The 57,671-nt window shown below is 39.2% G+C and carries 58 protein-coding genes and 1 tRNA gene (1 of these 59 running past the window's edge); 34 read left to right on the top strand and 25 right to left on the bottom strand.

Annotation, left to right across the window (positions count from 1 at the left end):
- The 4 genes from aceE to ampD form a co-directional block, all read right to left on the bottom strand.
- Positions 1 to 570, bottom strand: partial view of a pyruvate dehydrogenase (acetyl-transferring), homodimeric type gene (gene aceE / locus I6F50_RS07585; protein ID WP_010553346.1) — the beginning only. It extends 2,097 nt beyond the left edge of the window; the window shows 570 of its 2,667 coding nt (coding positions 1-570); the start codon lies at positions 568 to 570; its stop codon lies off the left edge, out of view.
- A gap of 90 nt (positions 571 to 660) precedes the next feature.
- Positions 661 to 1,410, bottom strand: a complete 750-nt coding sequence (gene pdhR / locus I6F50_RS07580) for a pyruvate dehydrogenase complex transcriptional repressor PdhR (RefSeq protein ID WP_007586129.1) — start codon at positions 1,408 to 1,410, stop codon at positions 661 to 663.
- 352 nt (positions 1,411 to 1,762) lie between these two features.
- Positions 1,763 to 2,614, bottom strand: a complete 852-nt coding sequence (gene ampE / locus I6F50_RS07575) for a beta-lactamase regulator AmpE (protein WP_197119682.1) — start codon at positions 2,612 to 2,614, stop codon at positions 1,763 to 1,765.
- Between the two features lie 13 nt (positions 2,615 to 2,627).
- Entirely contained in the window at positions 2,628 to 3,182 is a 555-nt protein-coding gene (gene ampD, locus I6F50_RS07570; protein WP_007586132.1) for a 1,6-anhydro-N-acetylmuramyl-L-alanine amidase AmpD, read from the bottom strand.
- A 421-nt stretch (positions 3,183 to 3,603) separates the two neighbouring features.
- Here ampD and nadC point away from each other — a divergent pair, with 421 nt between their 5' ends.
- The 8 genes from nadC (at position 3,604) to yacG (ending at position 12,250) form a co-directional block, all read left to right on the top strand.
- The gene (gene nadC, locus I6F50_RS07565) at positions 3,604 to 4,455 is read left to right on the top strand and encodes a carboxylating nicotinate-nucleotide diphosphorylase (RefSeq protein WP_197118238.1); all 852 of its coding nucleotides are present in this window, start codon (positions 3,604 to 3,606) and stop codon (positions 4,453 to 4,455) included.
- Between the two features lie 483 nt (positions 4,456 to 4,938).
- Positions 4,939 to 5,361 (top strand): pilin, encoded by a 423-nt coding sequence (locus I6F50_RS07560; protein ID WP_197140887.1) that lies wholly within the window; start codon positions 4,939 to 4,941, stop codon positions 5,359 to 5,361.
- Positions 5,362 to 5,571: 210 nt separating this feature from the next.
- Positions 5,572 to 6,768, top strand: a complete 1,197-nt coding sequence (locus I6F50_RS07555; RefSeq protein WP_331458718.1) for an O-antigen ligase family protein — start codon at positions 5,572 to 5,574, stop codon at positions 6,766 to 6,768.
- Positions 6,769 to 6,854: 86 nt separating this feature from the next.
- Positions 6,855 to 8,084 (top strand): type II secretion system F family protein, encoded by a 1,230-nt coding sequence (locus I6F50_RS07550; protein ID WP_197140895.1) that lies wholly within the window; start codon positions 6,855 to 6,857, stop codon positions 8,082 to 8,084.
- Between the two features lie 536 nt (positions 8,085 to 8,620).
- Positions 8,621 to 9,514 (top strand): A24 family peptidase, encoded by an 894-nt coding sequence (locus I6F50_RS07545; protein ID WP_197175853.1) that lies wholly within the window; start codon positions 8,621 to 8,623, stop codon positions 9,512 to 9,514.
- A gap of 1 nt (position 9,515) precedes the next feature.
- On the top strand, positions 9,516 to 10,157 hold the full coding sequence (coaE, locus tag I6F50_RS07540) for a dephospho-CoA kinase (protein WP_197175852.1): 642 nt from the start codon (positions 9,516 to 9,518) through the stop codon (positions 10,155 to 10,157).
- A gap of 126 nt (positions 10,158 to 10,283) precedes the next feature.
- On the top strand, positions 10,284 to 11,960 hold the full coding sequence (gene pilB / locus I6F50_RS07535) for a type IV-A pilus assembly ATPase PilB (protein WP_197175851.1): 1,677 nt from the start codon (positions 10,284 to 10,286) through the stop codon (positions 11,958 to 11,960).
- 59 nt (positions 11,961 to 12,019) lie between these two features.
- Positions 12,020 to 12,250, top strand: coding sequence for a DNA gyrase inhibitor YacG (yacG, locus tag I6F50_RS07530; RefSeq protein ID WP_076925028.1), 231 nt, complete (start codon positions 12,020 to 12,022; stop codon positions 12,248 to 12,250).
- 75 nt (positions 12,251 to 12,325) lie between these two features.
- Here yacG and I6F50_RS07525 read toward each other — a convergent pair whose 3' ends face one another.
- The gene (locus tag I6F50_RS07525; protein ID WP_197175850.1) at positions 12,326 to 12,817 is read right to left on the bottom strand and encodes a Spy/CpxP family protein refolding chaperone; all 492 of its coding nucleotides are present in this window, start codon (positions 12,815 to 12,817) and stop codon (positions 12,326 to 12,328) included.
- 165 nt (positions 12,818 to 12,982) lie between these two features.
- On the opposite strand from I6F50_RS07525, the gene I6F50_RS07520 reads away from it, so the two are divergent.
- The 3 genes from I6F50_RS07520 to I6F50_RS07510 are packed head-to-tail and all read left to right on the top strand — an operon-like array spanning position 12,983 to position 16,016.
- A complete protein-coding gene (locus I6F50_RS07520) occupies positions 12,983 to 13,672 on the top strand; it encodes a response regulator (RefSeq protein ID WP_101163286.1) in 690 nt (229 codons plus the stop codon).
- Positions 13,650 to 15,065 carry an ATP-binding protein gene (locus I6F50_RS07515; protein WP_197175849.1) on the top strand — a complete coding sequence of 472 codons (1,416 nt, stop codon included), beginning with the start codon at positions 13,650 to 13,652 and terminating at the stop codon, positions 15,063 to 15,065. Before I6F50_RS07520 ends, I6F50_RS07515 begins: the two co-directional genes overlap by 23 nt.
- A gap of 3 nt (positions 15,066 to 15,068) precedes the next feature.
- Positions 15,069 to 16,016 carry an alpha/beta fold hydrolase gene (locus tag I6F50_RS07510; RefSeq protein ID WP_197175848.1) on the top strand — a complete coding sequence of 316 codons (948 nt, stop codon included), beginning with the start codon at positions 15,069 to 15,071 and terminating at the stop codon, positions 16,014 to 16,016.
- Here I6F50_RS07510 and I6F50_RS07505 read toward each other — a convergent pair.
- A complete protein-coding gene (locus I6F50_RS07505; protein WP_197175918.1) occupies positions 15,976 to 16,842 on the bottom strand; it encodes a cation diffusion facilitator family transporter in 867 nt (288 codons plus the stop codon). The two genes, I6F50_RS07510 and I6F50_RS07505, sit on opposite strands and share 41 nt — an antisense overlap.
- 161 nt (positions 16,843 to 17,003) lie before the next feature.
- On the opposite strand from I6F50_RS07505, the gene trmL reads away from it, so the two are divergent.
- Entirely contained in the window at positions 17,004 to 17,468 is a 465-nt protein-coding gene (trmL, locus tag I6F50_RS07500; protein WP_007582820.1) for a tRNA (uridine(34)/cytosine(34)/5-carboxymethylaminomethyluridine(34)-2'-O)-methyltransferase TrmL, read from the top strand.
- Between the two features lie 76 nt (positions 17,469 to 17,544).
- Here trmL and gpsA read toward each other — a convergent pair whose 3' ends face one another.
- The 4 genes from gpsA to I6F50_RS07480 are packed head-to-tail and all read right to left on the bottom strand — an operon-like array spanning position 17,545 to position 19,796.
- Positions 17,545 to 18,552, bottom strand: coding sequence for an NAD(P)H-dependent glycerol-3-phosphate dehydrogenase (gpsA, locus tag I6F50_RS07495; RefSeq protein WP_197140909.1), 1,008 nt, complete (start codon positions 18,550 to 18,552; stop codon positions 17,545 to 17,547).
- Between the two features lie 3 nt (positions 18,553 to 18,555).
- Complete coding sequence (gene secB, locus I6F50_RS07490; RefSeq protein ID WP_166420933.1) at positions 18,556 to 19,041, bottom strand: protein-export chaperone SecB; 486 nt, start codon at positions 19,039 to 19,041, stop codon at positions 18,556 to 18,558.
- Between the two features lie 34 nt (positions 19,042 to 19,075).
- Positions 19,076 to 19,333, bottom strand: a complete 258-nt coding sequence (grxC, locus tag I6F50_RS07485; RefSeq protein ID WP_165740928.1) for a glutaredoxin 3 — start codon at positions 19,331 to 19,333, stop codon at positions 19,076 to 19,078.
- Positions 19,334 to 19,364: 31 nt separating this feature from the next.
- On the bottom strand, positions 19,365 to 19,796 hold the full coding sequence (locus tag I6F50_RS07480; RefSeq protein ID WP_007376037.1) for a rhodanese-like domain-containing protein: 432 nt from the start codon (positions 19,794 to 19,796) through the stop codon (positions 19,365 to 19,367).
- Between the two features lie 338 nt (positions 19,797 to 20,134).
- Here I6F50_RS07480 and gpmM point away from each other — a divergent pair, with 338 nt between their 5' ends.
- The 5 genes from gpmM to I6F50_RS07455 all read left to right on the top strand — a co-directional run bounded on the left by gpmM (position 20,135) and on the right by I6F50_RS07455 (position 25,643).
- Positions 20,135 to 21,679 (top strand): 2,3-bisphosphoglycerate-independent phosphoglycerate mutase, encoded by a 1,545-nt coding sequence (gpmM, locus tag I6F50_RS07475; RefSeq protein ID WP_197175846.1) that lies wholly within the window; start codon positions 20,135 to 20,137, stop codon positions 21,677 to 21,679.
- A 3-nt stretch (positions 21,680 to 21,682) separates the two neighbouring features.
- On the top strand, positions 21,683 to 22,822 hold the full coding sequence (locus I6F50_RS07470) for a murein hydrolase activator EnvC (protein WP_197140915.1): 1,140 nt from the start codon (positions 21,683 to 21,685) through the stop codon (positions 22,820 to 22,822).
- Positions 22,823 to 22,856: 34 nt separating this feature from the next.
- Entirely contained in the window at positions 22,857 to 24,122 is a 1,266-nt protein-coding gene (locus tag I6F50_RS07465) for a S41 family peptidase (protein ID WP_165741838.1), read from the top strand.
- A gap of 50 nt (positions 24,123 to 24,172) precedes the next feature.
- Positions 24,173 to 24,934 (top strand): divergent polysaccharide deacetylase family protein, encoded by a 762-nt coding sequence (locus I6F50_RS07460; protein ID WP_197140918.1) that lies wholly within the window; start codon positions 24,173 to 24,175, stop codon positions 24,932 to 24,934.
- A gap of 145 nt (positions 24,935 to 25,079) precedes the next feature.
- Complete coding sequence (locus I6F50_RS07455) at positions 25,080 to 25,643, top strand: hypothetical protein (protein ID WP_165741842.1); 564 nt, start codon at positions 25,080 to 25,082, stop codon at positions 25,641 to 25,643.
- 97 nt (positions 25,644 to 25,740) lie between these two features.
- Here the strand turns inward: I6F50_RS07455 and rpoH are convergent, their stop codons facing one another.
- The 4 genes from rpoH to ftsY all read right to left on the bottom strand — a co-directional run bounded on the left by rpoH (position 25,741) and on the right by ftsY (position 30,889).
- Positions 25,741 to 26,604 carry an RNA polymerase sigma factor RpoH gene (gene rpoH, locus I6F50_RS07450; RefSeq protein WP_007582838.1) on the bottom strand — a complete coding sequence of 288 codons (864 nt, stop codon included), beginning with the start codon at positions 26,602 to 26,604 and terminating at the stop codon, positions 25,741 to 25,743.
- Between the two features lie 314 nt (positions 26,605 to 26,918).
- The gene (ftsX, locus tag I6F50_RS07445) at positions 26,919 to 27,905 is read right to left on the bottom strand and encodes a permease-like cell division protein FtsX (RefSeq protein ID WP_165727133.1); all 987 of its coding nucleotides are present in this window, start codon (positions 27,903 to 27,905) and stop codon (positions 26,919 to 26,921) included.
- Entirely contained in the window at positions 27,902 to 28,579 is a 678-nt protein-coding gene (ftsE, locus tag I6F50_RS07440) for a cell division ATP-binding protein FtsE (RefSeq protein ID WP_007582842.1), read from the bottom strand. The genes ftsX and ftsE overlap by 4 nt, the downstream gene beginning before the upstream one ends.
- Positions 28,580 to 28,666: 87 nt before the next feature.
- Complete coding sequence (gene ftsY / locus I6F50_RS07435; RefSeq protein WP_197175844.1) at positions 28,667 to 30,889, bottom strand: signal recognition particle-docking protein FtsY; 2,223 nt, start codon at positions 30,887 to 30,889, stop codon at positions 28,667 to 28,669.
- A gap of 207 nt (positions 30,890 to 31,096) precedes the next feature.
- On the opposite strand from ftsY, the gene rsmD reads away from it, so the two are divergent.
- From rsmD to I6F50_RS07365, 14 genes are all read left to right on the top strand, one after another.
- Complete coding sequence (rsmD, locus tag I6F50_RS07430) at positions 31,097 to 31,702, top strand: 16S rRNA (guanine(966)-N(2))-methyltransferase RsmD (RefSeq protein ID WP_007586536.1); 606 nt, start codon at positions 31,097 to 31,099, stop codon at positions 31,700 to 31,702.
- 145 nt (positions 31,703 to 31,847) lie between these two features.
- Positions 31,848 to 32,063 carry a 30S ribosomal protein S21 gene (gene rpsU, locus I6F50_RS07425; RefSeq protein WP_002957797.1) on the top strand — a complete coding sequence of 72 codons (216 nt, stop codon included), beginning with the start codon at positions 31,848 to 31,850 and terminating at the stop codon, positions 32,061 to 32,063.
- Between the two features lie 19 nt (positions 32,064 to 32,082).
- Entirely contained in the window at positions 32,083 to 32,529 is a 447-nt protein-coding gene (locus I6F50_RS07420; RefSeq protein WP_007586535.1) for a GatB/YqeY domain-containing protein, read from the top strand.
- 244 nt (positions 32,530 to 32,773) lie between these two features.
- Positions 32,774 to 34,525, top strand: a complete 1,752-nt coding sequence (dnaG, locus tag I6F50_RS07415) for a DNA primase (RefSeq protein WP_197119693.1) — start codon at positions 32,774 to 32,776, stop codon at positions 34,523 to 34,525.
- 390 nt (positions 34,526 to 34,915) lie between these two features.
- Positions 34,916 to 36,763: an RNA polymerase sigma factor RpoD gene (gene rpoD / locus I6F50_RS07410; RefSeq protein WP_007586533.1), complete on the top strand. Its 1,848-nt coding sequence runs from the start codon at positions 34,916 to 34,918 to the stop codon at positions 36,761 to 36,763.
- A 67-nt stretch (positions 36,764 to 36,830) separates the two neighbouring features.
- Positions 36,831 to 37,712: a 50S ribosomal protein L11 methyltransferase gene (gene prmA, locus I6F50_RS07405; RefSeq protein ID WP_024590609.1), complete on the top strand. Its 882-nt coding sequence runs from the start codon at positions 36,831 to 36,833 to the stop codon at positions 37,710 to 37,712.
- Between the two features lie 281 nt (positions 37,713 to 37,993).
- Complete coding sequence (dusB, locus tag I6F50_RS07400) at positions 37,994 to 38,965, top strand: tRNA dihydrouridine synthase DusB (protein WP_010553368.1); 972 nt, start codon at positions 37,994 to 37,996, stop codon at positions 38,963 to 38,965.
- Positions 38,966 to 38,984: 19 nt separating this feature from the next.
- Positions 38,985 to 39,275 (top strand): DNA-binding transcriptional regulator Fis, encoded by a 291-nt coding sequence (gene fis / locus I6F50_RS07395; protein ID WP_002957804.1) that lies wholly within the window; start codon positions 38,985 to 38,987, stop codon positions 39,273 to 39,275.
- 191 nt (positions 39,276 to 39,466) lie between these two features.
- On the top strand, positions 39,467 to 41,053 hold the full coding sequence (gene purH, locus I6F50_RS07390) for a bifunctional phosphoribosylaminoimidazolecarboxamide formyltransferase/IMP cyclohydrolase (RefSeq protein ID WP_007586526.1): 1,587 nt from the start codon (positions 39,467 to 39,469) through the stop codon (positions 41,051 to 41,053).
- A 106-nt stretch (positions 41,054 to 41,159) separates the two neighbouring features.
- On the top strand, positions 41,160 to 41,981 hold the full coding sequence (locus I6F50_RS07385) for a class I SAM-dependent methyltransferase (RefSeq protein WP_165727128.1): 822 nt from the start codon (positions 41,160 to 41,162) through the stop codon (positions 41,979 to 41,981).
- 15 nt (positions 41,982 to 41,996) lie between these two features.
- Complete coding sequence (gene purD / locus I6F50_RS07380; RefSeq protein ID WP_197175843.1) at positions 41,997 to 43,280, top strand: phosphoribosylamine--glycine ligase; 1,284 nt, start codon at positions 41,997 to 41,999, stop codon at positions 43,278 to 43,280.
- Between the two features lie 112 nt (positions 43,281 to 43,392).
- Positions 43,393 to 45,933, top strand: a complete 2,541-nt coding sequence (locus I6F50_RS07375; protein ID WP_197175841.1) for an EAL domain-containing protein — start codon at positions 43,393 to 43,395, stop codon at positions 45,931 to 45,933.
- A gap of 22 nt (positions 45,934 to 45,955) precedes the next feature.
- A complete protein-coding gene (locus I6F50_RS07370) occupies positions 45,956 to 46,765 on the top strand; it encodes a DUF2797 domain-containing protein (RefSeq protein ID WP_010553372.1) in 810 nt (269 codons plus the stop codon).
- A gap of 6 nt (positions 46,766 to 46,771) precedes the next feature.
- Complete coding sequence (locus I6F50_RS07365) at positions 46,772 to 47,065, top strand: hypothetical protein (RefSeq protein ID WP_197175838.1); 294 nt, start codon at positions 46,772 to 46,774, stop codon at positions 47,063 to 47,065.
- 13 nt (positions 47,066 to 47,078) lie between these two features.
- On the opposite strand, the gene I6F50_RS07360 is transcribed toward I6F50_RS07365, so the two are convergent.
- The 6 genes from I6F50_RS07360 to I6F50_RS07335 all read right to left on the bottom strand — a co-directional run bounded on the left by I6F50_RS07360 (position 47,079) and on the right by I6F50_RS07335 (position 52,135).
- Positions 47,079 to 47,996 carry a histone deacetylase family protein gene (locus I6F50_RS07360; protein WP_166376403.1) on the bottom strand — a complete coding sequence of 306 codons (918 nt, stop codon included), beginning with the start codon at positions 47,994 to 47,996 and terminating at the stop codon, positions 47,079 to 47,081.
- Positions 47,997 to 48,118: 122 nt separating this feature from the next.
- Positions 48,119 to 49,660: a serine hydrolase gene (locus tag I6F50_RS07355; RefSeq protein WP_197175837.1), complete on the bottom strand. Its 1,542-nt coding sequence runs from the start codon at positions 49,658 to 49,660 to the stop codon at positions 48,119 to 48,121.
- A gap of 15 nt (positions 49,661 to 49,675) precedes the next feature.
- Positions 49,676 to 50,170, bottom strand: a complete 495-nt coding sequence (locus I6F50_RS07350) for a gamma-glutamylcyclotransferase family protein (protein ID WP_007586500.1) — start codon at positions 50,168 to 50,170, stop codon at positions 49,676 to 49,678.
- A gap of 26 nt (positions 50,171 to 50,196) precedes the next feature.
- Entirely contained in the window at positions 50,197 to 50,835 is a 639-nt protein-coding gene (locus I6F50_RS07345) for a LysE family translocator (protein WP_165727125.1), read from the bottom strand.
- 11 nt (positions 50,836 to 50,846) lie between these two features.
- The gene (locus I6F50_RS07340; protein WP_165725125.1) at positions 50,847 to 51,620 is read right to left on the bottom strand and encodes a hypothetical protein; all 774 of its coding nucleotides are present in this window, start codon (positions 51,618 to 51,620) and stop codon (positions 50,847 to 50,849) included.
- Positions 51,621 to 51,649: 29 nt separating this feature from the next.
- The gene (locus I6F50_RS07335) at positions 51,650 to 52,135 is read right to left on the bottom strand and encodes a CreA family protein (protein ID WP_010553378.1); all 486 of its coding nucleotides are present in this window, start codon (positions 52,133 to 52,135) and stop codon (positions 51,650 to 51,652) included.
- Positions 52,136 to 52,342: 207 nt separating this feature from the next.
- Between I6F50_RS07335 and I6F50_RS07330 the strand changes: the two genes are divergently transcribed.
- Entirely contained in the window at positions 52,343 to 52,672 is a 330-nt protein-coding gene (locus I6F50_RS07330) for a 5-carboxymethyl-2-hydroxymuconate Delta-isomerase (RefSeq protein ID WP_002957818.1), read from the top strand.
- Positions 52,673 to 52,991: 319 nt separating this feature from the next.
- On the opposite strand, the gene I6F50_RS07325 is transcribed toward I6F50_RS07330, so the two are convergent.
- The 4 genes from I6F50_RS07325 to I6F50_RS07310 all read right to left on the bottom strand — a co-directional run bounded on the left by I6F50_RS07325 (position 52,992) and on the right by I6F50_RS07310 (position 54,997).
- Positions 52,992 to 53,068: transfer RNA gene (locus tag I6F50_RS07325), tRNA-Ile, on the bottom strand.
- Positions 53,069 to 53,323: 255 nt separating this feature from the next.
- Positions 53,324 to 53,821 carry a hypothetical protein gene (locus tag I6F50_RS07320; RefSeq protein WP_197175835.1) on the bottom strand — a complete coding sequence of 166 codons (498 nt, stop codon included), beginning with the start codon at positions 53,819 to 53,821 and terminating at the stop codon, positions 53,324 to 53,326.
- A 378-nt stretch (positions 53,822 to 54,199) separates the two neighbouring features.
- A complete protein-coding gene (locus I6F50_RS07315) occupies positions 54,200 to 54,358 on the bottom strand; it encodes a YqaE/Pmp3 family membrane protein (protein ID WP_002957822.1) in 159 nt (52 codons plus the stop codon).
- A 72-nt stretch (positions 54,359 to 54,430) separates the two neighbouring features.
- The gene (locus I6F50_RS07310; protein WP_007586486.1) at positions 54,431 to 54,997 is read right to left on the bottom strand and encodes a BON domain-containing protein; all 567 of its coding nucleotides are present in this window, start codon (positions 54,995 to 54,997) and stop codon (positions 54,431 to 54,433) included.
- 328 nt (positions 54,998 to 55,325) lie between these two features.
- Here I6F50_RS07310 and I6F50_RS07305 point away from each other — a divergent pair, with 328 nt between their 5' ends.
- Positions 55,326 to 55,994 (top strand): LiaF domain-containing protein, encoded by a 669-nt coding sequence (locus I6F50_RS07305; RefSeq protein WP_197175833.1) that lies wholly within the window; start codon positions 55,326 to 55,328, stop codon positions 55,992 to 55,994.
- Between the two features lie 38 nt (positions 55,995 to 56,032).
- Here I6F50_RS07305 and I6F50_RS07300 read toward each other — a convergent pair whose 3' ends face one another.
- On the bottom strand, positions 56,033 to 56,449 hold the full coding sequence (locus I6F50_RS07300) for a VOC family protein (RefSeq protein WP_197175831.1): 417 nt from the start codon (positions 56,447 to 56,449) through the stop codon (positions 56,033 to 56,035).
- Between the two features lie 276 nt (positions 56,450 to 56,725).
- Between I6F50_RS07300 and suhB the strand changes: the two genes are divergently transcribed.
- Positions 56,726 to 57,529, top strand: a complete 804-nt coding sequence (suhB, locus tag I6F50_RS07295) for an inositol-1-monophosphatase (protein WP_002957826.1) — start codon at positions 56,726 to 56,728, stop codon at positions 57,527 to 57,529.
- Positions 57,530 to 57,671 lie beyond the last annotated feature (142 nt).

The following is a 57,671-nucleotide window of genomic DNA, read 5'->3' as shown; positions in this document are numbered from 1 at the left end:
AGGGAACTGCCAAAATTCAGGCATTAACTTAGGGTGTGGGTACGATGGTAAGCCTTCGCCATCAACTTCTTGGCGGAAGTTATCTAGTTGTGCAGCCGATAAACGACCTTCAACAAATGCACGTGCATAAATACCAGGAGAAATATGACCTTGGTAATAAACTAAGTCACCACCGTCTACATCATTTGGTGCTTTAAAAAAGTGGTTAAAACACACTTCATAAAATGCAGCAGATGATTGGTAAGACGCCATATGGCCGCCTAAGTCGAGATCTTTTTTAGATGCACGTAGAACGATCATAATCGCGTTCCAACGTATAATTGAACGAATACGACGCTCAAGATTTACATCACCCGGGTAAGCAGGTTCTTGATCTACAGGAATAGTATTAACGTAGTTCGTGGTAATACCCGTTGGCATATCAACGCCGTCTAAACGGGCTTGCTCTAATACTTGCTCAAGTAAAAACTGAGCTCGTTCAACACCTTCTTCGCGCACAACTGATTCAAGAGCTTGTAACCACTCTTGTGTTTCTAGCGCGTCTACGTCAATTTTATTGACTTCAGACATATGGAGGTTTCCTTATGTTTAAAATACGAATATTGTTAATTTAATATCACAGCTACTTAATTTGTGTGTTCAAAGTAGTTATGTACTAACTTAATTTTGTTTAGTGCGTCTTAAACTACGTTCAATTCGCGAATGTTCTTTGCCTGCTTCAAGTAGTGCTTCTTCTATAAATGCTAAGTGCGCATTACTTGCTAAACGGGCTTGTTCTGGATTACCGTCAATAACGGCATCCATTAATAAACGCCTATGCTGGGCTAACTGACTGCTAATATCTGACTTTTTTAATAAAACAGTTAAATTTTGCAATACATTTTGCTCAAGCAGCGCTTTCATGCCTCTTACTAAATGCAGTAACACCACATTATGCGAAGCTTCTGCCACGCTAAAGTGAAATGCATTAATTGCTTTTGCTTTTTGCTGTAAATCATCATTAACTAGGGCAATTTTATCAAAGCTTTCTTTCACTTTGCTAAAATCGTTGCTGGTCCCGCGCAGTGCCGCGTAGTAAGCAGCAATCCCTTCTAATGCATGACGAAATTCAAGTAAATCAAACTGCGACTCAGGGTGTTTACTAATCAAATCAAAAAGTGGATCAGTAAGCCCTTCTTCGAGCTGATTTTTTACAAACGTGCCGCCACCCTGGCGACGCGTAACTAAACCTTTCGCTTCTAATTTTTGAATTGCCTCACGCAGTGACGGGCGAGACACTTCAAATTGCTTTGCTAGTTCACGCTCTGGTGGCAACTTTTCACCTGGTGCTAACGAGCCTTCAAGAATCATGTTCTCGAGTTGCTGTAAAATAACATCAGATAACTTTGCTGCTTTGATCTTTAAAGACATGAATCAACGTCCGCGTTGTATAAATACCAAGAGCCCATAAAGCGGGGCTTTGAGTAGTATGATTTACCCAAAAGGTAAATTGGTCATACCAAAAATTTTCAATACGGTATCAAAAACCTTATTAGCTGTCAATTTACAGGTAACTTGAGCAATTAAAGTAGCGTAACGCATTTTGAACGAAGATTAAACAATGCGCAATTTACAAAAATTGTTATAACGTTAATAGGATGAAAACAATTGGTCTGACCAGAAGGAATTAGAATATTAGCTCTATTTTATTGTGTTTAAAAATTGCAGGAAGAGATTAAAGCACCTTACATTGCATAAGGTACTTTATTAAAAAGGTATTAACTTAAGACAGTCCACCAAATAATGTAAGTAGTGCTATAAGTACTAAGTAAAATAATACATTGCGCTTAACAAGCTTAATCATACAAGTGGCTTCGTAGGTACAGCCATAATAACGCTTTTCAACTTGCTCTGCAGCCAGCGCTGTACATGTTACTACTTCTCGGTTTGGAGATTTAAAGTTAAGTACGTAACGTAGCCAACAGCTTGTGCCTTTATTAAAGTTACCTATTACTAAATAACCAAAGCTGGTAATACGTGCAGGTAACCAGTCGAGCCAAAACAATAATTTATGTATAAGTTTAAAACGCTTAGCAAATATTACTTTATGATCTTCTCGTACTAAATCAGCTAAAGTACGTACCAGTGCATATAAAACCGCACCTGGCGCGCCTAAAACAACGAACCAAAAAATAACCGCACAGTAAAATCTAAAGTTTACCCACGCCAATGTTTGCCCAAAGGTTTCGCCACCATTTTGATCATCAGTACGCTTTTGACCTATTTGCAACGCATATAAAGATGCAGCAGTACCGTCATCTCGCGTTAACGCATTTAAATACGACTTATATAAAGCACGCTGCTTAGCACAACCAAAGCAAACCAAAAGCACCGCGATATTAATGCCCAACTGCCACAAAACAAAATCAGATAAACAATAAATTAGTGCCATCGCAATCACTGGAAGTAAAAGCCAAATTAAAAAGCCCGGTGCTGAGCTAAATAAGCCCTTATCACCAAGTAATTTATTAGAGCGATTTAAATAACCATTAGCGTAATAACTTATCTGCCAGTAATTAGAACGAGCGCCTAAGCGCTCTAGTATTAATGCAATTATTATAGAAACTAAAATCATGGGAATAACTCTCTTAACTTAGTTGTTCAAGCATATTAAAAAACAATGGCCAATTAAAGCTACTGCCAGGATCTGTTTTACGCCCAGGGGCAATATCGCAATGCCCAACAATACGCGAAGGGGTAATTTTTGGATAGCGTTGCATTATAGATTTACTAATAATAGTTAATGTTTTGTACTGTGCTAAAGAATATGGAGCGGTGTCGGTACCTTCAAGCTCAATGCCAATGCTAAAGTTATTACAAGCAGGTACCCCCTCAAACTCGGATTGCCCTGCATGCCAAGCGCGCTTTTCAAAAGGCACATATTGTATAACCTCACCGGTGCGCTTTATAAAGCAATGGGCCGATACACGTAAATTCTTTAAGTCACTAAAACTCGGATGAGCATTGCAATCAATGCACCCCATAAATAACTCATCAACGAAAGGTGTACCAAACTGCCCTGCTGGCAATGATATATTGTGAATCACCAATAAAGAAATATCAGCCTCATCAGGGCGCTCATCAAAATGCGAACAAGGCCGCTGCGCTACCGTACTTAAAACACCGTCTAAATCTATTTTCATGATACGTTTATTATATAAATATCAAGATATACATAGCACTGATGCTAATGGATTTATTAAAAAAATGATAGTAACAAGCGAGGTATAAAACCTCACCTACAAATAATTCAAACCCATACGTAGGTGCTAATTTACATCCGCTCATGTAACATAACTTTTGAAATTAAAAGCGAGATATAAAACCTCACCTACAGATAATTCAAACCCATACCTAGGTGCGAATTTACATCCGCTCATGTAACGTAACTGTTGAAATTAAAAGCGAGGTATAAAACCTCACCTACAGATAATTCAAACCCGCACGTAGGTACGAATTTACTTCAAGCGCTTATCTTTATATTGATGAAAAGGCAATCGCTTCTCTTTCTTTTATAAACATAGTAAAATTTGCTTAATTTATTAACGCTTATGAGCTTTTATTATGTCTATCCCGCACTCTTTAGTTAGCCAACTTGTCACTCTTGCACTCGACGAAGATTTAAATTATCAAACAGCTCAAGACGGAGATATTACCGCGCAGCTTATCCCTCAGAGCGAGCAAGCCAACGCCAAAGTAATCACTCGCGAAGATTGCATTTTTTGCGGAAAAGACATCATCCTTGAAGTATTCAAACAAGTAGACCCAAGCGTTAAGGTTAATGTACTTATAAATGATGGCGACGCAGTTAAAGCAAACAGTACATTATTTACCGCTATTGGCTCGGCTCGTTCAATATTAACCGCCGAACGTACTGCACTTAACTTTGTACAAACTTTATCAGGCACTGCAACTACTACAGCGCATTATGTAAAAGAGCTAAGCGGTACAACTACGCAACTACTCGACACACGCAAAACAATACCCGGTCTGCGCGCTCTTCAAAAATACGCAGTAAAATGTGGTGGGGGTGCAAATCATCGCATTGGGTTATTTGACGCTTTTTTAATTAAAGAAAATCATATAGCGGCTTGTGGCACAATAAACAAAGCCGTAGCTCAAGCTAAACAAAACCACCCAAACAAACCAGTCGAAGTCGAAGTCGAATCACTCCCTGAACTTAAGCAAGCAATTGAAGCTGGCGCCGACATAATTATGCTAGACAACTTTAGCGTAGAGCAAATTAAGCAAGCTGTAATTTTAACCAACAAACGCGCAAAACTAGAGGTTTCAGGCAATATGACCCTCGAAACACTCAAAACTTATTCACAAGCCGGCGTCGATTTTATATCCAGCGGGGCGTTAACAAAAAACTTACAATCAATCGATTTATCGATGCGTTTTGAACAATTTTAAAGCAACAACTGCCAATTAATACCGCTAATCGATTGACAAGTTAAGTAAAAAAGCATTAAATAACCCGAAAGGCTTACTTTGTAACATTTTGTTAAATAAAATCGCTTTTTTATAAGAAGATACGTGCTAAATACTAAAATAAAATGGTAGACTAATTCTGTTGTACTATTTTATTTTAAAAGGTAGTCATAAATAACTAGTACCTTTAGTTTTTAAAGACATAATTAAAAACTAAAGCAACTAAACTACTTACTTTATGCCTATACTATTTGTTGCTACAACATGTAGTGCTCTTAGTAAACTTTTATAGCTAGTACTAAACATAATGAATTCACATACGGCTTTTGTGTTTCATACTCTAAAGCTAAAGTGTAATAAAATTAATTTTAAGTAAAACTGTAAAGTAAATCGGTTAAATTAAGTGAGGCATTTTGCCGCTTAAGTGATTTAAGTTACAAAAATCTATCCTTTAGGAGAGGAAACATGAAAACAATGACTCAAAAACAACAGGGTTTCACCCTAATTGAATTAATGATTGTAGTAGCAATCATCGGTATTCTTGCTGCAATCGCATTGCCTGCGTATTCAAACTACCAAGCAACATCTAAACTAACTGCTGGTTTAGCTGAAATATCAGCTGGTAGAACTGGTTTTGAAATAGCAAAAAACAATGGACTTGCAACTGCTCCTCCGGTTGCTGATATAGGTTTAAGTGCATCAACTAAAAACTGTGCTATTACTACAACAGCTACGACGATTGTTTGTACTATAGCAAATGCACCAACACAAATCTCAACTGCTGTTTTGACTTGGAGTAGAAGTACTGAAGGTACTTGGACATGTGCAACCAGTGGTATTGCTGCAACAAATAAAGATCTAGCACCTAAAAGTTGCCCACAATCTTAATCATTTTTTGATTACTAAAAGCGCCTAATTTGGCGCTTTTTTAATGCGTAAGAATCAGCATTCATGAATATAGTAAATATAATAAAATCATCGCTTATCAGCTTGTTTTTTCTGTGTACGCTAATACCTTTAATACCCATATTTTCCTACGATTACCATAATCACCAACGTATCATCCAAATAGCTTTTTTACTTTTCACGAGCCTTCTAGTGCTTACTGCTTTTTTAAGTAATAAAGAGCCTACTTTTAAGCTGGCACTAAACAAAAAAAATGGAATATTATTTTCGGTTTTTATCTTTTGTGGTTATTTATCTGCATTAATGAGTGCGGAGCAAAGCTTTAGCTTACTTTACACATTTCATATAAGTCTACTTATTTTAACTATGTGTTATGTAGGTACTATAAATAATAAAAAATCTATTTTATTTATTATTTATGCATTACTGATAACTCATACAGGCCTCATTTTAATATGCCTACTTAATATAATTTTTACGCTATCTGAACAACAGCCCTTAAACCCCTACATAATCTACTCCGGTTTTATTAACATTCGTTTTTTTAACCAAGTACAGGTGTTTATTCTTCCCTTTTTGGTGCTACTCCTAAAGTTTAAAAGCATTCAGCGTGTTGTATTTATTATTTTGTTTTTAAACTTATTACTTATATTTATTGGCCAAGCTCGTGGGGCTTTACTCTCATTTTTAGCTTTCTCTATTTTTGCTCTTGCTTTAAAAACCACATTAAAAAAACAAGTTTTTATCGGGTTACTCTGCTTTGTTTTAAGTTGTATTACTTTTTATGTTTTGGATTCATTAAATAGAGGAGGTACTGAAATACTACGCACATCCACCTCGGGCCGTATTGATTTATGGTTTAATACTCTTTCAAGCCTATCTTTAAAGCATTTATTTGTAGGCAATGGTCCTGGAGTGTTTGAAATGTCACTTGGGAGTTCAGCCCCTTTTAGTCACCCCCACAATTCATTAATTGAAATTTTAAATGAATGGGGTCTTATCGCCCTTATATGTATTTTAACCGCTGTTTTTACAACATTTAAAAAAGCGATAACACATTTAAAAAAGCATAAAAAAGACATCATTACTGAAAGCCTCTTTTATTCTTTTGCTATAGGAATTACATACTCACTATTTTCTGGTGTGCATGTAATGCCGGTTTCGCAAACACTCTTATTTATAATGTGGGGGTTGCTACTTGGTAGAATCAATAAAAAAAGTATCCAAAGCATTCCCATAAATAAATACTTAAAAGCTTTAATAGCCATTTTATTTATTTTTGCATGGTACCTTTACTTACAAAAAGCGATAAGTATTTATAATAATATTGACCCTGATAAGGGCTACATTTACGGGCCTAGATTTTGGTCCGTTGGGCAACGATTTTAAAGCGTCCAACTTTTCTACCAAGAATCATTAGTTTAAGTTATGCTTGTAATAATGAAGTTTAAACCAAATTCAGCTGGGTACTCTTAATGGCAAAAAAACAACAAGATAAAGGCCTCGATACTTTTCAGTGGGTCGGTGTAAGTGCACGAGGGAAAAAACTTGAAGGCGAGCTTACAGGTAATAGTATTGCATTAGTAAAAGCCCAACTTCGTAAACAAGGTATAACACCTTCAAAAGTAAAGCGTAAAGCAAAACCATTATTTGGCATTCAAAGTGTTCAAAAAATAACGCCAAAAGATATCGCTCTCGTTACTCGCCAAATAGCAACTATGTTGATGGCGGGCGTTCCGCTAATACAATCAATTGAAATGATTGGCACCGGTTCGACTAATAAAAGCATCGGTAAACTAATGGAAACTATTGCAGATGAAGTAAAAGCGGGTCAGCCATTATCTACAGCGCTTAGAAAACACCCTCGCTATTTTGATGATTTATATTGCGACCTAGTAGCATCGGGCGAACAATCAGGTGCGCTTGATAGAATATTTGATCGTGTCGCTATTTATAAAGAAAAGTCTGAAGCATTAAAGTCAAAAATTAAAAAAGCAATGTTTTACCCTATTTCGGTATTAGTTATTGCAGGTATTGTTACCTCCATATTATTAATATTTGTAGTACCCCAATTCCAAGATATTTTTGCAGGTTTTGGTGCTGAACTTCCTGCATTTACTTTATTTGTAATTGGTATATCTGACTTTATGCAAGCGTATTGGTGGATGATTCTTATTGGAATGTTTGCTTTTGGATACGCATTTAAAGAAGCAAAACTACGAAGTTTAAAGCTCCGGGATGCTACCGACAGAACTATACTTAAACTCCCTGTTATTGGCATGATTTTAAATAAGGCAGCCGTTGCTCGCTATGCACGTACTCTTTCGACCACGTTTGCTGCGGGTGTGCCACTTGTAGATGCGCTTGATTCTGCTGCAGGCGCTTCAGGTAATGCTGTTTACCGTTATGCTATTTTAGATATAAAAGCAGAGGTTAGCTCTGGTAATCAAATGAACTGGGCAATGCGTAACTCAAAAATATTCCCTGATATGGTAATACAAATGGTCGCAATTGGTGAGGAGTCTGGCTCACTAGATGGCATGCTCGCAAAAGTAGCAACTATTTACGAGCAAGAAGTTGATGATGCAGTTGATGGCCTATCGAGCTTGCTTGAGCCACTTATTATGGCTGTACTCGGTGTACTTGTTGGTGGCTTGATTGTTGCTATGTACTTACCTATTTTCCAATTGGGCTCAGTTATTTAATACCATTGAGAAAAATATAAATACCTATTTAAAAACACACGTAGTCGCGATTTTATATCGCGCAATAATTGTAACAATCGCGGGGTAATAGCAACAGTCGCGGGTAAACCCGCTGCTACGGTGCCGTGGCATAAACCCCGTAGTCGTTTTTAATTACGATTTCAAATCGCGCAGCAATAGTAACAGTCGCGGGATAAACCCGCTGCTACGGTGCCGTGGCATTAACCACGTAGTCGCGATTTTACATCGCGTTTTTAATTACGGCTTTACATCGCGCAATAATGGTAACAATCTCGGGGTAATAGCAACAGTCGCGGGTAAGCCCGCTGCTACAGTGCCGTGGCATAAACCGCGTAGTCGCGTTTTTAATTACGATTTGATATCGCGCAGCAATAGTAACAGTCGCGGGGTAAACCCGCTGCTACGGTGTTGTGGCATAAACCGCGTAGTCGCGATTTTATATCGCGTTTTTAATTACGATTTTACATCGCGCTGTTAATTGGTATTATTAAAAAATTTTAGTTTTAGGTAAACAAATGCAAAGTATTATAGAAGTAATGCAAAGCCAATTGTGGTTTTATTTAACCACAGTTGGCTTAATTAGTTTATGTGTTGGTAGCTTTTTAAATGTCGTTATTTATCGCTTACCGTTAATGATGCAACGTGAGTGGCAAAGTGAATGCAGATTACTGTTAGAAGATGAACTTACAGCTAATAAATCTAAACAAGCCAACACCAGCGAGCCTTTTAACTTAGTAAAACCCAATTCTACCTGCCCTAAATGTAAAACAGCCATAAAGCCTTGGCAGAATATTCCTATTATTAGTTGGTTAATACTTAAAGGTAAATGCGCAAGTTGCAGTAACCCTATTTCTGCTCGCTACCCTGCTGTAGAGGCAATTACTGCCCTATTAAGTTTAGTTGTTGCTTATAGCTTTGGTGCGACCGAGCAAGCCCTTTTATATATTTTTGTAACATGGATTTTAGTAGCGCTAACTTTTATTGATATTGATCACATGTTACTGCCAGATCAACTTACATTACCGCTTGTATGGCTTGCACTTATTGCCTCGGTATTGGGTTACACAATTACGCCTACTGATGCCATTATTGGTGCTGCTTGCGGTTATTTAAGCTTATGGAGTGTGTTTTGGCTATTTAAGTTATTAACCGGTAAAGAAGGCATGGGTTATGGCGACTTTAAACTACTCGCTGTATTTGGTGCTTTACTTGGCTGGCAGTCATTACTTACTATTATTCTGCTTTCGAGCGTAGTGGGTGCCATTATAGGTATTGCGCTGTTGAGCATACAAGGTAAAGACAAAGCGACCCCTATCCCTTTTGGGCCTTATCTAGCTATAGCTGGCTGGATCACAATGCTTTGGGGCAACCAAATTCAAGGCGCTTATTTTAATTTAATTGGTTATTAAAATGAGTGAACAAATAACTAAAGTAAATAGCTGGGTATTAGGTTTAACAGGTGGTATTGGCTGTGGTAAAACAGCCGTAAGCAATATGTTTGAAGAACTTGGTATTACAATAGTTGATGCCGATATAATTGCGCGTGAAGTAGTACTCCCTAATAGCAAAGGGCTAAAAGCGATTACAGCCCACTTTGGTGAACATATTTTATTGCCTGATGGCACATTAAATAGAGCAAAGCTTCGCGCAAAAATATTTACTAACAACAATTATAAAGAATGGCTTAATGCGTTGATACACCCTCTTATACGGATAAAAATACTAAACGATTTAAATAATGCAACTAGCCCTTATGTTGTTTTAGTAGCGCCTTTATTGTTTGAAAATAACCTTGATAAATATTGCGACCATACCTTACTTATTGACGTACCAACCTCAGTACAAATAGCGCGTACAGTAAAACGTGACAACACAAGTAGTGAGCAAGTTAAAAGTATTATTGCCTCGCAAATGTCACGTGCCGATAAACAACAAAAAGCAGATGATATTTTAAATAACGACCGTAGTTTAAACCTAGTGCATATAGAACTTGTTGATCTTCATAAAAAGTACCTACAATATGCATTACACAACAAAACTAACTCACATTAACACTGTCCTAACTCACACAAACTCGTATTTTAGTTAGTAAAATCACAACAAAGAATGAAAGGTGATGTAATCACCTTCTTTTTTCTGATAAATTGCTTACTATTGAAGGAATAAAACAGGTGCGCAATGAATATTAACTCACCGTTATTGAGAAAATTTATAACCCTTGGCCGCATTGATGCCGACACGGTTAAAAACAAACAAAATGAATTTGCCTCAACAGCTGAGCTTATTTCTAAATGTGGAAAAATCGATAGTAAAGATTTAGCTGAACAATGTATTGATTTGTTTCGCGTACCTTATTTTGATTTAAAAGACTTTGATCCTACAAGAATCCCAGCCGATCTCGTAAAAGAAAAACTTATACGTAAACATCACATTTTGCCACTTGTTCAAAAAGATCGAAAAGTTTATATAGCAGCATCAGACCCAACAGATTACGGCGCATTCGAAAACTTTGAGTTTAGTACCGGTCTTTCATGCGAAATTGTTGTTGTTGATTATATTCAACTCGATACCAAAATCGAGCAATTACTAGATGCCACTGGCAGCTTAAATCTAACTGATGACGAGTTTCAGGAATTTGCTGATTTAGATTCAGAAAGCCAAAGAGATACAGCACCACAAGATGACGATAAAGATGATGCGCCTATCATCGTATACATCAACAAAATTTTAATGGATGCCATTAAAAAAGGCGCCTCTGATTTACACTTTGAACCGTATGAGCACAAGTACCGTATTCGCTTTCGTATTGATGGCATTTTGCATGAAGTTGCAAGCCCACCTAATACATTAGCAACCAAGCTTTCTGCGCGTATTAAAGTAATGTCGAGACTCGATATTGCCGAAAAACGCAAACCACAAGATGGTCGTATAAAACTAAAAATCACTGAACGCAAAAGTATCGACTTTCGTGTAAGTACCATGCCTACCTTGTGGGGCGAAAAAATAGTAATGCGTATCCTTGATTCATCAAGCGCTATGTTAGGCATTGATGTATTAGGCTATGAGCCTGAGCAGAAAAAGCTCTATATGGATGCACTTGCCCAGCCTCAAGGGATGATACTTGTAACAGGGCCAACGGGTTCTGGTAAAACAGTATCGCTATACACAGGTTTAAATATATTAAACCAGCCAGAGCGCAATATTAGTACTGCGGAGGATCCGGTTGAGATTAACCTTGAAGGTGTAAACCAAGTACAAATTAATATTAAAGCCGATATGACTTTTGCCAACGCACTGCGTGCTTTTTTACGTCAAGATCCTGATGTAGTTATGGTAGGTGAAATACGTGATCTAGAAACCGCAGAAATATCAATAAAAGCAGCGCAAACAGGTCACTTGGTTTTATCAACATTGCATACAAACTCAGCGCCGGAAACAATCACCCGTTTATTAAATATGGGTGTACCCGCTTATAACGTAGCAAGCTCAATAAGCTTAATTATAGCCCAGCGTTTAGCACGTCGTTTATGCCCTAAATGTAAAACGCCAGAACAACTTCCAAGTGAGGAACTAACCCGCCAAGGATTTAGCGCCAAACAAGTTGAAGAAATGACGTTGTATACTCCTAAAGGATGCGATAGCTGTACCGATGGTTACAAAGGTCGTGTGGGTATTTACGAAGTAATGCAAATTACCCCTGAAATTGCTCAAATTATTATGCGCGGTGGTAACTCGCTTGAAATAGCAGACGTATCTCTTAAAGCGGGATTTAATAATTTACGCCTATCGGGTTTACGCAAAGCCGCCGATGGTTTAACGTCACTCGCTGAAATAAACCGTGTCACTAATATGTAAGTATATGGCTCTGAGCTATTGTCCTTGGAGCTATAAAGAAAAATTGTAGAGAGTAAATTATGCCTACTGTTGTAAACTGCCCGACCTGCAAAACTAAAGTTGAATGGTCAGAGCAAAGCCCATTTCGCCCTTTTTGCTCAAAGCGCTGTCAGCTAATTGATTTAGGTGAATGGTCGTTTGAAAATAATAAAATTTCTGCGCCAATCACCTCAGCTGAAGAGTTTAGCCAAGACATGATCGAAGATATTGAAGCTATGCTGGCTAAAAATGAAGATGACTTTTTTAAGTAATTTATCTACATTATGGCCTAAATACAAAAACCAGCATTACGCTGGTTTTTTAGTATTTAACCTATAATTAAACGATTAGTCTTTTTGCTTGCGCTGTTTCTTTTTGCCCATACGCTTTTGCATTTTAGAAAATTTCTCTTTTTGCTCCGCATTAAGTACTTGCATTACTTGGTGCTGAGTTTTAAGTTTAATTAAACCGAATTGCTCACCTTTTTCATGGCGTTCGTTTAACAATTCTTTTGCTGCATTTTCGTCAAATGTTGCCGCCGAAAGTAATGTATCCATTTTTGCTTTATGCGCTTCACGCATCGCTTTACGGGCTTCTTTATTGTCGCCACGTAATGCTTTCATTTGTGTTTTTTGCGCTTCAAAAATAGCCTTTAGCTTAGTTTGCTGCTCATCTGTTAGGTTTAATTTTTCAACGCCGCGATCAGAAAGTAAAAAACGAGCTTGAGAATGGCCTTGCTTATGCCCGTCGCCTTTAGCTAATACGCTACCAGCACCAAGAGTTGCTGTTGCTAAGCCACAGATAAGTACTAATTTTGAAAGTGTGTTTAATTTAGTCATAATCATTACCTTAATATTGGGTTGGTTGTGGCTGCTAAGCCAGTGAGTTAACTATACCTAACTCAACGCAAAGTAACGCAAAGCAGTGTAAAGGTTGTGTAAAGATTCACCTTTGCACTATTTAGCGGGTAAAATAACGCTATAAACAACTCTAAGGGTTTGTAAATGAAACTATTAATGATTGATGACGATACGGGCCTTTGTGAGCTATTAAGTGAATATTTAACTGCCCAAGGGTTTGAAATACAAAGCGTACACGACGGTGAGCAAGGCCTTAAACTAGCACAAGCAAATGACTACGCCCTTATATTGCTAGATGTAATGTTACCAACGCTTGATGGTTTTGAAGTGCTTAAACAACTTAGGCAAACAAAACTCACACCGGTAATAATGCTTACTGCAAAAGGTGAAGACTTTGACCGTATTTTTGGCCTAGAGCTAGGCGCTGATGATTACATTCCAAAGCCTTTTAATCATCGTGAATTACTAGCCCGCGTAAAAGCAATAACACGCCGTATTGAGCACATTAATAGCTTAAATGCAGCCACAACGAGTAAGTTACTCGTTAATGGTATTACTGTTAACCTTGCAGCGCGAGAGGCCTCAATCGACGGCTCTACACTAACCCTTACCGGTACAGAGTACGAAATACTCACGCTATTGTGTAAAAATGCAGGCGAAGTGGTTAGTAAAGAGCAAATTAGCGAAGAAGTACTAGGCAGGCGTTTAGCTTCTTTTGATCGCTCTATCGATATGCATGTAAGTAATATCCGTAAAAAAATAGCCGAGCATATTTCAGGTGAGCGAATTAAAACAATGCGAGGTACGGGTTATGTCTTTATCCAAGGCGAATAAAAGCACTTACTTTACTTGGTTAAAACACCCTGGGCACTACCTGTTTTTTAAAGTATTTATTTGGTTTTGGTTAACTATAATCGGCACCGTAGCAGCACTTATATTTTTAAGTAATATAACCGCTATTAATGCGGTATCTAACGAGCCACTTTATGGCCCGATGAAAAAAAACCTAATATACACCGCCAAAAGTATTGAGCGCACTGCTATTAAACATAAGCGCAGCCTAAGCGAAGTATTAGTACACCCTCGCCTATCAAAGCGTAAACTTTTATACTTAAGCGCAGCTCAAAGCGAGGACTCTCTTAGTAGTAAAGAGGTGCCAGAGAGCATCGATTTAAGTTTATTAAACTTCACTCAAAATATGTCACCACAGATTATTTTTACTGAAAAATACCAAGCCTTTGGCCCTGTTAATATAAACGTGCCTGAAGGGAGTTTTTATCTTTATGAAATAGATATTAACCATCAACCACCGCTAATAATGCGCTTTAAGCTTATGCCTAATTGGATGAAAATAGTCATCGCAATTGTTGCCTCTCTTATTTTAAGCTTTGTATTTAGCCGTAACTTAATAGCTCCTATAAATAGTCTTAAAAAAGCCGCTATTAAATTATCTGCAGGTAACTTAAGTGCAAGAGCCGATATTTCTGTAAACCGAAAAGATGAGCTAGGAATACTAGGGCGAGATTTTAACAGCATGGCTAATCAGTTAGAGCTTTTAATTAGTTCACAAAAACGCTTATTAGCCGATATATCGCATGAGTTACGCTCGCCTCTTACACGTTTAAAAATGGCTACCGGCCTTGCACAAATGCAAGCTAACGATGCCAGCCAATCGTATTTATTGCGCATAGAAAAAGAAGCAAATCAGCTTGATAAAATGATTGCCGACGTGCTGCAAGTGTCTCGCTTAGAGGCAAAAAGCCAAGCGCTTTCACTACAAAAACAATCACTACAAATAATTGTAGATCACGTTATTAACGATGCGCAGTTTGAAGCAAAACAAAATAATAAGCAGCTAAATATAGTGGGCGCTGTAGACGTAAATATTGATTGTGATGAAAGCCTTATTGCCAGTGCACTCGAAAACCTACTTCGCAACGCTATCAAATACGCAAATAATACGATTAGCATTACTCTAAAGCATGCTGATGCTATTTATATAGAAATATGTGACGATGGCTCTGGTGTGCCAGATGATCAACTGAGTAAGCTTTGCGAACCCTTTTTTAGACAATCTGATGCGCGCGACCGCGTAAGTGGTGGCACGGGTTTAGGGCTCGCGATTGCTAAAAATGCTATTACTGCGCATGGCGGTGAATTAGTGTTATCTAATAAAACAGAGGGTGGACTTTGTGCTAATATCACGCTGCCATTAATAAAAGAGTAAACCATGTTTTATAGTAGTGAGCGTGAGCTTAAAAGTAATCAAATAACAATTAATAACTTTTATAAAAACACGCTAATTAAAGCTTATTTAGATACGCCTAACGGGCAATTATTTTATGCTTATGCCATACCTGAAAAAGCTCAAACTGCCATTGTTATCAGTTCGGGGCGCCTTGAAGGGTTAGATAAATATAAAGAATTGTTGTGGGAGCTTTATAACAATAATTTTGCCATATTCATAGCCGATCACCAAGGACAAGGCCGCTCTTATCGCCACCTACTAAATAAGCACAAAGGCCATGTTAATCAATTTAAAGATTACAGCGCCGATCTAAACTTATTTAATAAACACGTTGTGGATACTTATTGGCAGGGTAAAAAAGTATTAGTGAGTCATTCAATGGGCGGCGCTATTGCTTTTGATTACCTTGCGCATTTTGAACACAATTTTAGTGGCGCGTTTTTATCAGCCCCGATGCTTGATATTTACACAAAAAACACACCAAAACCTTTAGCTAAATTAATAGCCAGTACCGCTACCCTTTTGGGTCAAAAAGACAACTACGCGCTAGGGCAAACCGATTATATACCCGATGAGTTTGCTACAAATGTATTAACCAGCAGCCCAGTGCGTTACGAGCTATTTAGGCAAACATATAAAGAAGAGCCATTACTACAGCTCGGCGGTGTTACTTACGGCTGGTTAAATGCAACGTTTGCATTTATAACTTCGATGGATAGCTTAAGCGTGACTATTCCACTTTATATTGCCAGTGCGCAAAACGACGAAGTAGTCGATAACAATGCCCAATATAAATTAGCAAACAGACACGCAAATACAGTACTTAAAAGCTTTGAAGGCGCTAAACACGAACTGTTTTTTGAACGTGATGAAATACGCCAGCCATTGCTTAAAAGTTTGTATCAGTTTTGTGAGTCGGTGACGGCTTAGCAAGTACCGATAAAGGGTCGAGGTGGATCAGTATATCTACCTCAGATTCAAAACGTTCTTTAAGCATTGACTCCACTTCATCAGCTACGTTATGAGCACGTATTAAACTTAAATGATCATCAAGCTCTAAGTGCATTTGGATAAACTTAACTTTTCCGCCTTGGCGAGTACGAATATCATGCACGCCGTATACATCTGCATGGGCTCTGGCTATATCAAATATGCTTTGCTTTTCATCATCTGGCAGTTCTTTATCCATTAAGTGATCGGCGCTATCGCGAGCAATATCCCAACTGTTATAAAGTAAATAACCCGCTACACCTATCGCAAAAACCGGATCGGCATACAACACACCATAATAAGCTAACAAGATAGCTAATAGCACAGCGGCATTTAATATTAAATCACCTTTGTAATGTACTGAGTCGGCTTTTATAGCAATTGAATCGGTATACTTAACCACCTTGTTTTGTACAAATACAATGACCAGCGTACACGCAATAGCAAAAATACTTACCCACACACCTAATAAAGAATGGCTTAACTGTATAGGGTTAAATAATCGCTCAATACCATGAAAAGCAAGTAGGCAACCTGAGCCTGCAATAAACGCAGCTTGTCCAAGCCCTGCAAGTGCTTCGGCTTTACCGTGTCCAAATCTATGGTCATCATCCGCTGGGCGCAGTGCGTAACCTAACACTAAAAAACTCATGGCGGTGGCAGTAATATCCATTAACGAATCAGTTAACGAGCCAAGCATTGAAGCCGAGCCCGAAGCAAGCCATGCCCATGTTTTTGCGCCAATCATTAAACTAACCATTACCATGGTAACAATGCTTGAAGTTTTAACCCAAAATTCGTAGCTACGGTTATGCACGTTTTAATCCTATAATTAGGAGTACTCAATAGTGTGAGTATATCATTTTTTTAAAAGGTTTCGTGTATACTGCCCTTCGTCAAACTACAGATTATTTTATAAGGCTCATTATGCTGGATATTGTTTTATACCAACCTGAAATACCGCCTAACACTGGTAATATTATTCGCCTATGTGCCAATACCGGCTATGCATTACATTTAATTGAGCCGTTAGGTTTTGAGTGGGACGATAAGCGCGTGAAACGTGCAGGACTTGATTATCATGAATTTAGTCATGTTCAACGCCATGCCTCATTTGAAGATTACCTTGAAAAATGTAAACCAAAAAAAATATATGCATGTACAACCAAAGGTAGTCAGTTTCACCACGAAGCTAGCTACGAAGCCGGCGATTGCCTAGTTTTTGGACCTGAAACCCGCGGCCTGCCTGACGATATGATCCAAGCACTGCCAAAAGAGCAGCGTGTGCGTATTCCTATGCAAGCCAATAGCCGCAGCATGAACTTGTCAAACGCAGTAGCCGTGTTTGTTTACGAGTCGTGGCGCCAGTTGGGCTTTCCTAACGCGCAATAAGCACCTTATACCAAGCAACAAAGAACAAAAAACCGACATAACGTCGGTTTTTAGTTTTAGTATACTTTGTATAAATTTATTCAGAACGCTGCTCTCGGCCTAATAGCGCCATTGCTGCTTCTTTCATGTCTTTATTTTCATAAAGCACTTTATAAATTTGCTCGGTAATCGGCATTTCTACACCGCTACGCTGCGCTAATAAATACACTTCTTTAGTATTTCTAAAGCCTTCCACTACTTGGCCAATAGACTCAATAGCAGCATCTACACTTTCGCCTTTACCTAGTGCTAAACCAAATCGACGATTACGAGATTGATTGTCGGTACAGGTGAGTATTAAATCACCAAGACCCGCCATTCCCATAAAAGTTTCTGGTTTTGCGCCCAAAGCACAGCCTAATCGCGTTAATTCAGCAAGACCTCGAGTGATCAGCGCAGTACGCGCATTAGCACCAAAACCAACACCGTCCGAAATACCGGCACCAATGGCAATTACATTCTTAACCGCACCACCGAGCTGTATACCAATAAAATCATCATTGTTATACACGCGGAATGAGCGGCCACAATGAAGTAAATCAGCTAGCTGCTGAGCAAATTCAGGCGACGTAGAAGACACTGAAATAGCTGTAGGTGAGCCCATCGCCATTTCTTTTGCAAATGTAGGGCCCGAAAGTACGGCAAGTGGAATATCATCACCCAATTCTTGCAAAGCCACTTCTTGCAACAAGCGCCCAGTATTTGGCTCGAGCCCTTTCGTTGCCCACGCAACTTTAGCACCCTTTTGCAATGCCGGTTTAATTTGCGCAAGTGTGTCGCCAAAAGCATGGCTTGGTACAACAACAAGTACAATAGCGCTGCTAGCAACGGCATTTAGTAAGTTAGCTTCAAGAGTAAGAGTGTCTGGGAAAGGAGCATCAGGTAAGTAACGTTGATTTTTCCGCTCAGCTGCAAGCGTGGCAACGTCGTCGCTATTTCTTCCCCAAAGTGTCACGTGGTGACCATTTCGGGCTAAACAAATAGCAAGGGCGGTGCCGTAAGACCCCGCCCCTAATACAGTAACAGCTGTAGTTGCTGTACTCATAGGTTATGCGTCTGCTGTAACCTGGTCAGCTTGCGCAGTACGTTGTTGCATGTATTGTGCAAACAGTGCGTCAAAGTTAACTGGCGCAAGGTTAAGCTGTGGAAAAGTACCACGGTTAACAAGATTTGAAACAGCTTCACGTGCATATGGGAACAACACGTTAGGGCAAAATGCACCAAGCATGTGCGCAAGTTGCACTTCTTCAACTTCAGCAATAGTAAAAATACCTGCTTGTTGAATTTCACATAAGAACGCAGTTTCTTCACCAAGAGAAGCAGTTACAGTTAGTGCTAAAACAACTTCAAATACACCTTCGTCTAGTTTGTTAGAGCGTGTATCTAGGTCTAGCTTAACTTCTGGCGTCCATTCTTTTTGAAAAATGGCCGGAGAGTTTGGCGTTTCAAACGATACATCTTTAGTGTAAATACGTTGAATAGTAAATTGTGCACCGGCTTCTGCAGCTGCTACGTTTTGATTTTCTTCGTTCATTGTTATTCCTAACTTGTTCGTTATTATAATTAAATTAAGCGTTTAACTTAGCGTCAAGTTTACCTTGCGCTTCAATAGCCATCATGTCGTCGCAGCCACCGATATGTTCATCATTAATAAATATTTGCGGTACTGTGCTTGCGCCACCAGCTTTAGTAATCATTTCAGCACGTAGCTCTGGTTGTACACCAATATCATAATTAGTGTATTCAACGCCTTTGCTATTTAAAAGCGAAAGAGCACGCTGACAAAATGGACAATACGCCTTGGTGTATAAAACAACATTACTCATAATAAATCCTCTATCGGCCAAGCTAAACTGATTAGCGACCTGTTGTAGTTGGTAAGCTGGCAGATTGCCACGCACCCATGCCACCTGCTAATAAATAAACTCGTTCAAAACCAGCTTTACTCATAGCGGCTGCAGTACCTTGGGCAGTCATACCTGTAGTACATACAACTATAATGGGTTTAGTCTTGTACTTTTCAAGGCTTGAAAAGTCAGATTTTTTCGCATTCTCTGGGCTTAAGTGCTCAGCGCCAGAAATACGTCCTGCATTAAACTCTTTTTGTGCACGTATATCGATTACTTGGCCGTCATCACGGTTTATAAGTAACGTAAGCTGCTGAGGATTTATTTGACGAACAGCTGAAAACTTACTTTTTATCCAGCCACTAACAATAAGGAAAACAATACCAACCCAAGCAAGGCTTAAAATGGGATGATTTGTAATAAATTCAATATATTGATCCATTCTACTTCCACTATGAAATTATGTTTTAAAACGTGATGTTTTAAGGATTTTGTACTTTAGCCACGCAAGTATACCCAAACCAACCTAAAATGCGAGTTTAGGAGCACTTAGAGACGTTTAAAAAACGATAAAGCCCCCCATATATAGTTAACAAGAACTCTGGATAATAAATCTATCTCAAGCAGAGTTCAGGTTAGTCAATGAGGTATAAGTGAAAAAATTTAATATCTTGTTTTCAATGCTGATCCTAGCTTAAAAACACGGTATGCTAAAACCACGCTAATAAACCTTTTAGGTGCACAGTATCCATCAACAGATACTAATTTTCAGGAGCTATTATGACAGAGCATAAAAAACCACTGGTATTAATGATTTTAGACGGTTGGGGATACCGCGAAGATACGCAAAGTAATGCTATTCTTGCAGCTAACACACCGGTATTAGACAATTTATGGGCCACACGGCCACACACATTAATATCAGCTTCGGGTTTAGATGTTGGTCTTCCTGATGGTCAAATGGGTAACTCAGAAGTTGGCCATGTGAACTTAGGTGCTGGTCGCATTGTTTATCAAGATTTTACCCGTATCACTAAAGCAATTAACGATGGCGAATTTGATTCAACCCCAGCCTTAGTTGAAAACATAGATAAAGCGGTAAGTGCAGGAAAAGCAGTTCACATAATGGGTCTTTTAAGCCCAGGTGGCGTACATAGTCACGAAGATCACATTGTTGCTAGCATAAAACTTGCTGCAAAACGTGGTGCTAAAGAAGTTTACTTTCATGGCTTTTTAGATGGCCGCGATACACCTCCACGTAGTGCTAAAGCGTCAATCGAACGTATTGAAGCATTGTTTAGCGAACTTAAATGCGGTCGTTTGGCGTCACTTGTTGGTCGCTACTACGCAATGGACAGAGACAACCGCTGGAACCGAGTAGAAAAAGCTTACAATGTAATTGCATTAGCCGAAGGCGACTTTAATTTTGATAACGGCGTAGAGGCACTTAATGCAGCATACGAGCGCGACGAAAACGATGAGTTTGTAGCTGCTACAACTATTACACCAACAGGTGCAGAGCCAGCCGAAATTAACGATGGCGACACTCTAATTTTTGCCAACTTTAGAGCAGACAGAGCCCGCGAAATTACTCGCGCTTTTGTTGAGCCTGATTTTGATGGATTCGCAAGAAAAAGAACGCCAGCGCTTAGTGCATTTGTAATGATGACAGAGTATGCAGCCGATATAGATGCACCTATTGCCTTTGGTTCAACACCGTTAGTAAACGTACTTGGTGAGTGGTTTGAAAAAAATAACAAAACACAGCTTCGTATTTCAGAAACCGAAAAGTACGCACACGTTACATTTTTCTTTAGTGGCGGGCGCGAAAGCGAATTTGAAGGCGAAACACGCGAACTAATTCCTTCGCCGCAAGTAGCAACTTACGACTTACAACCTGAAATGAACTCAGAAATGTTAACCGACAAGTTAGTAGCAGCAATTAAAAGTGGAAAATACGATGCTATTATTTGTAACTATCCTAATGGCGACATGGTAGGTCACTCTGGCGTGTTTGACGCTGCAGTTAAGGCCTGTGAAGCGGTAGATAGCTGTATTGGACGTGTTGTTGATGCACTTGAAGAGTTTGGTGGTGAAGCACTAATAACAGCTGATCATGGTAATGCTGAGCAGATGGCAGACCTTAAAACAGGCCAAGCCCATACAGCTCACACTAGCGAACCGGTACATTTTATTTATGTGGGTCGCGATGCAGAGCCAATGCAAGGTAAAGCATTAAGCGATGTAGCCCCTACCATGCTTCACTTAATGGGCATGGAGCAGCCAAACGAAATGACTGGTACGCCTATCATGATGTTGAAATAACGCATGAATAGACGTATTAACCGGTTAATTAAGTGCGGTTTAATACTCACTTCATTAGTGACTGCATCTGCAGTTGCTAATGAAGATCGTACTAAAAAAGACTTATCAGAAGTTCAAAATGCACTTGAGCAAAGCCAAGCTGAGTATAACGCCCAAAGAAAAAAAATAGCGTCACTACAAAAAAACCTCAAAAGCCATGAACTCGATATAGCTAAAAATGCTAAAGCACTTAACATGGCAGAACAATCAGTAAGAGAAACAAAAACACAGCAAAAAGAGCTACAAAATAAAGCCGATGAGCTCGATAAAAAGCATACTCAGTTTCAAAAAGTCTTAGCCGCGCAGCTCAAAAGTGCCTACATGGCGGGTGGCGACGACTATTCTAAAATGCTGTTAAACCAAGAAGACACCGCAAAATTTGAGCGCACACTAAGTTATTACAACTACTTAAATAAAGCCCGTATTGAACAAATTGAAGATCTAAAAAACCTTCAACAACAAATAGCACAAAACCAAGAAGAACTTGTTAAAACTCAAGAAAAGCTAGAGCTTTTGTATGATGAGCAAAAAAGGCGCCAAACTGCATTGCTTAATGCGCAAAGTGAACGCCAAGCTAATCTTAAAAATTTACAAGCTCAGCTCAACAGCACCAAAAGCTCAATAAATTATTTAAAAGAAAACCAACAAACGTTAGTAACAACAATTGAAGAACTCGAAAAAGAAAAAACACAAAAAATTGAATTACTCGGCCTAAATAAAAGCAAGGGCAAATTAGATTGGCCGAGCAAAGGCAAGTTAGAGCACACATTCGGTCAACGTAAACATGGTGGTATTGATTGGAAAGGCGTATTAATTGGTGCAAAAGAAGGCACTAATATTAATAGTGTACATAATGGTCAAGTTGTATTCGCCGATTGGCTTAAGGGCTATGGCTGGGTAATTGTTGTAGACCATGGTGAAGGTTTTATGAGCCTATATGGTCATGCCCAAACACTGCTAAGAGATGTAGGCGACATGGTACGCGAAGGCGAAACCCTTGCTTTAGTTGGCCAAAGCGGCGGACAAGCTAGTTCTGGTCTATACTTTGAAATACGCCACAAAGGACGCGCAGTAAATCCTGTAAAATGGTGCAAACGCATTTAATTAAATAAATCGCTGCACCGCTCTGGAGCAGCTGATGACAACTAAAAAAACTGTAGTAACTACCATTGATCAAAAAAATACAGGCTTTTATATAAGTCTGTATTTGCTTGTATTACTAACCTTAATCGCTTTTTCTAGTAACGCACTAGCAAGCTCGATTAAAGATCTTAAAAGACAACAAATAGACGAAATACTCTTTAACATTCATGCCTACTATGTTGAAGATCTCACCTTACAAAATAGCCACCACATTAAATATAATAGCCAACAGTTTGAGCGTTTATATTCAAAGCTCGACTCTTACTCTAAGTACTTAAATGAGCACGAACTAACCTCATTATTTGATAACACAAATGGACGTTACACCGGTATCGGTATTGAGGTTAAAAATATCGACGAGAATATGACTATTGTTAATGTGGTTAATAACTCCCCCGCAAAAGCAGCGGGTATTTTGCCAGGCGATATTATTGTAAGTGTAAACAACCAAGCAGCCCAAAACCTTACAATCGATGAAGTAGCAACACTAATAAGAGACAGTAAATTTTCAAATATAGACCTAATTATAAGTCGTGATAACAATAAAAACCCACTCACGTTTCATGTAGCACGCCGCCAAATAAACCTCGAAAGCGTAACAAGCGAACTTCTAGATTTTGGTACTGGTTATATAGCTATCAATAACTTCTCTAACCACACATTACATGAGGTTGCTCTGCAAGTTGCTGCCCTGCAAAGCCACTTTGGTTACCCACTTAAAGGCTTAGTAATTGATTTACGTGATAACCCAGGGGGTACATTACAAAGCGCAGTAGCGGTATCAGACCTATTTTTACAAAGTGGCACTATAGTAACTACTAAAGGACGTTTTTACGATGCCAACCAAGCATTTTATGCAAAGCGTGGAGACATTCTAAAAAATGCCCCCATTGTTGTACTTATAAATGAAAACTCAGCCTCTGCAGCCGAAATACTTGCAGCAGCACTTAAAGATAATAAACGAGCAACCGTTGTTGGCAGTCAGTCTTTTGGGAAGGGTTCTGTACAATCGCTCATTCCGCTAGGTGACGGCAACACTGCATTAAAGCTCACTACTGCTAAATATTTTACGCCGCTAGGAAAGTCGATTGATGGGATAGGAATAACCCCCGATGTGGCTGTTAATCAAACAACCCTTTCACAAAGTAATAAAGCCGTTATAATAAAAAATGAACACGCTAACAGTAACGCGCAATTACTCTCGAGTAACTTAGCCGATTTACAGCTAGTTAAAGCAAAACAATTACTCAGCATGCAATAGCTTGTATAAGCTGTATAAATAAAGCTAAAAAGATAATAAAAACTATAAACGTGAAAATAATAAAATGGCTAATATTAGCTATTTGTTTTAGCTCAGCAACAATTAGCGCTAAGCAAATAGCAATAGTGATAGACGACATAGGCTATCATCAACGGGACTTAGAGTTCCTTTCCTTACCAGGGCAATTGTCATATTCAATTTTGCCCCATACCCCTTATTCGCAAATTTTTGCAACGCTTGCCAGTCAATCAAATAAAGAACTATTACTTCATGTACCTATGCAGGCTCTTAGTGGTAAAGAACTAGGACCTGGCGCGCTCACTTTAAATATGAATAAAGAGCAGCTTCAGCAAACTTTAGGAACAGCTCTCGCCAGTTTGCCGCAAGTTAAAGGCGTTAATAACCACATGGGCTCAGCACTTACGCAGCAAAGCCAAGCTATGAAGTGGACAATGGAAGTGCTTAAAAAGCGCCATTTATATTTTTTAGATAGCCGCACAACCGATTTAAGCCAAGCACAAAATGCTGCTAACTTTTTAGGTGTTGCCAATATTAGTCGCCAAGTGTTTTTAGATAATATAACTACACCAGAACAACTGCAGCTAAGGCTTGAAGAATTAAAACAACTAGCCACCATCCATAATTCTGCTATTGCAATTGCTCACCCCTACCCAGAAACAATCGAATTTTTACGTCATGCCTTACCCGAGCTAACTAAGCAAGGTTTTGAGCTCGTGCCGGTTTCGCAGCTGGTTGAGCGTAAATACATTCAGTTAGCGCAGGCTGAGGGTAAAGGGATTAGTGCTCGATGAGATGATGAGTGTCCAGACTTAGTCGTGAGGTATTTAAGTTAATATAATTTAAACTATTAAATGATATAATTATTCATAATAAAAACACTAGCTGCACCTCAGCTATTAAAGCTTGTAACCTCAAACCATAATTTAGGGATATCAATTGTTAAAAACAATTATTGCTGAAGCAAGGAATCAACCTATTTCATTTGTGGGCTCAATTGCGAGTATCATAGCAATAATAAATACCTTCTATGCAGTTCCTACTATTATTTTTGGATATAACTTAATACCCATTAGAATTAGTGTCGACTTGGTATTTGTTGCTTGTTTATTCTTCTTACTTGAAGGTTCACTTGCATCAGTATTTGGACGCATTTATATATACTTTTGTAGGAAAGGATCAGGCTACCCTCTTATGCTAATGTGCGTTAACGCCATTATTTCTGCAAGTGTTACTGGCTTTAATTGTATATGGATGTTTGTAAATACTGTTGAAAGCAATAACAAATATTCTGCATTTAGCTTTACAATGTTTATTGGTTACTTAATTTCTCTTTATTTCCTTCATTCTCACTGCCAAGCAGGGAAAACTAAAGATAACCTTCAGATAGACTGTGATAAGGATGAAATAGAAGAAAAATACACAAAGTGGTATTGGGTCTCATTTTTCCTCAATACATGTGCTTTCATATTTATCTTTATCTATTTAATTGATGGTATTTAAGGTTAATCTTCCCTTATTTTTTAGTTATTTGGTCTTCATAAAACAAAAAAGCCCCGCATTTTCATGCAGGGCTTTTAAATTTGCTGCTTGAGCAATATTAGCTCATAGCGCTTTGTAACTTTTTCATCGCTGTTTTTTCAAGCTGGCGAACACGTTCAGCAGATACACTGTACTTTTGTGCAAGCTCTTGAAGAGTCGCTTTATCATCCGACAACCAACGTGCGCTAACAATATCTTGTGAACGTTCGTCTAGTGTTTTAAGTGCGCTAAATAAACGAGTATGCGCTTGCTCTTTCCACTGTTCTTGTTCAACGTCGTCAGCTAAATCAGCTGCGCCATCTGTTAAATATTGTACTGGAGAGTACGTGCTTGTTGGTGCGTCGTCGTTATCGTCGCCCGTTAGGTCAAAGCCCATGTCTTGGCCGCTCATGCGCGATTCCATTTCACGTACTTCTTTTTCACTCACACCTAGCTCGCTAGCAACGGTACTAACCTCAGCTTGATTAAACCAACCTAAACGCTTTTTGTTTTTACGAAGATTAAAAAACAATTTACGTTGCGCTTTAGTGGTTGCAACTTTAACTATGCGCCAATTTTTAAGCACAAACTCGTGAATTTCGGCTTTAATCCAATGCACTGCAAACGATACTAAACGTACACCCACTGTAGGGTCAAAACGTTTAACCGCTTTCATCAGGCCTATATTACCTTCTTGAATAAGGTCAGCTTGTGGTAAGCCGTATCCCGAGTAGCCTTTAGCAATATGTGCTACAAAGCGTAAATGCGACATAATGAGTTGCTTGGCAGCACTAAGATCACCTTCTTCCTGAAGCTTTTTAGCAAGTTCTTGCTCTTGTTCAACTTTAAGCATAGGAATAGTGCTTACCGCTTGAAGGTAACCGTCCATGCTTGCGCTTTGTTGTCCGACTGTAAGTGCCATTGCGTATAAATCTTTACTCATTTTTCACCTCGGTGATAAACATTTGAAACTATCTTAGCACTCTTTCTTTAAGAGTGCTAACCCCAATTTAAAACTTTTTTAAAGTATAAATCAAGCAGTTTTTAGTATGTGTTTAGTCTACTACAAGCGACTGAATAAGTGATGAATTGAGGGGCTGCAGCAGGTTAACCTCGCTGCATCACCTCATTTACAACTCATTACTTCATGGGAGGATAGTACATAAATATGACAGTTTTAATAACAGGAGGTACAACCCAGTTCGGTACGATACGCATATCAAGCTGGGTTGGTTCACTTATAGTTTGCAGGATTTTTTATACTTTATCGGGTTCTATTTCTTTAATATATCGATTTACAGAAAGGTACGAGCCTACAAATCCTAAGCTTGTTGCAAGTAACACTAAAAAGCCGAGCTCATTAAGCGATAATCCAATTAACGAGAAGCTTGTTTGATACACCCCCGCTACACTACTCACAGCGCTTGAAAGCCACCACATCATTAATCCTACGCATATAAAGGCGAATAAACCACCTATTACACCATACCAAATACCGGTCCACAAAAATGGGGCATGTATAAAGGTGTTAGTTGCGCCGACTAGCTTCATTACTTGTATTTCTTCTTTTTTATCCATGATCGACAAACGGATGGTGTTACCAATAATAAGCGTCACTGAGGTAAGCAGTAATAATGCGATGGTTATTACACTTTCTTTCAGTAAATCTAGTAATGCATTTAAACGCTCTAGCCACGCTATATCGAGCTTACCAAAATCAACTTCACGTTCACTTTCTAATTTAGTTAGCAGTACTTTAGCGGCATTTGGGTGTCTGTGACGTTTTGTAGGAGTAACAAGTACCACATCAGGTAATGGGTTTTTATCTAAGTACTCTAAAGCTTGCCCAAAGCCAGATACGTCTTTAAATTCTGTTAGTGCTTTTTGCTTTGATATAAATTCAACGCTTTCCACTTCTGGATAAAGTGCTAAACGCTTTACTAATGTTTGCGTTTCTTGCTCGTTCATACTTTCTTTTACAAACAACGATATTTCACTCGCTTCTTCAAAACCACTACTTACTTGCTGTACGTTTTTAACAACGAGATAAAGTGTTGCAGGTAACGTTAGGCTCAAACCAAGTACAGCAATAGTCATCATAGATGCAAGCGGCGTACGCCACATTTCACCTAAGCTATGAACACCTTGGCGAAAAATATTAATAATGAAAAAATAACTGCCAGCTAATACTGATTTTTTTTGCTTGTCGTTACTATTTTGACGACTTTTAAAAAGTAAACTCATAGTGCTCCCTCAGCGAGCGGATCTTGAAGCATGCGGCCATCTTTTAAGGTTAGACTGCGGTACTTCATACGTGCAACCAAACCTAAGTCATGCGTCGCTATAAGAACAGTGGTGCCGTGTTTATTAAAGTCCTCAAACAGCTTTAGGATTTCCATTGAAAGCTCAGGGTCTAGGTTACCTGTAGGCTCATCGGCTAACAGAATTGGCGGGGAATTTACGATTGCTCTGGCAATACCAACACGTTGCTGCTCGCCTCCAGAGAGCATAGACGGATGACATTTTATTTTGTCTATCAGGCCTACTTTATCAAGCGCACCATGAACACGTTTAGCTATTTGCTTATGGTGAGTACCCTCAATAATAAGAGGCAGTGCCACGTTATCAAAAATAGTATAGCGCTCTAGTAAACGGTGGTTTTGAAAAATAATACCTATATCACGGCGAGCATAAGGAATTTGACGCGAGTTTACTTTATTTAAATCAACACCGTTGATAAATACACTGCCTGCCGATGGACGTTCCATTAAGCTAATTAACTTAAGCAACGTACTTTTACCCGCACCACTGTGGCCGGTTAAAAAGGCAAGTTCACCCGGTTTAACATGAAAATTAACTTTTTCGAGGGCGCGGTGCCCTCCAGGATAAGTCTTACTTACTTGCTGAAAATTTATCATTTTTTTATTATGCCAATTCAATTAGTTTACTAATAAAATTGGTATTCCTCGCAATTAAAAAGGGAGCAAGCTCCCTCTTTTGGTAAATTAAACGTCGTCCTCATCTTGGCTAAATAACGCATCAATAAAGTCATCGCTTTTAAAAGCGCGTAAATCATCAATACCTTCACCAACACCAATGTAACGAATTGGAATATTAAACTTATCTGCAACCGCAAAAATAACACCACCCTTTGCAGTTCCATCAAGTTTTGAAAGCGTAATACCAGTTAAGCCAACGCATTGATTAAATAAGTTCACTTGGCTAATTGCATTTTGACCTGTGCCAGCATCAATGGTTAGCATCACTTCGTGCGGCGCATCAGGATCAATTTTTTTCATAACACGAGCTATTTTTTCAAGCTCCTGCATTAAGTTATCTTTATTTTGCAAGCGACCCGCTGTATCTGCAATTAACACATCTATATTACGTGCTTTTGCAGCTTGGAATGCATCAAAAACAACCGATGCACTATCTGCACCCGTATGCTGTGCAATAACAGGAATGCTGTTACGTTCACCCCAAACCTGAAGTTGCTCAACAGCAGCCGCTCTAAACGTATCGCCAGCAGCCAGCATAACCGACTTACCTTCGCTTTGAAATTGCTTAGCCATCTTACCAATAGTCGTTGTTTTACCAACGCCATTTACGCCCACCATTAAAATAACAAATGGCTTTTTATCTTTGGTAATTACTAAAGGCTGTTCAGCCGTTTTTAGCATCGCCGCCATTTCTTGTTTCATTAACTCATAAAGCGCATCACCATCTTTTAACTGCTTACGGTTTGCAGCATCAGTTAAGCTATCAATCAACTTCATGGTGGTATCAACGCCTAAATCGGCGGTGAGCAGCTGTGTTTCAAGATCTTCAAATAATTCGTCATCTATTTTTTTACCACTAAAAATAGATGCAAAACCAGAACCTATATTAACGCGAGTTTTTAACAAGCCCTTTTTAAGACGAGAGAAAAACCCTTCTTTTTTCGGCTTTTCTGCTTTTTTAGCTTCTTCTATTGCAAGTTCTTCTGCAATGCGTTCTTGCTCTAAACGCTCATTTTCTGCTTTTTCAGCAGTAATGCGCTCTTGCTCTAAACGCTCGTTTTCTGCTTTTTCCGCTGCAATGCGCTCTTGCTCTAAACGTTCGTTTTCTACTTTTTCAGCCGCAATGCGCTCTTGCTCTAAACGTTCATTTTCTACTTTTTCAGCTGCAATGCGTTCTTGCTCTAAGCGCTCGTTCTGAGCTTTTTCAGCAGCAATACGTTCTTGCTCTAAACGCTCATTTTCTACTTTTTCAGCAGTAATGCGTTCTTGCTCTAAACGCTCACTCTGAGTTTTTTCAGCCGCAATACGTTCTTGTTCTAAACGCTCGTTCTGAGCTTTCTCAGCAATAATACGTTCTTGTTCTAAGCGCTCGCTTTCTGCTTTATCAGCAGCAATGCGTTCTTGCTCTAAACGCATTTGCGCTTCTTGTTCTGCTAAACGTTTTGCTTGATCTTGTCTTTGTGCTTCAGCATCTGCTTGTTCTTTTGCTAATAACTCAGCATTCGCTTGCTCTATTGCAAGCTTTTCAGCCTTTACAGCTTCATCCTTTTTTTCAAGGCGTATTTGCTCTAGTCGCTCAGCCTCTATTTTTTCTGCAGCCAATCGCTCTTGCTCTAACAGCATCTGCGTTTCTTGATTGGCTAAACGTTGTGCGTGTTCTTGTCTTTGCGCTTCTGCATCAGCTTGTTGTTTTGCAAGTAATTCAGCATTGGCCTGCTCAATGGCAATCTTTTCTGCGTTTTCAGCACGCTCTTGCTCTAAACGTTTTGCTTCAATTTGTTCAGAAGCAATACGCTCCAGCTCTAAGCGCTCTGTTTCGGCTTCTGCTTTTAAACGTTCAGCTTCAGCTTGCTCCTGTGCTAGCTTTTCTTGCTCTGAACGTTTAGCTTCAATTTTTTCAGCAGCAATACGCTCCTGCTCTAAGCGCTCTGTTTCGGCCTCTGCTTTTAAACGTTCAGCTTCAGCTTGCTCCTGTGCTAGCTTTTCTTGCTCTAAACGTTTAGCTTCAATTTGTTCAGCAGCAATACGCTCCTGCTCTAAGCGCTCTGCTTCGGCTTCTGCTTGTAAGCGTTCAGTTTCAGCCTGCTGCGCAAGCTTTTCTTGCTCTAGCTTCTGCGCTTCTTCTTGCGCTAATGCTTGTTGTTTATCAGCGGCTGCTTTTTGCTCTGCTTCTTTTTTATCTGACTTGCCAAAACCGAGCCACGACATGAATTTACTTTTTTTTGTCATACTTGCTAATAACCACTTATAAAAATCTGATAAACTAAAATTTGAAATAGCTTGGCAATGCCCAGCAATAGTTGCTAATAAATACAACCATTCAAAACGTAAGTGTTCAATAGTAACACTTTTAATACGGTTGAAAAATGAAGCTACACGTAATCACCCATAATATTATCTGAGCTAGATACCATATACCATTTTTTAGTGAGCTAAATGAGAAAAAAAACAACGCAAAATAAAGCTACTAACAAGCCCAGTGATGGCTTTATTAGAGTGATTAGTGGCCAATTTCGAGGCCGAAAACTCCCTGTTAAAAATGTAGAAGGCTTAAGACCTACTACCGATCGAATTAAAGAAACTGTATTTAATTGGCTAATGCAAGATACGCGTGACACAAATGTACTTGATTGTTTTGCAGGTTCTGGTGGGTTAGGATTTGAAGCGCTATCTCGATTTGCAAAAAACGCCACATTTATCGAGCTCGACTCGTCAGCTGCCAAGCAATTAGAACAAAACATTAGCACTTTAAAGCTCGACAACGCATACGTTAAACATACTAATTCACTCTCCTTTTTAGAGCAAAAAAACACAAACGAAGCGTTTAATCTTGTATTTGTTGACCCACCATTTCGTAAAGATTTAGCGCAAACAACCTGCGATTTATTAGAAAAAAACCAATGGTTAAGCGATGATGCATTAATTTATGTTGAAGTAGAAACAGAGTTAACCACCTTCAAGAACCCGAGCAACTGGTTGTTAATTAAAGAAAAAAAGGCAGGCCAAGTGTTTTGCAAACTCTACCAGCGCCAAGCAAATTAATACTGTTTTACATGATGCGTTTCTGTTAATATTGTCCTTTACATGTGGTGTTGCTTCGGATTACAATACCGCACCATTTTTGAACCACTTGATCAATGTTTGATCAACTTGAGCAACGCTCATAATTTAGGTAGGTGAATTTTTAATGCCAGTAATTAAAGTAAGAGAGAACGAACCGTTTGACGTAGCACTTCGTCGCTTCAAGCGTTCATGTGAAAAAGCAGGAATCCTTTCAGAAGTTCGTCGTCGCGAGCACTATGAAAAACCAACAGCTGAGCGTAAGCGTAAAAAAGCTGCTGCAGTAAAACGTCACATGAAAAAACTTTCTCGTGATAACGCACGTCGCGTTAAATTATACTAATATATTAGGTCTTGTATAAATGAGCCTTTTAATAACGCTAAAAGATGCGCAAAAAGATGCGATGAGAGCTAAAGACAAACAACGTCTTAACCCTATTCGTATGGTACTTGCTGCAATCAAGCAACGTGAAATTGACGAGCGCATAGAACTAGACGACGCAGGTATTACCTCCGTTATAGTGAAGCTTGTTAAACAACGTCGTGACTCTTACACTCAGTACAAAGATGCTGGGCGTGATGATTTAGCTGATATTGAAGCCAATGAAATAGTAGCACTTGAAACTTTCTTACCTCAAAAATTGAGTGAAGAAGAAATCATTGCTCTCATTGATGCGGCTATTGCTGATACTAACGCAGCAGGTATGCAAGACATGGGTAAAGTAATGGGTATAATCAAAAGCAAAGCCGAAGGTCGTGCCGATATGGGCAAAATCTCTGGTTTAATTAAGCAACGATTAACTGCCTAATACTCCCACATACATTAAAGTATGATTGAAGTGAACCGAGCCTTGCGCTCGGTTTCTTTGTTTTTAACTTTAATAAAAAGTACACCTACTAGGTTACTTTAAAATGAAATTTTTTATAGCTTCCCTATTTATTTTGTTATCATTTTGGTAAGTTAAAGCACGCTATACGTTGCATCAAGCTAGTATAAAAAAGTAAATTTCATATTCGTTATTCTTCTTATTATTTCAGGACTGTATTTTACTAATGGCTGGAAAGATCCCACGTAACTTTATAGACGATTTACTTGCCAGAACCGATATTGTCGACCTGATAGACTCAAAAGTAGGTCTAAAAAAAGCAGGTAAGGATTATCAAGCTTGTTGCCCATTCCATAACGAAAAATCGCCCTCATTTACCGTATCGCAAGACAAACAGTTCTATCATTGCTTTGGTTGTGGCGCTAATGGTAATGCTATTTCGTTTGTAATGGAGTATGAAAAGCTTGAGTTTGTAGATGCTATTGAAGAAATAGCAAGCATGCTTAACTTAGAAGTACCTCGAGAACAAGGCACAAACTCAGCACCAGAACGTACTGCTGCGCAAAAGCGCTCTGATTACGATTTAATGCTTCATACTGCGCGCTTTTATCAGCACCAATTAAAACACCACAGTAATTCTGCCGCCGTTATTGAATATGTAAAAGGCCGTGGTTTAAGTGGTGAAACAGTTAAAAAGTTTATGATTGGCTACGCTCCCAGCGAATGGGATGGATTATGTCTTCAGCTTGGCCGTAATAAAGAACAAAAAGAGCAATTAGTTGAATTAAAGCTAGCTTCAGAAAAAACACCAGGCAGACAATTTGATTTTTTCCGCGACCGATTAATGTTCCCTATTCGCGATAAACGCGGACGCGTTATTGCATTTGGTGGGCGTGTAATGCAAGCCGACCAAGGGCCAAAATATTTAAACTCGCCAGAGACCCGAATTTTTCATAAAGGCTTTGAGCTTTACGGACTTTATGAAGCAAAGCAAGCCCATAAAAAACTTGAGCATGTAATGGTTGTGGAAGGTTACATGGATGTTGTTGCCTTAGCCGAGCAAGGGATTGAATATGCCGTTGCATCACTAGGTACCGCAACAACAAGCGAGCACATGCATACGCTGTTTAGAACAACAGATAAAGTAATCTGTTGTTACGATGGCGACAGAGCTGGCCGTGATGCAGCTTGGAGGGCGCTTGAAAACGCACTTCCTTATTTAAATGACGGTAAAGCACTGCAATTTACTTTTTTACCCGATGGCGAAGACCCTGACTCTATTGTACAAAAAGAAGGTAAGGAGCAATTCGAATTGCGCCTAAGCCAAGCAGATGACTTTACCAAAGTATTGTTTAATAAATTAAGCCAAGAAGTTGATTTAACACTCGACTCAGGAAAAGCTAAATTACTCAGTGCAGCACTTCCACTCATTGAAAAAATCCCAAGTGAATTTTATCAAGAAAACATTCTTGAACAATTAGGGCGTTTAATCGGAAGAACACGTGAGCAATTAAATAACCGTTTAAAAACCCCAAAGCAACAGCATTCGATTGAACGTAAGTTTAAAATAACACCAATGCGTCAAGCGATTGGTATTTTAATTCAACATCCTAACTTAGCTAAAAATGTGCCATATTTACCTGAACTCGCACAAATGAATATTGCTGGTATAGGGCTATTATTACGCTTACAAGAGCAAGCTTTAGAAAAAGAAAGTGTTACCACAGCACAACTGCTTGAATTTTTCAGAGGAACTGAAGATTATGAGCCATTAATAAAGCTTGCAACGTGGCAACACGAAATAAATGAAGAACGTTTAGAGACGGTTTTTAAAAATACTTTCAAGTTTATTGAAGATCAGTGTTTAAATTATCGACTCGAGACCCTATTAATAAAGGACAAGACTCAAGGCCTTAGTAGCGACGAAAGACTTGAGTGTCATTTGTTAATGACAGCGTTAAAAGCAACTAACAGTTAGGGTCTGTTTATCTTTCGAGGTTAAGTTTACAGCAGTGTGTTTGGTATTTAGACAAGGCAGAGCCTATGTAGTGTGGTTATTCCACATAAATAGGCGATAACGCAGCATAAATGCCGAACACGCGCTGCCCTTTGGGTTCGTCCCAAGGGAGGTTTACTCTTTGTTGCCCGGTTTTGACTTAGCCCACTAGGTTACAAACCTGGCGCCGCGATTAAACCACCCTTGGATAGAACAAACTTTAATCCTGAAAGGCCAACAGACCCTAGTCAAAATTGATTTAAACTGTTATACTGTGCTATTCACTGCGTCACATTATTCTAGTTGGCTTTAATGCAAACTACATGATGGCGCCTGTTGTATCAACTTATCAGAGTGGAAGAAACAATCTCTATGGATCCAACTCCTCAGTCACAATTAAAACTTCTGATTCAAAAAGGTAAAGAGCAAGGCTACTTAACTTTTGCAGAAGTAAATGATCACCTTCCACAAGACATTATAGACTCAGATCAAGTAGAAGATATCATAAGCATGATTAATGATATGGGTATCAAGGTTAGCGAAAACGCGCCTGATGCTGATGAATTAATGATGCAAGAAACAACGACAGACGAAGACGCAGCTGAAGCTGCCGCTGCAGCCCTTGCGACTGTAGAAAAAGAAATCGGCCGTACAACGGATCCGGTTCGCATGTACATGCGTGAAATGGGTACTGTTGAACTTCTTACACGTGAAGGCGAAATTGTAATCGCTAAACGTATCGAAGAAGGCATTAACCAAGTACAGATTTCTGTTGCAGAGTACCCTGAAGCAATCACTTACCTGCTAGAGCAGTGGGATAAGTTTGAAGCTGAAGAAATGCGTTTAAGCGATATCATCGTTGGATTTATCGATCCTAATGAAGATACAGCGCCAATTTCAGCAACTAATATCGGTTCAGAATTAAGTGCTAAGCAACTTGATGACGATAAAGATGACAAAGATGATGCTGATAGCGATGACGAAGATGAAGAAGAAGTAGACACAGGGCCAGATCCTGAAGAAGCGCGCATTCATTTTGAAAATTTACGTGATTTATATAATAAAGCACGTGATACGTTTGAAGCTAAAGGTCGTTCGCATCCTGAATCACAAGCAGCCATTTTTGAAATTGGTGAGCTTTTCAGAACCTTTAAATTAATACCTAAACAGTTTGACCGCATGGTAAATAACATGCGTGAAATGATGGATCGTGTTCGCGTTCAAGAACGTCTAATCATGAAACAAGCTGTACAAATTGCTAAATTACCGAAGAAAACGTTCGTTAAGCATTTTGCTAATAACGAAACTGACGCTTCATGGGTAGATTTAGAAATTTCAGGTAACGAAAAGTATTCAGCTAAACTTGAAGAAGTTAAGCCAGAAATCATTCGTAGCATTAATAAATTATCTGTTATTGAACAAACAACAGGTTTAAGCATTGAGCGTATTAAAGACATTAACCGTCGAATGAGCATTGGTGAAGCGAAAGCACGCCGTGCGAAAAAAGAGATGGTTGAAGCTAACTTACGTTTGGTAATCTCAATTGCTAAAAAATATACAAACCGTGGCTTACAATTCTTGGATTTAATTCAAGAAGGTAACATTGGTCTGATGAAAGCAGTTGATAAGTTTGAATATCGCCGTGGTTATAAGTTCTCTACTTATGCTACGTGGTGGATACGTCAAGCAATCACTCGCTCTATTGCTGACCAAGCAAGAACAATCCGTATTCCAGTACATATGATTGAAACGATTAATAAACTTAACCGTATTTCTCGTCAAATGCTACAAGAAATGGGTCGTGAGCCAAATCCAGAAGAATTAGCAGAACGCATGATGATGCCTGAGGATAAAATCCGTAAGGTACTTAAGATTGCTAAAGAGCCAATTTCAATGGAAACACCAATCGGTGATGATGAAGATTCTCACTTAGGTGACTTTATCGAAGATACAACTATTGATTCGCCAATCGATTCGGCAACAATGGAGTCTCTTCGTGGCGCAACTAACGATGTACTTGCAGGCCTAACAGCCCGTGAAGCTAAAGTACTACGTATGCGTTTTGGTATTGATATGAATACCGACCACACCTTAGAAGAAGTAGGTAAACAGTTTGACGTAACACGTGAACGTATTCGTCAAATAGAAGCGAAAGCGCTGCGTAAATTACGCCACCCTTCTCGCTCAGATTTACTGAAAAGCTTTTTAGACGCTAAATAATTTAGCGCTACTATATAAACTAAAAAGGCCGCTATAGCGGCCTTTTTTCTATTTGAAGGAAATAATCATGGCTTGGATCCAAATTCGTATTAACGCCAATGCTGCAACAGCAGATGCAGTAAGTGACCTATTAATGGAAGCGGGTAGTGCTTCAGTAACCTTTATTGACGCAAAAGACACCCCTATTTACGAACCTAAAATTGGCACCGTTGTATTTTGGGCTGATACAACAGTAATTGGCTTGTTTGAAGCTAATCACGATATGAATGCAGTCGTTGCGTTATTGAAACGCCATGATGAACTAAAAGACAATTTAGTATACAAAATAGAGCAGCTTGAGGATAAAGACTGGGAACGTGAATGGATGGATAACTTCCACCCTATTCAATTTGGTGAAAGGCTATGGATTTGTCCAAGCTGGCGCGACATTCCAGATCCTGATGCAGTAAATGTACTGCTTGACCCTGGCCTTGCTTTTGGCACGGGCACACATGCAACAACGGCCTTATGCCTTAAGTGGTTAGAAAGCCAAGATCTAACAGGTAAAACGGTTGTTGATTTTGGTTGTGGCTCAGGCATTTTAGGTATTGCAGCTATAAAACTAGGCGCAGAGCGCATGATTGGGATTGATATTGATCCTCAAGCGCTTGAGGCAAGCTTAGATAATGCTAACCGTAATGGCGTTGCAGACAAACTTGAAGTATACCTTCCAGAAAACCAACCTGAGTTTACCGCCGACATAGTAGTGGCAAATATATTAGCCCAGCCACTTCGCGAATTGCACAGTGTAATTTTAGGTTTATTAAAGCCTGGTGGCAAGATTGCAATGTCGGGTATTTTAGAAGAACAAGCACAATCAGTTGCTGATATTTATGCACCGTTTATTGAACTAGATGACATTGCCGTTGAAGGTGATTGGACTCGAGTAAGTGGCACTAAAAAAGCGTAATAAACTGCATAACCAAATTTAGAGCATTAACTCAAAACCTGCATGTAAAGCCTGTATTTAACAGGCTTTACTATTTTTTTACATATTAAAAGTTTTCTGATTATTGTGTAAAAAATAAAACTTGTATAAATTTCAAACAAATCAACCTACTTGTCATGTGGTTATCAAATGTCAATACGAAAAGGGCAAAAAAAAGTTACTTTTGTTCAATTTATAGCCTTTGATTTTTGTGAAAAAAACCGTAAACTTAGCGCCCCTTGAAAAGAGGCCTATTGAATATAGTGCGTATCGGTAAATACCAACTTGAGAATAATGTAATTGTCGCGCCAATGGCTGGCATTACAGACAGACCATTTAGACAACTTTGCCGTCGTTTAGGCGCAGGGCTAGCTGTTTCTGAAATGCTATCGTCTAATCCTAAGGTTTGGAAAACGGAAAAGTCGATGAACCGTATGGATCACAGCGGTGAGTCGGGTATACGCGCTGTGCAAATTGCAGGAGCAGATCCTGAGCTTATGGCGCAGGCCGCACAATTCAATGTTGCTAACGGTGCACAGATCATAGATATCAATATGGGGTGCCCAGCAAAAAAAGTGAACAAGAAACTCGCAGGCTCTGCCTTATTACAGTTTCCTGAACTTGTGGAAGAGATTATTGATGCAGTCGTTAATGCTGTTGATATACCTGTGACACTTAAAATCCGTACAGGATGGGATCCGGATAACCGTAATGGTGTAGAGATTGCGAGAATAGCTGAACGTTATGGCATTGCATCACTTGCTGTACATGGGCGTACGCGCGCATGTATGTACAAAGGTGATGCTGAGTACGCCACGATTAGGGATATAAAACGTTCAGTGTCGATTCCTGTTGTTGCCAATGGTGATATTACATCACCAGAAAAAGCAAAACAGGTTTTAGACTATACGGGTGCAGATGCCATTATGATTGGCCGAGCCGCCCAAGGTCGCCCTTGGATATTTAGGGAGATAGACCACTATTTGCGAACTGGGGAACACTTACAGCCGCCTGCTATTGCAGAGGTGCGCAGTATTTTAATGGAGCATTTAACAAACCTCCATCTGTTTTACGGTGAGCCAATGGGAGCGCGAATTGCTCGCAAACATGTATCTTGGTATTTGCAAACCCATGACAGTGATGGTCAGTTTAGGCGAGTATTTAATGCGCTCGACAACCCACAAGCACAGGTCGTCGCATTAGAGCAATACTTTAAAACACTAGCAGCTAACTAAGAAAGAAAGAGACTTAATAATGTTCGAACAAAACGTGACTTCTCCATTTATCACTAACCCTCATGTTCAGTCACACGAGAAACCGCAGCCATTGCGTGATGCAGTAAAAAAAGCTGTTCACCACTATTTAAAGCAGCTTAACGGTCAAGATGTGCAAGACGTTTACGACCTTGTTCTTTCAGAGCTAGAAGCGCCATTACTTGAAGAAGTAATGACATATACACGTGGTAACCAAACTCGTGCAGCAATTTTACTAGGTATCAACCGTGGTACTTTACGTAAAAAGCTTAAAAAATACGGCATGAACTAATATGCTGGCTGTGATTTATCACAGCTAATTATTAAAAAAGCACCCTAGGGTGCTTTTTTTATGCCCGTAGTTTAATAGCCGAGTTGCAAAATGCTCACCCTCATCGGCGCTTTATAAGTCGTTTTTTGAGTTGTAATCAGTTAAAATGCCCGCTTCTAAGCTAGCTCATTAACTGAGGAAATCAAACTACAATGGATACTCATCGTCCCATTCGTCGCGCACTATTAAGTGTGTCTGATAAAACCGGTATTGTTGAATTTGCCCGCGCACTAGAAGCGCAAGGCGTTGATATATTATCAACTGGCGGTACATGTAAACTACTTGCTGATAACGGCATAAAAGTGACTGAAGTATCAGATCACACAGGCCACCCTGAAATCATGGATGGTCGCGTAAAAACTCTTCACCCAAAAATTCACGGCGGCATATTAGCCCGTCGCGGACAAGATGAAAGCGTAATGGCAGATAACAACATTTCTGCTATCGACATAGTTGTAGTTAACTTATACCCCTTTGCGAATACAGTCGCTCAAGAAAACTGCAGCCTTGAAGATGCTATTGAAAATATTGATATTGGCGGCCCTACAATGGTTCGTGCAGCCGCTAAAAACCACAAAGACGTAACAATCGTGGTAAACGCGAGTGACTACGACCGTGTTATTAGTGAAATGCAAAACAATAATGGCTCTACTACATATAAAACACGTTTTGACTTAGCGATTGCAGCTTACGAGCATACTGCCGCATACGATGGCATGATTGCTAACTACTTCGGTAAAATGGTTCCTGATTACACCGAGGAAGCTGCTGTAGAGACTAAATTCCCACGTACTATCAATATGCAGTTCACTAAAAAGCAAGATATGCGTTACGGTGAAAACTCACATCAAGATGCTGCTTTTTATGTTGAAAGTGACATTGCTGAAGCATCAGTTGCAACAGCAACTCAATTGCAAGGTAAGGCCCTTTCGTTTAACAACATTGCAGATACCGATGCAGCACTTGAATGTGTTAAAGAATTTGACGTACCTGCGTGCGTAATTGTAAAACATGCTAACCCGTGTGGTGTTTCAATTGGGGACAATATTCTACAAGCATACGAGCGCGCTTTTAAAACAGACCCTACATCAGCATTTGGTGGCATTATTGCCTTTAACCGAGAGCTAGATGCAGCAACTGCACAAGCAATTGTTGATCGTCAGTTTGTTGAAGTAATTATCGCACCTAGTATTTCGAGCGACGCTGCAAAAATTGTTGAAGCTAAAAAGAACGTTCGTTTATTAGAATGTGGACAGTGGACAGGTAAAGCAGCTGGCCAAGATATTAAACGCGTTAACGGCGGTATTTTAGTTCAAGACCGCGATTTAGGCATGGTAACGCAAGGCGACTTAAAAGTTGTTTCTAAACGTCAACCTACAGAGCAAGAACTTAAAGATTTACTATTTTGCTGGAAAGTAGCTAAGTTTGTTAAATCAAACGCAATTGTTTATGCCCGTGACGGTATGACCATTGGTGTAGGCGCAGGCCAAATGAGCCGTGTATACTCAGCTAAAATTGCAGGCATAAAAGCTGCAGACGAAAACCTTGAAGTTAAAGGTTCAGTTATGGCGTCTGATGCGTTCTTCCCATTCCGTGATGGCATTGACGCAGCCGCAGCCGCTGGTATTACTGCGGTAATTCAGCCAGGTGGCTCAATGCGCGACGAGGAAGTGATTGCAGCCGCTGATGAAGCCGGTATGGCAATGGTACTTACTGGTATGCGCCATTTCCGCCACTAATCACACAAAGGGTTAAACGTTGGTTTAACCCTTTTTGTTTGCTATAAATTCACGTATTCTGATTATTCAATAACCTATTTAAAATTATAATGTGAAGGAACAAACAATGAAATTTGCGCTAAAATCGCTACTTGTAGCCACACTAACGATGACATCGACTATGGCGCTTAGCCATAACCACGAATCGAGCCTTGAGCATGCACTTCAATCAAGCGAACGTAGCGCTAAAAACAGCGTTCGTGACGAATATCGTCACCCGGCTCAAACATTGGCATTTTTTGGCTTTAAACCAACTATGACAGTTGTTGAAATTGCGCCAGGCGGTGGTTGGTATAGTGAAATTTTAGCGCCAGCACTAAAAGAGCAAGGCACTTACTATGCCGCGCACTTTCCTGCTGATTCATCAGTTGGCTACTACCAACGCTCTCTTGCGGGCTTTAAACAAAAAGTAGCTGAAGATGAGCGCTTTAGTAGCGTTAAAATTACTGAGTTTGCACCTGTAACACATTTAGATATTGCGCCAGCTGGCAGTGCCGATATGGTTTTAACGTTCCGTAATGTGCATAACTGGTATATGGGCAAAGATAAAAGCGGTGCATTAAGTGCATTCCAAGCTTTTTATAAAGCCCTTAAACCAGGTGGTACATTAGGTTTAGTTGAACACCGTTTAGCTGAAGAACGTGCTGACGAAGATCAAAAAACTACAGGTTATATGAAGCAGAGCTACGTAGTCGACCTAGCTAAACAAGCTGGGTTTGAATTAGTAGCAAGCAGTGAAATAAATGCAAATCCAAAAGATACAGCCGATCACCCTAAAGGTGTATGGACGCTACCACCAAGCTTAAGACTCGGCGAACAAGATGCTGACAAATATAAAGCCATTGGTGAAAGCGACCGCATGACGCTGAAATTTAAGAAACCGCTTTAAATAGGAATTTTCGCCATGAATGTTTTAGTCATTGGCAGCGGCGGCCGCGAACACGCACTTGCGTTTAAAGCCGCTCAAAACACCAAAGTAAATACTGTATTTGTAGCCCCTGGTAATGCAGGTACTGCACTTGAACCAAAACTTGAAAACGTAGCAATAAACGTTGACGACTTAGAGGGTTTACTTAGTTTTGCACAGCAAAACAAGGTAGAGCTTACTATTGTAGGTCCAGAAATACCGTTAGTACTGGGTGTTGTTGATAAGTTTCGTGAACATAACATGGCTATTTTTGGCCCAACGGCAGGCGCAGCCCAGCTTGAAGGCTCTAAATCGTTTACTAAAGATTTTTTAGCGCGCCACAATATCCCATCAGGCGATTATCAAACGTTTGAACAAATTGACCCAGCCCTAGCTTATTTAAAAGAAAAAGGCGCGCCAATTGTTGTAAAAGCAGATGGTTTAGCTGCAGGTAAAGGCGTAATTGTAGCAATGACGGAAGCCGATGCCGAAGATGCTATTCGCGATATGCTTGCGGGTAATGCTTTTGGCGATGCGGGAAGTCGTGTTGTTATTGAAGAATTTTTAGAGGGTGAAGAAGCGTCTTTCATTGTAATGGTTGATGGCAAAAACGTATTACCATTTGCTACCAGTCAAGACCATAAACGCGCTTACAATGGCGATGCCGGTCCTAACACGGGTGGCATGGGTGCATACTCACCTGCGCCAGTTGTTACGGATGAAATCCACCAGCGTATTATGAACGAAGTGATCTACCCTACGGTAGAAGGCATGGCAAGCGAAGGCCATCCGTACACCGGCTTTTTATACGCAGGTTTGATGATTGACGAAACAGGTACCCCTAAAGTAATTGAGTACAACTGTCGCTTTGGCGACCCTGAAACTCAACCAATGATGCTACGTTTACAATCAGACTTAGTTGAATTGATTGAAGCTGCTAACCGTGTAGAACTTGATAAAACAACGATTAAGTTTGACCCACGCGCAGCCGTTGGTGTTGTACTTGCAGCTAAAGGTTACCCTGGTGATTACCCTAAAGGTGATGCAATTTCGGGGCTAAAAGTTGATTACCCTGCGGGTGAAAAAGTGTTTCATGCGGGTACTAAGCAAAGTGGCAATGACGTTGTAACCGCAGGCGGTCGCGTATTATGCGCAACAGCACTTGGTAACACTGTTACAGAAGCGCAGCAGCGCGCCTATGAGCTTGTTAAACATATTAGCTGGGATGGTATGGAATATCGTACTGATATAGCTTACCGTGCTATTGCACGCGAGCAATAGCCTGTAATACCTATTCATTGGTATAACCAGTTAATTTAACTACAAAAGCGCAGTTTATCTGCGCTTTTTTAGTGCTACACTAATTAAAAGGTTTTTTAAAAGTAAATTAACGTTGGAACTAAGAACTTTACGTTACCATGCAATTGCTGTTGCCATACTGATATTTATATTTTTTATAATCAGTACATTGGCATCAAACCTTGTCGTGCCTACACGATATACAATTGATAAAACGGCTCCAATGTACCTCGATTACGCCTACTATATTGACGAAACCAAAACTAAAACATTCGATACCATCATTAACCAACCTGAATTACTTACTCATCAACCATTTTCAGGTGTTCCATGGAGTTTTAGCCAGCAAAACTATTGGTTGTTTCTTGATTTAGAAAATAAAAGCCTTAACAAGCAAAATGTTGTGGCACATTTTGACAACCCTATGGTCGATCACCTTACGGTGTATCGCCTCGATAAAAACAACAAACTAATTGAAACATACAAACTCGGCGATAAAGAAGAAGCCCTCTCTTTGTTTGAATACAGCGTACCGCATATTCGTTTTTTAGTAGAAAGAAAATCGTCACAGCGCCTAGTAATGAAAATAGACACAGTCGGCATAAGTAAAACACCTGTAAACTTATATCGTGATAAAGAGTTTATTGACTTAGTGCGCTCTCAAACTGGGATCTGGGGTATTTTTGTAGGCGTGCTATTGATGGCTGCGCTTTATAACTTGGTGCTTTATTTTGGCATAAAAGACCGTGTTTATTTAATTTATATTGGCTATATCATTAGTGCGTTAACCTTATTGGGTGCAGTGCTTGGTTTTGGATTTTATTTATGGCCAGTGCAATGGCAGTTATATATTCACGAAAAAGTCATATTTTTTAACTACGCAATATCATTTTTCACTCTCGCCTTTTGTACTATGTTTTTACGCTATCACAAGGACAATTGCTGGCGATACAAAATGAGCGTAAAACTGCTTTTGTTTATGTCAGTAATGGCTATAGCTAGTCTATTTATTCCTGAGTACATTGCAGCCCCGTTGTTTTTTTGTGTAATGGCACTTTTATACGTTGTTTGTATTATTTTAATTTATAACAAGCTACGTAGCGGCTTTAGGTGGGCTAAGTTTTATGTACTTTCGTGGATACCGCTGATATTTGGTGCGGTAATACAGCCTATGGAGCTCACTGGCTTTTTGGCTTATAGCTTTACCTCGCGCCATGCCTTTTTAATGGCTATTTTGTGCGAAGTTATTTTAATGGCAATGGCGTTAGCTGACCGAGTAAGGTATCAGCGCGAACGTGCGCTTTACCATGCCACGCACACACAACAAACAAAGTTACTTAATAGCTCCAAGCTAAAACAAGCATTTATGGCGCTACAAAGCCAAAACCGCTCAACAACTTTATGTTTAATAAAAATACGTCACTTTAATTCGCTCAATACAATTATTACCTCTTCTCAGGGCTACACACTTATAAAGCATGTAGCCAAAGAGCTTGAATTAGAACTCAGCCATGAACGCGAATTTACAAACCTCGAGACAGATTTAAACACCAGCCCACGCTTAGCCGATTTAAGCAGTGGCGTATTTGCCTGTATTTCTACTAAAACACAAAACCAAGAAATGCTAGAAGCACTACTGACTAAAATAATTAGCAGCCTACCAAAACAATATGAAATTAAAGGGCTAAACCTGCAGCTTAGTTACAGTATAGGTATTAGTAGTGCAGGTAAGAGTAACGACTTTGAATATTGGTTAAAGCGTGGTTATTTAGCGCTTAAAAAAGCAAAAGGTAGCGTTAATCAAGTTGGGTCATCGTCAAACGGTAATAATCTAATGATGGACGTTGCTCTAGCCGCTAAGCTGCAACAAGCCATCAAAACAAATCAACTGGCACTTTATTACCAACCTCAAATAAACTTATTAAGTAACCACGTAAGTGGTGCTGAAGCTTTATTACGTTGGCCCGACCCAACTTACAGCAACTTATCAATTGAAGAACTAATAATACTTGCTGAGCACACAGGTATTATTAACGAGCTAACACTGTGGGTAATAGAGCAAGCCTGTAAAGACATAGTCAAGCTTACAAAAAATGGCTATAACGAGCACACAATTAGCGTAAATTTAAGCGCTAAAAACTTAACTATAAATAATTTAGCCGAAAAAGTAGAAAATATTTTAATTAAATACCAAGTGCCGGCACAGTTACTTAAATTTGAACTAACCGAATCGGCCTTCGTAGATAGCCAAGATGCACTTATAAAGTTAGTTGATGAGCTAACCGCATTAGGTATTAAAGTAGTACTGGATGACTTTGGGACAGGCTATGCGTCACTTAGCTACTTAGTCAATTATCACTTTAGTGAACTTAAAATAGATAAGTCATTTGTTTTTGATTTACCTAATAACCCTACTCACCAGGTTATTGTACAAACAGCCATTGATATGGCGCATAACCTCAATTTATCAATAACAATTGAGGGGGTAGAAACCCAGGAAATCCATCACTTACTCAAAGATATGAACGCTGACTACGCCCAAGGTTATTTATACGCAAAAGCACTGCCTTACACCGACTATTTACACTTCTTAAAAAGCCAATATAGCTTAAAAATGTTAGACTCCTCTTTTTAACATCTTTAGGGGCCAAGTAAAGATGCAAGGCACACTGCGTAAATTAAAATCGAGCTTAACCGAACCAGTACAATATCACTTACCTGTAGGTGAACACCTAGTAGACTTAAATGCATTTATAGGTAAGGAGCTTACGCTTACCTTTAGTGGCACTATTTTATGTTCTAACTGCGGTAAAAAAACCAAAAAAAGCTATTCTCAAGGTCACTGTTTTGTATGCATGCGCAAGCTCGCTAGTTGCGATATGTGTATTATGAAACCAGAAACCTGCCACTACGATCAAGGCACTTGCCGAGAGCCACAGTGGGGCGAAGAAAACTGCATGATCCCACACTATGTATATCTCGCTAACACCTCTGGGTTAAAAGTAGGTATTACCCGCCACACACAAATACCGACTCGTTGGGTTGATCAAGGCGCGACTCAGGCATTACCTATTTTTAAAGTGCAAACTCGCCTGCAATCAGGTTTAGTGGAAGTTGCATTGGCTGAATTTATTGCCGATAAAACGAATTGGCGCAATATGCTAAAAGGTCAAAACGAAGCAATTGACTTAAAAGCAGCTGCAGCCGAGCTGATCCCACAAATTAGTGAAAAGCTAAACGAGCTCAGTGAATTATTTGGCGCAACAGCAATAGAACAACTTGATGAAGATGTAGTTGATTTAAACTTTCCAGTAACCGAATACCCAACAAAAATCAGCTCATTTAACTTTGATAAAGACCCTGTTGTAAGTGGTGTTTTACAAGGTATTAAAGGCCAGTACTTAATTTTTGAAAAAGGCGTTATTAATATTCGTAAATTTACGTCTTATGAAGTAACCGTAGGCTAACGGGCTATGTTAAACAGCTATCCACAGTTATTGGTTATTTATAATGAGCTTGAGATAGCCCATAACCAACAAGAGCAACAAGAGTGCTTACACAGCGTTATGCAAAGTGAACTAAGCGATGTGCGAGTACTTAATAAGCAAGGTGACTTCCTTAATTTACAAGGCACTGTTTGCCCTGAATTGAATGGCGAGCAGCTAGCACAGCTTGTTACAGCTTACTTATTAAATGAAGGACAATGCTGCCTTGGTAAAATCAAAACCCTAAGCACAGCGCAGGCGTTTGATTTATTAGGGCTATAAACACTCTCTTTATTTAAACCTCAGTAAGCACTTTTATATGCGCTACAGCACTGCGACCTAAAGCTGATAGCGCATAGCCACCTTCTAAGTACGAAATAACACCTTTGCAGCCGCCCTCTTTAGCAACACCACATAGTTGCTCGGTAAGCCAAATGTAGTCATCCTCTACAAACTTTAAGCTCGCCATATCATCTTCTAGGTGTGCATCAAACCCTGCGCTTATAAAAAGTAATTCAGGCTTAAACGCTTTTAATTTTGGTAACCATTGCCCAGTAAACACCTCTTTTAGGTCGTCGCCATTACTAGCAATTGGCAGAGGTGAATTAACTATATGACTATTATTTTTAACCGCTGTATTTGGGTAAAACGGATACTGAAATAACGAACAAAGCAGTACGTTTTCGTCATCAATAAAAATGTCTTGTGTGCCATTCCCATGGTGTACATCAAAGTCAGCAATCGCAATGCGCTTAACCCCTTTGCTTTGAGCGTACTTAACGGCAATAGCTAAGTTATTAAACACACAAAACCCAGATGATGAATCTTTATTAGCATGATGCCCTGGCGGGCGCACAGAACAAAAAGCAGCATCGAGTTTATCAGCAAGTATTTCGTCAACAGCTAACAATCCGGCACCTACTGCCCGCTCAATCGCTTTAAACGAATCGGGGCACAACCACGTATCGCCATCTAAATTAGCGAGTCCTTCGGTTGGTAGTGTAGTTTCTACGTGTTTAACTAAAGCCTCATCGTGAGCAAGTAAATAATGCTCACGCTCGGCCTTAGGTGCCTGCAGGTGTGTTAAGCCAACATCTACACCGCTGGCTAATAACCTGTCGGTAATTGCATCTAAGCGCTCTGGGCACTCAGGATGGTCGTCTATCATTTTATGTTTACGGCAATGAGGGTGTGAAATAACTGCAGTACGCATAAAATGCTCCTAGCCAAAGTAAATTGAATGCTTAATATAACAAAGCCACCGACGGGTGGCTTTGCGACTTTGGTGTATATCGATACTTTAAATATCGATACCTTGAATATCAATGTTATTAGCTATTTTGCTTTTAAATGTAGGTTTCTAAAATCAAAGCTAAAGTCGGTAATTTGTGTTGATACTGCACGCATTTTAGCGCTGTTTACACGGTTTTGTGAGCTCATTTCAAAACGAATAAACGCATCCGCTTCAAGCAGCTTTTCATCCCACTTAACTATAAATGTATTACCAGTGTAATGCTCAAGTGTGCCTTTTAAGCGCTTAGTATGCGTAAAATCAATATGCAATTTACTATCAAGCTGCTCAATAATTACATCGCCATACCAATCATCATGTAATGTACCGGTGTAATTAATGTTTGGTAATTGTGGTTGGTAGTCAGCGGGGGCTTCTGGTTTTGCATTAGCGTACGCCTGTTGTTTACCTTCAAAATGACTTTTAGCTAAATCCTCTACCCAGTCTTTATCTTCGAGCTCAAGTGCATCTTCAAGTACTTCATGGGTTACTGCCGAAAGTGCACCGAAAGCTTGTTGATTAGATAAAATAACAATACCGAGTTTTTTCTCAGGCAATAAAGTAACTTGCGATACCATCCCTAAAATACCACCGCCATGACCTAGCTTTTTAAAGCCGTGGTAGTCTTCAATACTCCAACCTAACCCATAACCCCTAAACTGCTGATGATACGATTCAAACGCACTTTTAGACGCCATAGACGTAATATGTGGGTGCCACATTTGCGCTTGTTGCTTTTCGCTAAACAGCTGCTCGCCACTTGGCATTTTACCGCCTGCTAATTGCGTACGAAGCCATTGGCTCATATCGCTTACACTTGAAGCAATGGCACCTGCACCTCTAAAATCTTCTAAGTAATTCACAAAAAATGGATGAAGCGTGCCATCCATAGGAATATGACCTGTCGCCCAGTTTTTATTACTTTTTGGAATACGTGAAAATCCCGCGCGTGAGTTATCCATGTGCAGCGGCTGTAATATATTTTTTTCGATGTAATCGTTCCAGCTGATACCCGACACACGTGCAACCACCTCACCAGCGGTAACAAACATCAAGTTGTTATAAGCGTATTTACTACGAAAACTGCTCGCTGGTTTTAAATACTGTAATCCCGCTAAAATTTCATCAACTGACTTGTCGGTACTTGGCCAAATCATTAAATCGCCTTGCCCAAGCCCTAGCCCACTGCGGTGACTTAATAAATCACGAATACGCATTTCGCGTGTTACGTATGAGTCGTATAATTTAAACTCTGGTAAATGATCAATTACGCGGTCATCCCAGCTTAACTTCCCCTCATCAACTAACTTGGCAAGCGCTGCTGTTGTAAACGCTTTCGTGTTTGAAGCAATACCAAACAAGGTGTCTTTGTTTACTTTTTTGTTGGTATCGAGATTAGTTACACCAAAGCCTTTAGCAAATATTACTTTATCGTTTTCAACAATGGCGACTGCCATACCGGGTACGTCAAAACGCGCCATTGACGCTTTAATAACGTCGTCAATTTTGTTGGTATCAACTTGTGCCCAGCTACTAAACGAAGTGCCTGCTAGTAGTGCAATTGCGGCAAGTTTGGTTAATTTCATATCAATCCTATTTTATTATTTTTGATGAACTGCAAATTCAATTGCTGCGCGCTCTTGATTGGTATCGCTTTTTTGTGCGCGATTTAATATCGCATCACTGTATTCTTTTGGTACGCCCGCTTCAAGTGATCCGCGATGAACGTGTTTTATGTACCAATCGTATGGGAGTACATCGCTGTCATGGGTATTAGCTATATAACAATGTGCAGTTACAGTCTCACCCGTTAGAAGCGTTGGGGCTATATCTACGCAGTCGTAACCTACGCCCTCAATACCATCTAAAATAACTTTTTCATCTTCATTAAGCTCATAAATAACGCCGTAAACCAGCGCGCCTTCTTTATCGCTTGGGCAAATACTGCATTTGCCAGAGCCATCTTTAAATAGCATATCAAAAGTTAGCTCGTAACCTTTAAGTACCGCTGTTCCTACACGCTTTACATTAGGTAAGCGCGCTAACAAACGATTAGATGACATATTGGAGCCAAACGAAAAATTATATAACGGCATTTTATCTCCTGTACTTTTTAAATAAGTTAAATAACAACACGTACTGCAAGAGCAATTAAAATAACGCCAATTCCACGGTCAAACCAATAACCGCGTTGTTGGAAAAAACCCCTTACATTATTTCTAGAAAGTATTATTGAAAGCATTGAAAACCACGCCCAAGTAGCCAATGCCATGTACACACCGTAACCGACCTGTACGCTAGTCGGTGTTGTTGGGCTAATCACGAGTGTAAATAATGACATAAAAAATAACGTGGCTTTTGGGTTTAATGCATTTGTGAAAAAGCCGCGCCTAAAAGCAAGCCAAACGGATTCTTCTTGGACGGTTTTTTTTTCAACATCTTTTGCAGCCTCGCCTTCATTACTTGCTGGAGGTTTTGCAGCTCTGAGTGCTTGTACGCCTAAATAAGCTAAATATGCACCGGCAAGATACTTAAGCGCCATAAATAAACTAGGCGATTGCGTTAAAATAAGCGCAACACCTAAAACGCAATAGGCAACGTGCAGTAAAATAGCAGCGCCAACACCGGCGCTTGTCCACAATGCATTGCGCCTTCCTTGTTGCACACTTTGCTTAAGTACTACGGCAAAGTCGGGCCCTGGGCTTGCTACTGCAAAAAAATGAGCAATAACAATCAGTAAAAATTCATCTAAGTATTCCACGCAGATCCTTGCTAGTTTGGCGAATAAGCTAATAACAGCGGGTTAGCCGAGTTATTTACCAATGCTTTAATTTCTTTTTGCGCTTTTTTAAACTGACCACGTAAATGCGGCTTTAAATGCTTTTTAGACACTTTATCGTTTTTAAAGTAGCTAATCAGGGCATGCATAAATACCGTATGTGTTTCACTTAACTTAGCTTCACGGTTAGCGTATGGATTATAACAAGAGCCACAACCGCCTTTAAACTGATACACCGTGTTGCTCATCATCACACCAAATCCTAAAAAACAGGCAAGTGCGTCGGCAGCTTGTGGTAAATACTCCCTACCTCCTGGCGGTAGCACCCCAACGTGATGAATAAGTATGGTGGCCAGAGTACCCGCATAACTTGCCACTAAATCTTGTGGCTGATTAATCTGATTAGGATTAAAAGAGATACTGACCTTATGGCTTGGCGGCACAATTAGATGGCTGCCTTCGCCACGTATTCCATCACTAAATTCAAAGTGCGGAAAAACTTGCGGTTGTAACTGCTGAGGTGCGACTAATTGAATAGGCCATGCATTCATACCCGCGTAATTAGTAACCCGGGTAAAAACATTACTCGCCATTTCCTCAATGCTCGATACCGAATCAGGGAAAAAAGTGGCCGTTGGCAGTATTATTTGAGTGTGCTTTGTAAAAAACTCTGCATCAAAATTTTCTACAGCCCAAATAAATGTATCAATAAGCCATTGCTGCTCTTGATCTTCCAATAAAGGTGCCGATTTAAATAAAGCTAACATAAGGTGCTCTTATAAGTTTTAGTGCTAGTTTAGTTTTTTTGTGTAAGTGCCCAATCCCACGCTTGAGTATTGTATAGCGGCACTGTTGATAGTGCATGGTGGTGGCTACCACTGGATTCTTTAGTTGAATACGATAAGTACAATAAAGTACGATTCTCAGCATCGTAAATACGGCGCACTTTTAGTGATTTAAATAATATACTTTTAGATGATTTGAATATCACTTCACCTGATTTACTGCGGTCTATTTTTTGTAGCTGCTGCGCTGTAATAGGACCCGTTTGACGACATGCTATAGACATATCAGAGGGATCAGAAAAGTCCAAATTAGCCTCTATATGACTAATATGACAAGTAACGCCTTCAAGGATTGGATCTTGCTGCGAATTAACCACAACATCCTTAGTTGTAAATAACCCCAGACTTACCGATGCAACATCGTCAGAGCAAGCACTTAATGTAACAACTGCACCTGTAAGTAAAGCTAAACGTTTAAATTTTTGTGGTAATTTCATACTTATCCTTAATTAATATATAAGTAACTTGGCACCTACGTTACTAAGCGAAGGTTCACCTGTTTGTTTTTATACTAACATCAAAAATAAATACGACTAAATTAGTTTAAAGTAAAGATTTTAGATAGCTCAGGGTTTAGCGAACCCTGTTGTATTTGATACAATTAACTCTCGCTCATGCAGTAACTCATAATAGGAAACGCCTAAATGCCGCACATTATTATTGAACACTCAGAAGACCTCCCTGTTTTACCACAAGTACTGGTAGAAAAAATTCACACTACCGCTTTCGAAAGTAACTTATTTGAATTAGAAACCATCAAAACACGCGCTATTGCTTATCAGCAATATCAACTTGGCGCAGGAAAATCAGGGTTTATACATATCGCGGTACATATTTTAGCGGGACGCTCAATTGAGCAAAAACAAATGTTAAGCGAACTGCTACTTTCATGCTTAAAAACATACTGCAGAGCATCAGACAGTTTAAGCGTAAATATTTACGATATTGAGCATGAGATATACCGTAAAAATTAGTTAACTCTTGTAGTTTTGAGCAATAGAAGTAAACACTAGTAAGTAAAAAGCCCCAATAGGGGCTTTTTTGTATTCTAAAATCAGGTGCAGCTCATTGTCATTTACAAAACAGAGCATGAATAGCGTCCGATCTAACGCTGGAATTTAATAGTGCATTCGCACTCTTTCAAATTTAAGAAAGCTTAGCTTAATCTATGGATTAACTTTATTTAAATTATATTTATTATTAGAGGTAAATAAAGAATCATAAATTACACGATATTAAGTTCATGTAGCTTTAAATAATTTGAGTAGGTATTTTTTGGAAAGTTTGCAAAAGTGGTGGCCCCTCCCAGACTCGAACTGGGGACCTAACGATTATGAGTCGTGTGCTCTAACCAACTGAGCTAAGGGGCCAACTTTTATATAACTGCTAGGCAGTTAATTTTTGAAGCGTTCAGTCACAGAGCGACTAAAGCGGGTTGCAGTATAAAAACTTTTTAGGTGCTTGTCACTACCAAACACCTTTATTTTAACAATCAGTAAGCTAACTGCTTAAATAGTAATCTTTTAGGTGGGTATAAGCATAAAATACAAGATATTCCCCACGATATTCTCTGCATTAAATTATAAAAACCTTCCTCCCACATGTAGTCTTTTGTATTTAACGCTCTACTTTTTAAGTAAAGCTAACATATATGTGTAGGCATACAAGGCTGTAAAAAATATGCTTGGGGCTACTGTAAGTGTCAAATTAGGTGTCTGATTAATTACATTCACCATAATCACTAAGCTCGATTGAACAGTAATCGGAATAATAGGCGCAAAAAGTACACCTGCTATTTTTTTGTTACCTAAATACGAGGCGCTAGAGTTAATTGCATTATTGAAGCTTTGTCGTATTGCTACGTTTTGTGGTGTTTTAGAATGAAACATACAAATAATTGGAGTTACGAACGCAAGCGATACATAACTAGACTTATACTTGTTGACGACCTTTTCTAAAATAAAAGTAAAAAACAGCGTTACAAATCCACTATACAAACCTTGTACTAATGCAGCTTGAAGCGTGACCGATTTAGCAATATCTGCAGAACTGTTCGCCCAGTAGGCCCAGCTAAAATAAAAAACGAATGACACAACGCCTGACAGTATAAGTCGAATATTCAATTAGCTACCTCAATATGCGTAAAAGCTTGGTGTAATGATAACACTAGAAGTGATGGTAATATTGTCACTAAATAATAGAGTAATTAATCGCGTATTGTAGATATATAAACAAACTAATATTAAAGATTTCCTAAATGGCATCAATACAGAATCAGAACACTACTGTTAGTTAGAAAGCTTAATTGAAGTAAACAATGGTTTGGCTGAGTGTATTTTGGGAGTGAGTTACAAGAAATAAATCACTTAGTTTGAGTAAATTAAAAATTAGATTTTGATAAAAAATATTTACTTTAAAAACTAATATTGTGAGCCGAACGGTACTGGGGCACTTGTATCATTAGGCCTCAGTAGTCGGCTTACACAATATATAATCTGTCATTATTTTTTCGCAATAATGTAGATTGCATGTATTAACCCTGGGAAATAACCTAGCAGTGTTAATAAAATATTTAACCAAAAATGCATACCTAAGCCAACTTGCAAAAACACACCTAATGGCGGTAATAAAACCGAAAGTATTATACGAATAATATCCATGACTAAACTCCATTTAAATTAAGCATTAAAAAGACGTAAAGCCCAGTGTTAGTGGGCCTTAACTATACTGTATTATTCAGCAACAATAGCTAGTTTATCAACTACGTCACGAACATCTTCAGCATTTTTAGCAATTTTAACTGCTAGTTGTTTTTCAGCTTCAGACTCTACTGAACCGTTCAGAGTTACAATACCATTGTCGGTATCAACATCGATGTCTGTACCACCAACTTCTGAGTCAAACAGGAAGCGAGTTGTGATTACAGTGGTGATTTTAGCGTCCGTTAGGTCGTTATCATCATCGTCCATCATGTCATTGCTTTTATCTTTGGTATCCATGCTTTTAACAACAGTAAGGCTGTTATCAACATCAGATACACCATCTAGGCTAAGTACAAGTTCTTCTGCTAGCTCTTTATCAAGCTCGCTATTAACTTTACCTGTAAGTACTACTTTGCCATTTTTTACATCAGTGTTAATGTCAAAGTTGTTTAGATTAGTGTTCATAAGTAGAACTGTTTCTGCCTTACCATCAATCCAAGCATCTTTACTTTCGTTTTCCCAGCTGTTTGCTTGGGCACCCATAGCCGTAGTACCAAGAACTAGAGCTGCGATAATAGACTTGTTAAATGTTTTCATAATCTTTCTCCTTTTGATTAAAGACACTTTAACTAATGCGAGCTTTGGGCCAACTTTATTTATACTTAAATTTCAATAGGTTGAGTTTATTTTGGAGTGAGGCATTATCTATAGTTGTGTAACTATTTACAGGCTACTCGGTAAAACTTTCTCAAATAGTGAAAATAGCTAGATAATTGCATTTTTGGTTAATCTATCGTTAATATAACAAAATAAAAAACATCATTATAAATTAACCTACTGATAATTAAGGTGATTATATTTGGTGCGTGCTTTGCATATAAACATCAAGAGCAGTATCAATAGTAAATATAATAAGGAATGCCCCATGTCTGTAAAAGTTGAAGACCGCCCAATAGAGCAAGTACGCGAACAAGTGATTGATCAATTAATTTATAATTACAGTCATGGGGTTATTTCTGTTGATGCATTTGAGAGACGACTCGATAACGCGATGGATGCACCTAATAACAACGCTCTTTTAGCCTTAGTAGAAGACTTAACACTTAATACCGATCAGCAATATAAAGCAGAAAAACAATCGCAATTTAAACCACATTATAGTGCACAGCAAAACAGTGATGATGATTTTACATTACGTAGTATTTTAGGCTCTAACGAACGAAGCGGTCAGTGGGTCGTGCCAAAAAATATATATTTAAGTAACTTTATGGGATCGGTGGTACTTGATTTTACTGATGCCATTTTTGCGCATCAAAATGTAACTATTCACGTTAACTGTATTTTTGGTAGCGATGAGATTTACGTACCAGAGCATGTAAATGTAGTGTCTAAAATGTTTTGTATTTTAAGTAGCCTTGAAAATAAATCAGTGTCGCTTAACAAACGCCAAGGTCCTACTATTCATATTGAAGGAAAGGCAGTTATGGGATCGGTTGAAGTAAAAATAAAGCGCACAATTAAAGAAAAATTTATGAGCTTTGCAAATGAGCTAAAAACCCAGTTTGGCACGGGTAATAATAACCGCTCACTATAATTGAGTAGCAGCACTTTAGCGTGCTGCTTAGTATTTTATTATAAATCGTTATTTCGCTCGCTTGGTATATCACTTAAATACTCTACAAACTCAACTTCAAACCCGGCGGGATCAATAAAGTAGACATTCTTTCTGAAAGGATTCTCGCTACCTTGCTTGCTTACTGTAAAACCCACTTTATTTAAGCGCATTACTACTGCGCTTAAATTATTAGTTACATAAGCAAAGTGTGCAAAACCAATTTGATGGCCCGATAGGTTTCTGTTTTCACCTTCACCATGGTCGCTTATCGCAATGTAATGCGTGTCATCTCCAAAGTGTACCCAGCGTCTTGGTTTTCCGTACCAATCACCTCTACCCTCACTTCTGATTGACCAATGCGGAAATACAGCTTGGTAAAATTTAAGCATACTATCTATATCACTCGCGACTAAGTTTACGTGCTCTAAATACATAATGTTGTCCTATCAATTAAGTTAGGATCACGATAAAACCTCAAGCTAACTTTAGGTAAAGCGTTATTTAAAATTAATTCAATTTAATTAACACACAAAGGAACATAATGACTTATTAATTGCTCATTATTATTTTTAAAAAATATAGACATTTTTCAATCTTGTATAAAAAACAAACATAAGTATTTGGGGTTTATTGTTTACTTTATGTCAAAAGTCGCTAAAATATGCCGGCTGAAATATATAAACGTTCTTTTACAACCCAAAGGTAATACCATGCATCCAATGTTAAACATTGCGGTTCGCGCTGCGCGCAACGCAGGCAAAATTTTACTTCGCGCAAGTGAAGATTTATCAAAAGTTGAAGTGCAACAAAAAGGCGCTAACGACTTAGTAACTAACATTGATAAAGAAGCCGAAGCCGTAATTCGTGACACTATTTTACAGTCTTACCCTACTCACTCTATTGTTGGTGAAGAATTAGGTGAGCATAAAGGCAAGGATGATGATTACCAATGGATTGTAGATCCTATCGATGGAACAACTAACTTCATCAAAGGTATCCCTCATTACGCGGTTTCTATCGCACTTAAAGTTAAAGGTCGTTTAGACCAAGCTGTTATTTATGATCCAATTCGTGGTGAGCTTTTCACTGCATCTCGCGGTCAAGGCACTCAGTTAAACAGCAAACGTCTACGTGTTAGCAAAACTACGGTTCTTGCAGGCACTGTACTTGCTACTGGTTTCCCTTTCAAAAACAAAAACCACATGGATGCATACACTGAAGCGTTTAAAGCATTGTTTGTACACACTGCAGACATTCGCCGTGCAGGTTGTTCTGCTTTAGATATGGCATACGTTGCAGCTGGCCGTGTTGATGGATTTTTTGAAATTGGTTTAAAACCTTGGAACTCTGCTGCAGGCGAACTTATGGTTAAAGAAGCGGGCGGTATGGTTGTAGATTTCGCTGGTGGTAATAACTATAACCACAGCGGCAATATTATCTGTGGTTCACCAAAATTGACTCAAGCAATTATTCGCGAAATTCGTCCAGTACTAACTGAGTCGTTACTTCGCTAATTGCTGCTATTAATAGCATGCTAAAAAGGAGCTCAGGCTAATGCCGATCAGTTAAGAAAATGACCGGTTGACCGATCCAAACGATCATGCAAAATCCGTAGTTAGGAAACTAACTACGGATTTTTTTGTGAATATAGAACAA

Source organism: Pseudoalteromonas sp. NZS127_1, from assembly GCF_015864295.1.
GTDB classification, from domain to species: Bacteria; Pseudomonadota; Gammaproteobacteria; order Enterobacterales; family Alteromonadaceae; genus Pseudoalteromonas; species Pseudoalteromonas arctica.
The sequence above is the reverse complement of the archived record's forward strand: the minus strand, read 5'-3'. Positions and strand labels throughout refer to the sequence as shown.

Coding starts and splice junctions, on each gene's coding strand:
- I6F50_RS07560 (WP_197140887.1), top strand. CDS start 4,939: ATGAAAACAATGACTCAAAAACAACAGGGTTTCACCCTAATTGAATTA.
- prmA (WP_024590609.1), top strand. CDS start 36,831: ATGGCTTGGATCCAAATTCGTATTAACGCCAATGCTGCAACAGCAGAT.
- I6F50_RS07350 (WP_007586500.1), bottom strand. CDS start 50,170: ATGCCGTTATATAATTTTTCGTTTGGCTCCAATATGTCATCTAATCGT.
- grxC (WP_165740928.1), bottom strand. CDS start 19,333: ATGAGTAATGTTGTTTTATACACCAAGGCGTATTGTCCATTTTGTCAG.
- I6F50_RS07545 (WP_197175853.1), top strand. CDS start 8,621: ATGCAAAGTATTATAGAAGTAATGCAAAGCCAATTGTGGTTTTATTTA.
- ampE (WP_197119682.1), bottom strand. CDS start 2,614: ATGATTTTAGTTTCTATAATAATTGCATTAATACTAGAGCGCTTAGGC.
- nadC (WP_197118238.1), top strand. CDS start 3,604: ATGTCTATCCCGCACTCTTTAGTTAGCCAACTTGTCACTCTTGCACTC.
- I6F50_RS07525 (WP_197175850.1), bottom strand. CDS start 12,817: ATGACTAAATTAAACACACTTTCAAAATTAGTACTTATCTGTGGCTTA.
- I6F50_RS07505 (WP_197175918.1), bottom strand. CDS start 16,842: ATGGTAATGGTTAGTTTAATGATTGGCGCAAAAACATGGGCATGGCTT.
- suhB (WP_002957826.1), top strand. CDS start 56,726: ATGCATCCAATGTTAAACATTGCGGTTCGCGCTGCGCGCAACGCAGGC.
- pilB (WP_197175851.1), top strand. CDS start 10,284: ATGAATATTAACTCACCGTTATTGAGAAAATTTATAACCCTTGGCCGC.
- gpsA (WP_197140909.1), bottom strand. CDS start 18,552: ATGAGTACAGCAACTACAGCTGTTACTGTATTAGGGGCGGGGTCTTAC.
- ftsX (WP_165727133.1), bottom strand. CDS start 27,905: ATGAGTTTACTTTTTAAAAGTCGTCAAAATAGTAACGACAAGCAAAAA.
- dnaG (WP_197119693.1), top strand. CDS start 32,774: ATGGCTGGAAAGATCCCACGTAACTTTATAGACGATTTACTTGCCAGA.
- I6F50_RS07355 (WP_197175837.1), bottom strand. CDS start 49,660: ATGAAATTAACCAAACTTGCCGCAATTGCACTACTAGCAGGCACTTCG.
- I6F50_RS07550 (WP_197140895.1), top strand. CDS start 6,855: ATGGCAAAAAAACAACAAGATAAAGGCCTCGATACTTTTCAGTGGGTC.
- ftsY (WP_197175844.1), bottom strand. CDS start 30,889: ATGACAAAAAAAAGTAAATTCATGTCGTGGCTCGGTTTTGGCAAGTCA.
- trmL (WP_007582820.1), top strand. CDS start 17,004: ATGCTGGATATTGTTTTATACCAACCTGAAATACCGCCTAACACTGGT.
- I6F50_RS07515 (WP_197175849.1), top strand. CDS start 13,650: ATGTCTTTATCCAAGGCGAATAAAAGCACTTACTTTACTTGGTTAAAA.
- rsmD (WP_007586536.1), top strand. CDS start 31,097: ATGAGAAAAAAAACAACGCAAAATAAAGCTACTAACAAGCCCAGTGAT.
- yacG (WP_076925028.1), top strand. CDS start 12,020: ATGCCTACTGTTGTAAACTGCCCGACCTGCAAAACTAAAGTTGAATGG.
- ftsE (WP_007582842.1), bottom strand. CDS start 28,579: ATGATAAATTTTCAGCAAGTAAGTAAGACTTATCCTGGAGGGCACCGC.
- I6F50_RS07300 (WP_197175831.1), bottom strand. CDS start 56,449: ATGTATTTAGAGCACGTAAACTTAGTCGCGAGTGATATAGATAGTATG.
- rpoH (WP_007582838.1), bottom strand. CDS start 26,604: ATGAGTAAAGATTTATACGCAATGGCACTTACAGTCGGACAACAAAGC.
- I6F50_RS07385 (WP_165727128.1), top strand. CDS start 41,160: ATGAAATTTGCGCTAAAATCGCTACTTGTAGCCACACTAACGATGACA.
- I6F50_RS07465 (WP_165741838.1), top strand. CDS start 22,857: ATGACAACTAAAAAAACTGTAGTAACTACCATTGATCAAAAAAATACA.
- secB (WP_166420933.1), bottom strand. CDS start 19,041: ATGAACGAAGAAAATCAAAACGTAGCAGCTGCAGAAGCCGGTGCACAA.
- I6F50_RS07470 (WP_197140915.1), top strand. CDS start 21,683: ATGAATAGACGTATTAACCGGTTAATTAAGTGCGGTTTAATACTCACT.
- I6F50_RS07365 (WP_197175838.1), top strand. CDS start 46,772: ATGTTAAACAGCTATCCACAGTTATTGGTTATTTATAATGAGCTTGAG.
- I6F50_RS07315 (WP_002957822.1), bottom strand. CDS start 54,358: ATGGATATTATTCGTATAATACTTTCGGTTTTATTACCGCCATTAGGT.
- rpoD (WP_007586533.1), top strand. CDS start 34,916: ATGGATCCAACTCCTCAGTCACAATTAAAACTTCTGATTCAAAAAGGT.
- purD (WP_197175843.1), top strand. CDS start 41,997: ATGAATGTTTTAGTCATTGGCAGCGGCGGCCGCGAACACGCACTTGCG.
- purH (WP_007586526.1), top strand. CDS start 39,467: ATGGATACTCATCGTCCCATTCGTCGCGCACTATTAAGTGTGTCTGAT.
- I6F50_RS07480 (WP_007376037.1), bottom strand. CDS start 19,796: ATGGATCAATATATTGAATTTATTACAAATCATCCCATTTTAAGCCTT.
- I6F50_RS07370 (WP_010553372.1), top strand. CDS start 45,956: ATGCAAGGCACACTGCGTAAATTAAAATCGAGCTTAACCGAACCAGTA.
- gpmM (WP_197175846.1), top strand. CDS start 20,135: ATGACAGAGCATAAAAAACCACTGGTATTAATGATTTTAGACGGTTGG.
- fis (WP_002957804.1), top strand. CDS start 38,985: ATGTTCGAACAAAACGTGACTTCTCCATTTATCACTAACCCTCATGTT.
- coaE (WP_197175852.1), top strand. CDS start 9,516: ATGAGTGAACAAATAACTAAAGTAAATAGCTGGGTATTAGGTTTAACA.
- I6F50_RS07310 (WP_007586486.1), bottom strand. CDS start 54,997: ATGAAAACATTTAACAAGTCTATTATCGCAGCTCTAGTTCTTGGTACT.
- I6F50_RS07305 (WP_197175833.1), top strand. CDS start 55,326: ATGTCTGTAAAAGTTGAAGACCGCCCAATAGAGCAAGTACGCGAACAA.
- I6F50_RS07360 (WP_166376403.1), bottom strand. CDS start 47,996: ATGCGTACTGCAGTTATTTCACACCCTCATTGCCGTAAACATAAAATG.
- I6F50_RS07510 (WP_197175848.1), top strand. CDS start 15,069: ATGTTTTATAGTAGTGAGCGTGAGCTTAAAAGTAATCAAATAACAATT.
- pdhR (WP_007586129.1), bottom strand. CDS start 1,410: ATGTCTTTAAAGATCAAAGCAGCAAAGTTATCTGATGTTATTTTACAG.
- I6F50_RS07340 (WP_165725125.1), bottom strand. CDS start 51,620: ATGTTAGCTTTATTTAAATCGGCACCTTTATTGGAAGATCAAGAGCAG.
- I6F50_RS07335 (WP_010553378.1), bottom strand. CDS start 52,135: ATGAAATTACCACAAAAATTTAAACGTTTAGCTTTACTTACAGGTGCA.
- ampD (WP_007586132.1), bottom strand. CDS start 3,182: ATGAAAATAGATTTAGACGGTGTTTTAAGTACGGTAGCGCAGCGGCCT.
- I6F50_RS07330 (WP_002957818.1), top strand. CDS start 52,343: ATGCCGCACATTATTATTGAACACTCAGAAGACCTCCCTGTTTTACCA.
- rpsU (WP_002957797.1), top strand. CDS start 31,848: ATGCCAGTAATTAAAGTAAGAGAGAACGAACCGTTTGACGTAGCACTT.
- I6F50_RS07420 (WP_007586535.1), top strand. CDS start 32,083: ATGAGCCTTTTAATAACGCTAAAAGATGCGCAAAAAGATGCGATGAGA.
- I6F50_RS07520 (WP_101163286.1), top strand. CDS start 12,983: ATGAAACTATTAATGATTGATGACGATACGGGCCTTTGTGAGCTATTA.